This is a genomic window from Paenibacillus sp. J31R122 (genome assembly GCF_056269185.1).
This window is the reverse complement of sequence record NZ_JBWDNM010000004.1, coordinates 346,027-403,697: the sequence shown is the minus strand read 5'-3', so window position 1 is coordinate 403,697 and position 57,671 is coordinate 346,027. Positions and strand designations below refer to the sequence as shown.

The 57,671-nt window shown below is 42.4% G+C and carries 55 protein-coding genes (2 of these 55 only partly in view); 17 read left to right on the top strand and 38 right to left on the bottom strand.

Annotation, left to right across the window (positions count from 1 at the left end; all coding sequences use genetic code 11):
* The 4 genes from AC0YN7_RS09670 to AC0YN7_RS09655 all read left to right on the top strand — a co-directional run.
* Nucleotides 1–195 carry the 3' portion of a hypothetical protein gene (locus AC0YN7_RS09670; protein ID WP_475809767.1) on the top strand. 171 nt of this gene lie to the left of the window's left edge, so the window shows 195 of its 366 coding nt (coding positions 172–366); its start codon lies off the left edge, out of view; it ends in the stop codon at nucleotides 193–195.
* A 108-nt stretch (nucleotides 196–303) separates the two neighbouring features.
* Nucleotides 304–1,302 (top strand): aldose epimerase family protein, encoded by a 999-nt coding sequence (locus AC0YN7_RS09665; RefSeq protein WP_475809766.1) that lies wholly within the window; start codon nucleotides 304–306, stop codon nucleotides 1,300–1,302.
* 216 nt (nucleotides 1,303–1,518) lie between these two features.
* Entirely contained in the window at nucleotides 1,519–1,983 is a 465-nt protein-coding gene (locus AC0YN7_RS09660; protein ID WP_475809765.1) for a hypothetical protein, read from the top strand.
* Nucleotides 1,980–2,669, top strand: a complete 690-nt coding sequence (locus AC0YN7_RS09655; RefSeq protein ID WP_475809764.1) for an AIM24 family protein — start codon at nucleotides 1,980–1,982, stop codon at nucleotides 2,667–2,669. The genes AC0YN7_RS09660 and AC0YN7_RS09655 overlap by 4 nt, the downstream gene beginning before the upstream one ends.
* Before the next feature lie 52 nt (nucleotides 2,670–2,721).
* Here AC0YN7_RS09655 and lacZ read toward each other — a convergent pair whose 3' ends face one another.
* The 3 genes from lacZ to AC0YN7_RS09640 all read right to left on the bottom strand — a co-directional run bounded on the left by lacZ (nucleotide 2,722) and on the right by AC0YN7_RS09640 (nucleotide 6,403).
* Entirely contained in the window at nucleotides 2,722–5,829 is a 3,108-nt protein-coding gene (gene lacZ, locus AC0YN7_RS09650; protein WP_475809763.1) for a beta-galactosidase, LacZ type, read from the bottom strand.
* Between the two features lie 180 nt (nucleotides 5,830–6,009).
* Nucleotides 6,010–6,183 (bottom strand): hypothetical protein, encoded by a 174-nt coding sequence (locus tag AC0YN7_RS09645; protein WP_475809762.1) that lies wholly within the window; start codon nucleotides 6,181–6,183, stop codon nucleotides 6,010–6,012.
* A gap of 73 nt (nucleotides 6,184–6,256) precedes the next feature.
* Nucleotides 6,257–6,403, bottom strand: a complete 147-nt coding sequence (locus tag AC0YN7_RS09640; protein ID WP_475809761.1) for a hypothetical protein — start codon at nucleotides 6,401–6,403, stop codon at nucleotides 6,257–6,259.
* A 167-nt stretch (nucleotides 6,404–6,570) separates the two neighbouring features.
* Here AC0YN7_RS09640 and AC0YN7_RS09635 point away from each other — a divergent pair, with 167 nt between their 5' ends.
* Nucleotides 6,571–6,801, top strand: coding sequence for a hypothetical protein (locus AC0YN7_RS09635; protein WP_475809760.1), 231 nt, complete (start codon nucleotides 6,571–6,573; stop codon nucleotides 6,799–6,801).
* 144 nt (nucleotides 6,802–6,945) lie between these two features.
* On the opposite strand, the gene AC0YN7_RS09630 is transcribed toward AC0YN7_RS09635, so the two are convergent.
* On the bottom strand, nucleotides 6,946–7,707 hold the full coding sequence (locus tag AC0YN7_RS09630; protein WP_475809759.1) for an SDR family NAD(P)-dependent oxidoreductase: 762 nt from the start codon (nucleotides 7,705–7,707) through the stop codon (nucleotides 6,946–6,948).
* A 347-nt stretch (nucleotides 7,708–8,054) separates the two neighbouring features.
* Between AC0YN7_RS09630 and AC0YN7_RS09625 the strand changes: the two genes are divergently transcribed.
* Nucleotides 8,055–8,429, top strand: coding sequence for a cytochrome-c oxidase (locus AC0YN7_RS09625; protein WP_475809785.1), 375 nt, complete (start codon nucleotides 8,055–8,057; stop codon nucleotides 8,427–8,429).
* 662 nt (nucleotides 8,430–9,091) lie between these two features.
* On the opposite strand, the gene AC0YN7_RS09620 is transcribed toward AC0YN7_RS09625, so the two are convergent.
* The 5 genes from AC0YN7_RS09620 to AC0YN7_RS09600 all read right to left on the bottom strand — a co-directional run bounded on the left by AC0YN7_RS09620 (nucleotide 9,092) and on the right by AC0YN7_RS09600 (nucleotide 15,892).
* Complete coding sequence (locus tag AC0YN7_RS09620; protein WP_475809758.1) at nucleotides 9,092–10,033, bottom strand: ABC transporter ATP-binding protein; 942 nt, start codon at nucleotides 10,031–10,033, stop codon at nucleotides 9,092–9,094.
* 3 nt (nucleotides 10,034–10,036) lie between these two features.
* Complete coding sequence (locus tag AC0YN7_RS09615) at nucleotides 10,037–12,919, bottom strand: ABC transporter permease (protein WP_475809757.1); 2,883 nt, start codon at nucleotides 12,917–12,919, stop codon at nucleotides 10,037–10,039.
* Between the two features lie 165 nt (nucleotides 12,920–13,084).
* Nucleotides 13,085–14,110: an efflux RND transporter periplasmic adaptor subunit gene (locus AC0YN7_RS09610; protein ID WP_475809756.1), complete on the bottom strand. Its 1,026-nt coding sequence runs from the start codon at nucleotides 14,108–14,110 to the stop codon at nucleotides 13,085–13,087.
* Nucleotides 14,094–14,786, bottom strand: a complete 693-nt coding sequence (locus tag AC0YN7_RS09605; RefSeq protein WP_475809755.1) for an ABC transporter ATP-binding protein — start codon at nucleotides 14,784–14,786, stop codon at nucleotides 14,094–14,096. The genes AC0YN7_RS09610 and AC0YN7_RS09605 overlap by 17 nt, the downstream gene beginning before the upstream one ends.
* A 155-nt stretch (nucleotides 14,787–14,941) precedes the next feature.
* Nucleotides 14,942–15,892, bottom strand: coding sequence for an AEC family transporter (locus AC0YN7_RS09600; RefSeq protein ID WP_475809754.1), 951 nt, complete (start codon nucleotides 15,890–15,892; stop codon nucleotides 14,942–14,944).
* Between the two features lie 270 nt (nucleotides 15,893–16,162).
* On the opposite strand from AC0YN7_RS09600, the gene AC0YN7_RS09595 reads away from it, so the two are divergent.
* Nucleotides 16,163–16,486 carry a YtxH domain-containing protein gene (locus tag AC0YN7_RS09595; protein WP_475809753.1) on the top strand — a complete coding sequence of 108 codons (324 nt, stop codon included), beginning with the start codon at nucleotides 16,163–16,165 and terminating at the stop codon, nucleotides 16,484–16,486.
* Between the two features lie 147 nt (nucleotides 16,487–16,633).
* Here AC0YN7_RS09595 and AC0YN7_RS09590 read toward each other — a convergent pair whose 3' ends face one another.
* From AC0YN7_RS09590 to AC0YN7_RS09580, 3 genes are read right to left on the bottom strand one after another with little or no spacing between them, the layout of a single operon-like run.
* Nucleotides 16,634–17,413 carry a sigma-70 family RNA polymerase sigma factor gene (locus AC0YN7_RS09590; RefSeq protein WP_475809752.1) on the bottom strand — a complete coding sequence of 260 codons (780 nt, stop codon included), beginning with the start codon at nucleotides 17,411–17,413 and terminating at the stop codon, nucleotides 16,634–16,636.
* Complete coding sequence (rsbW, locus tag AC0YN7_RS09585; protein ID WP_475809751.1) at nucleotides 17,410–17,850, bottom strand: anti-sigma B factor RsbW; 441 nt, start codon at nucleotides 17,848–17,850, stop codon at nucleotides 17,410–17,412. Before rsbW (AC0YN7_RS09585) ends, AC0YN7_RS09590 begins: the two co-directional genes overlap by 4 nt.
* Before the next feature lie 37 nt (nucleotides 17,851–17,887).
* Nucleotides 17,888–18,286, bottom strand: a complete 399-nt coding sequence (locus AC0YN7_RS09580) for a DUF948 domain-containing protein (protein ID WP_475809750.1) — start codon at nucleotides 18,284–18,286, stop codon at nucleotides 17,888–17,890.
* Between the two features lie 132 nt (nucleotides 18,287–18,418).
* On the opposite strand from AC0YN7_RS09580, the gene AC0YN7_RS09575 reads away from it, so the two are divergent.
* Nucleotides 18,419–21,169 carry a response regulator gene (locus AC0YN7_RS09575; protein ID WP_475809749.1) on the top strand — a complete coding sequence of 917 codons (2,751 nt, stop codon included), beginning with the start codon at nucleotides 18,419–18,421 and terminating at the stop codon, nucleotides 21,167–21,169.
* Between the two features lie 167 nt (nucleotides 21,170–21,336).
* Here AC0YN7_RS09575 and rsbW (AC0YN7_RS09570) read toward each other — a convergent pair whose 3' ends face one another.
* From rsbW (AC0YN7_RS09570) to AC0YN7_RS09550, 5 genes are all read right to left on the bottom strand, one after another.
* Complete coding sequence (gene rsbW, locus AC0YN7_RS09570; protein ID WP_475809748.1) at nucleotides 21,337–21,762, bottom strand: anti-sigma B factor RsbW; 426 nt, start codon at nucleotides 21,760–21,762, stop codon at nucleotides 21,337–21,339.
* On the bottom strand, nucleotides 21,759–22,091 hold the full coding sequence (locus AC0YN7_RS09565; RefSeq protein ID WP_475809747.1) for an STAS domain-containing protein: 333 nt from the start codon (nucleotides 22,089–22,091) through the stop codon (nucleotides 21,759–21,761). Before AC0YN7_RS09565 ends, rsbW (AC0YN7_RS09570) begins: the two co-directional genes overlap by 4 nt.
* Nucleotides 22,092–22,193: 102 nt before the next feature.
* A complete protein-coding gene (locus AC0YN7_RS09560; RefSeq protein WP_475809746.1) occupies nucleotides 22,194–23,336 on the bottom strand; it encodes a PP2C family protein-serine/threonine phosphatase in 1,143 nt (380 codons plus the stop codon).
* A 129-nt stretch (nucleotides 23,337–23,465) separates the two neighbouring features.
* Nucleotides 23,466–23,873, bottom strand: coding sequence for a YflT domain-containing protein (locus AC0YN7_RS09555; protein WP_475809745.1), 408 nt, complete (start codon nucleotides 23,871–23,873; stop codon nucleotides 23,466–23,468).
* Between the two features lie 42 nt (nucleotides 23,874–23,915).
* On the bottom strand, nucleotides 23,916–24,077 hold the full coding sequence (locus tag AC0YN7_RS09550; protein WP_475809744.1) for a DUF1328 domain-containing protein: 162 nt from the start codon (nucleotides 24,075–24,077) through the stop codon (nucleotides 23,916–23,918).
* 227 nt (nucleotides 24,078–24,304) lie between these two features.
* On the opposite strand from AC0YN7_RS09550, the gene AC0YN7_RS09545 reads away from it, so the two are divergent.
* Nucleotides 24,305–25,159, top strand: a complete 855-nt coding sequence (locus AC0YN7_RS09545; RefSeq protein WP_475809743.1) for an alpha/beta fold hydrolase — start codon at nucleotides 24,305–24,307, stop codon at nucleotides 25,157–25,159.
* A 119-nt stretch (nucleotides 25,160–25,278) separates the two neighbouring features.
* Here AC0YN7_RS09545 and map read toward each other — a convergent pair whose 3' ends face one another.
* A complete protein-coding gene (gene map, locus AC0YN7_RS09540) occupies nucleotides 25,279–26,031 on the bottom strand; it encodes a type I methionyl aminopeptidase (RefSeq protein ID WP_475809742.1) in 753 nt (250 codons plus the stop codon).
* A gap of 197 nt (nucleotides 26,032–26,228) precedes the next feature.
* Between map and AC0YN7_RS09535 the strand changes: the two genes are divergently transcribed.
* On the top strand, nucleotides 26,229–27,017 hold the full coding sequence (locus tag AC0YN7_RS09535) for a hypothetical protein (protein WP_475809741.1): 789 nt from the start codon (nucleotides 26,229–26,231) through the stop codon (nucleotides 27,015–27,017).
* Between the two features lie 125 nt (nucleotides 27,018–27,142).
* Here AC0YN7_RS09535 and AC0YN7_RS09530 read toward each other — a convergent pair whose 3' ends face one another.
* The 8 genes from AC0YN7_RS09530 to AC0YN7_RS09495 form a co-directional block, all read right to left on the bottom strand.
* Nucleotides 27,143–28,555, bottom strand: a complete 1,413-nt coding sequence (locus AC0YN7_RS09530; RefSeq protein ID WP_475809740.1) for a protoporphyrinogen oxidase — start codon at nucleotides 28,553–28,555, stop codon at nucleotides 27,143–27,145.
* Nucleotides 28,556–28,582: 27 nt separating this feature from the next.
* On the bottom strand, nucleotides 28,583–29,647 hold the full coding sequence (locus AC0YN7_RS09525) for a hypothetical protein (protein ID WP_475809739.1): 1,065 nt from the start codon (nucleotides 29,645–29,647) through the stop codon (nucleotides 28,583–28,585).
* 27 nt (nucleotides 29,648–29,674) lie between these two features.
* Nucleotides 29,675–30,727 (bottom strand): M42 family metallopeptidase, encoded by a 1,053-nt coding sequence (locus AC0YN7_RS09520; protein WP_475809738.1) that lies wholly within the window; start codon nucleotides 30,725–30,727, stop codon nucleotides 29,675–29,677.
* Between the two features lie 326 nt (nucleotides 30,728–31,053).
* The gene (locus AC0YN7_RS09515; protein ID WP_475809737.1) at nucleotides 31,054–32,190 is read right to left on the bottom strand and encodes a glycoside hydrolase family 88 protein; all 1,137 of its coding nucleotides are present in this window, start codon (nucleotides 32,188–32,190) and stop codon (nucleotides 31,054–31,056) included.
* Nucleotides 32,191–32,232: 42 nt separating this feature from the next.
* Complete coding sequence (locus AC0YN7_RS09510) at nucleotides 32,233–36,144, bottom strand: polysaccharide lyase family 8 super-sandwich domain-containing protein (RefSeq protein WP_475809736.1); 3,912 nt, start codon at nucleotides 36,142–36,144, stop codon at nucleotides 32,233–32,235.
* 25 nt (nucleotides 36,145–36,169) lie between these two features.
* The gene (locus tag AC0YN7_RS09505; protein ID WP_475809735.1) at nucleotides 36,170–37,051 is read right to left on the bottom strand and encodes a carbohydrate ABC transporter permease; all 882 of its coding nucleotides are present in this window, start codon (nucleotides 37,049–37,051) and stop codon (nucleotides 36,170–36,172) included.
* A gap of 15 nt (nucleotides 37,052–37,066) precedes the next feature.
* A complete protein-coding gene (locus AC0YN7_RS09500) occupies nucleotides 37,067–38,023 on the bottom strand; it encodes an ABC transporter permease (protein WP_475809784.1) in 957 nt (318 codons plus the stop codon).
* Between the two features lie 92 nt (nucleotides 38,024–38,115).
* The gene (locus AC0YN7_RS09495; protein ID WP_475809783.1) at nucleotides 38,116–39,756 is read right to left on the bottom strand and encodes an extracellular solute-binding protein; all 1,641 of its coding nucleotides are present in this window, start codon (nucleotides 39,754–39,756) and stop codon (nucleotides 38,116–38,118) included.
* A 291-nt stretch (nucleotides 39,757–40,047) separates the two neighbouring features.
* Here AC0YN7_RS09495 and AC0YN7_RS09490 point away from each other — a divergent pair, with 291 nt between their 5' ends.
* From AC0YN7_RS09490 to AC0YN7_RS09480, 3 genes are all read left to right on the top strand, one after another.
* A complete protein-coding gene (locus tag AC0YN7_RS09490; RefSeq protein WP_475809734.1) occupies nucleotides 40,048–42,339 on the top strand; it encodes a helix-turn-helix domain-containing protein in 2,292 nt (763 codons plus the stop codon).
* Between the two features lie 105 nt (nucleotides 42,340–42,444).
* A complete protein-coding gene (locus AC0YN7_RS09485) occupies nucleotides 42,445–42,603 on the top strand; it encodes a hypothetical protein (RefSeq protein ID WP_475809733.1) in 159 nt (52 codons plus the stop codon).
* An 841-nt stretch (nucleotides 42,604–43,444) separates the two neighbouring features.
* Nucleotides 43,445–43,573, top strand: a complete 129-nt coding sequence (locus AC0YN7_RS09480; RefSeq protein WP_475809732.1) for a DUF6254 family protein — start codon at nucleotides 43,445–43,447, stop codon at nucleotides 43,571–43,573.
* Between the two features lie 410 nt (nucleotides 43,574–43,983).
* Here the strand turns inward: AC0YN7_RS09480 and AC0YN7_RS09475 are convergent, their stop codons facing one another.
* Nucleotides 43,984–44,277, bottom strand: a complete 294-nt coding sequence (locus AC0YN7_RS09475; protein ID WP_475809731.1) for a 4a-hydroxytetrahydrobiopterin dehydratase — start codon at nucleotides 44,275–44,277, stop codon at nucleotides 43,984–43,986.
* Between the two features lie 90 nt (nucleotides 44,278–44,367).
* Between AC0YN7_RS09475 and AC0YN7_RS09470 the strand changes: the two genes are divergently transcribed.
* Nucleotides 44,368–44,586, top strand: a complete 219-nt coding sequence (locus tag AC0YN7_RS09470) for a helix-turn-helix domain-containing protein (protein ID WP_475809730.1) — start codon at nucleotides 44,368–44,370, stop codon at nucleotides 44,584–44,586.
* Here AC0YN7_RS09470 and AC0YN7_RS09465 read toward each other — a convergent pair.
* Entirely contained in the window at nucleotides 44,559–45,116 is a 558-nt protein-coding gene (locus AC0YN7_RS09465; protein ID WP_475809782.1) for a GNAT family N-acetyltransferase, read from the bottom strand. The two genes, AC0YN7_RS09470 and AC0YN7_RS09465, sit on opposite strands and share 28 nt — an antisense overlap.
* Nucleotides 45,117–45,456: 340 nt before the next feature.
* Between AC0YN7_RS09465 and AC0YN7_RS09460 the strand changes: the two genes are divergently transcribed.
* A complete protein-coding gene (locus tag AC0YN7_RS09460) occupies nucleotides 45,457–45,801 on the top strand; it encodes a hypothetical protein (RefSeq protein WP_475809729.1) in 345 nt (114 codons plus the stop codon).
* A gap of 186 nt (nucleotides 45,802–45,987) precedes the next feature.
* Here the strand turns inward: AC0YN7_RS09460 and AC0YN7_RS09455 are convergent, their stop codons facing one another.
* From AC0YN7_RS09455 to AC0YN7_RS09425, 7 genes are all read right to left on the bottom strand, one after another.
* Nucleotides 45,988–47,148, bottom strand: a complete 1,161-nt coding sequence (locus tag AC0YN7_RS09455) for a hypothetical protein (protein ID WP_475809728.1) — start codon at nucleotides 47,146–47,148, stop codon at nucleotides 45,988–45,990.
* Between the two features lie 973 nt (nucleotides 47,149–48,121).
* Nucleotides 48,122–48,334 carry a hypothetical protein gene (locus AC0YN7_RS09450; RefSeq protein WP_475809727.1) on the bottom strand — a complete coding sequence of 71 codons (213 nt, stop codon included), beginning with the start codon at nucleotides 48,332–48,334 and terminating at the stop codon, nucleotides 48,122–48,124.
* Nucleotides 48,309–48,437: a TolB family protein gene (locus AC0YN7_RS09445; protein ID WP_475809726.1), complete on the bottom strand. Its 129-nt coding sequence runs from the start codon at nucleotides 48,435–48,437 to the stop codon at nucleotides 48,309–48,311. Before AC0YN7_RS09445 ends, AC0YN7_RS09450 begins: the two co-directional genes overlap by 26 nt.
* 59 nt (nucleotides 48,438–48,496) lie before the next feature.
* Nucleotides 48,497–49,684 (bottom strand): MFS transporter, encoded by a 1,188-nt coding sequence (locus AC0YN7_RS09440; RefSeq protein WP_475809725.1) that lies wholly within the window; start codon nucleotides 49,682–49,684, stop codon nucleotides 48,497–48,499.
* 47 nt (nucleotides 49,685–49,731) lie between these two features.
* Nucleotides 49,732–51,645 carry a threonine--tRNA ligase gene (gene thrS, locus AC0YN7_RS09435; protein ID WP_475809724.1) on the bottom strand — a complete coding sequence of 638 codons (1,914 nt, stop codon included), beginning with the start codon at nucleotides 51,643–51,645 and terminating at the stop codon, nucleotides 49,732–49,734.
* 652 nt (nucleotides 51,646–52,297) lie between these two features.
* Entirely contained in the window at nucleotides 52,298–53,212 is a 915-nt protein-coding gene (locus AC0YN7_RS09430) for an L-lactate dehydrogenase (RefSeq protein ID WP_475809723.1), read from the bottom strand.
* Nucleotides 53,209–53,997, bottom strand: coding sequence for a formate/nitrite transporter family protein (locus tag AC0YN7_RS09425; RefSeq protein ID WP_475809722.1), 789 nt, complete (start codon nucleotides 53,995–53,997; stop codon nucleotides 53,209–53,211). The genes AC0YN7_RS09430 and AC0YN7_RS09425 overlap by 4 nt, the downstream gene beginning before the upstream one ends.
* A gap of 201 nt (nucleotides 53,998–54,198) precedes the next feature.
* On the opposite strand from AC0YN7_RS09425, the gene AC0YN7_RS09420 reads away from it, so the two are divergent.
* Nucleotides 54,199–54,741, top strand: coding sequence for a DUF1697 domain-containing protein (locus AC0YN7_RS09420; protein ID WP_475809721.1), 543 nt, complete (start codon nucleotides 54,199–54,201; stop codon nucleotides 54,739–54,741).
* On the opposite strand, the gene AC0YN7_RS09415 is transcribed toward AC0YN7_RS09420, so the two are convergent.
* Together AC0YN7_RS09415 and AC0YN7_RS09410 are read right to left on the bottom strand one after the other, a co-directional pair.
* Nucleotides 54,738–55,028, bottom strand: coding sequence for a HesB/YadR/YfhF family protein (locus AC0YN7_RS09415; RefSeq protein ID WP_475809720.1), 291 nt, complete (start codon nucleotides 55,026–55,028; stop codon nucleotides 54,738–54,740). The two genes, AC0YN7_RS09420 and AC0YN7_RS09415, sit on opposite strands and share 4 nt — an antisense overlap.
* Before the next feature lie 225 nt (nucleotides 55,029–55,253).
* On the bottom strand, nucleotides 55,254–56,063 hold the full coding sequence (locus tag AC0YN7_RS09410; RefSeq protein WP_475809719.1) for a phytanoyl-CoA dioxygenase family protein: 810 nt from the start codon (nucleotides 56,061–56,063) through the stop codon (nucleotides 55,254–55,256).
* Between the two features lie 170 nt (nucleotides 56,064–56,233).
* Here AC0YN7_RS09410 and AC0YN7_RS09405 point away from each other — a divergent pair, with 170 nt between their 5' ends.
* Nucleotides 56,234–57,064, top strand: a complete 831-nt coding sequence (locus tag AC0YN7_RS09405) for a helix-turn-helix domain-containing protein (protein ID WP_475809718.1) — start codon at nucleotides 56,234–56,236, stop codon at nucleotides 57,062–57,064.
* Between the two features lie 104 nt (nucleotides 57,065–57,168).
* Here the strand turns inward: AC0YN7_RS09405 and AC0YN7_RS09400 are convergent, their stop codons facing one another.
* A protein-coding gene (locus tag AC0YN7_RS09400) for a GTP pyrophosphokinase (protein ID WP_475809717.1) crosses the window boundary here: on the bottom strand, nucleotides 57,169–57,671 show its 3' portion. 250 nt of this gene lie beyond the right edge of the window; 503 of the gene's 753 nt are visible here — the last part of the coding sequence; its start codon lies beyond the right edge, outside the window; the stop codon is at nucleotides 57,169–57,171.

The following is a 57,671-nucleotide window of genomic DNA, read 5'->3' as shown; positions in this document are numbered from 1 at the left end:
AGCTTCTATCCGATCAATTCTAATTGCTATATTAACATTAGCAAAATCAAGACGATTGCCAATGGTACCATTCATTTCGGCACAGATTGCTCCGATTCCAAGCAAGTCACCGTAAATCGCCGTAAACAATATGTCATCCAACAGCTTTTCACGCAGCAGCGTTCAATGAATAAGGATTTGCGCATAACACCATAAGCAACAAACAACCGCCTTATTCCACCTTATTAAGTGGAATAAGGCGGTTGTTTGTTAGGCTTTGTCCTGCTATTCTTAAATGAATAATTACTTATTAGGGGGATTTCCATGTCTACACAAGGACAAGCATTTGAACAAGCATTTCATGATGAACAAGCCGTATGGCTAAAATGGGGATCATATGAAGCAGCAGTACTTCCCAATGTAGGCGCTAATCTCATCGCTTTCCGCGATACTGAAAACAACTATACATTTCTCCGTGAGCCGGCAGCCGATGAGATGAAAGACTTCAGAGCCAATCCAGGCGTACACGGCATTCCTATCCTGTTTCCTCCTAATCGTTATGAGGATGGAACATTCAACTGGAACGGAAGAACTTATTCATTCCCTATAAACGAACCTAGCACCGGCAATCATTTGCATGGCTTTCTTCATACAGCTGCTTGGTCTGTTGAGGATTTCGGCAGCAACAAAACAGAGAGCTATGTTTCTCTCAAAATTTCAATCGATGAAAGCCATCCTATTTACACTTACCTGCCTCACCGTTTTACAGTTAAACTGCGCTATTCGTTAAATAATACCGGCCTGCTTCAGCAAGTGTTTGTTCAAAATGAAGGTACGGATGCAATGCCTTGCCTAATTGGATTCCATACAACCATTAATGCGCCGTTTGCTCCTAACAGCACATCTGACGATTATCGCTTCACACTAACAACCGGCAAGCGCTGGGAGCTCAGTGAGCGGATGCTGCCTACTGGCAAACATCAGCCGCTAGTCGCTGATGAAGAAGCAATGAAAACTACGGGCATATCTCCATACTGGGAGTCTATGGATAACCATTACACGACCGAGCCGCAAAATGGCCGAAATGCTATGGAGCTAACCGATATCCGTAATGGGGTCACGCTTATTTATGACATCGGCACTGCTTACAAGCAATGGATGATTTGGAACAACAAAGCAACGCCTGGCTTCTTCTGCCCTGAGCCGCAGCTTAACCTCGTCAATGCGCCCAACGTTGATTTGCCAGCTGAGCAAATCGGACTTGTTTCCCTTGAGCCAGGCGGCATTTGGGAAGAAACAAGCCGCATGTATGTTAGAAAGTAAGCCTAGAATAACGAATGAAGTCATTTAAAGCAAATAAAAAGACGATCATCATTCCAATTGTTGGGATAATGATCGTCTTTTGTTTTTCTATCAGCGTTATTTTTATGATTTTCCTCTCTTCTATTTGCAAAAGTAAGGACATAGATGACTATTGTCGGGAAAGGCTGTAAAATGTAAGCAGAACTCCTATTATGTCGAGTATTGAAAGGAGAAACTATGCCAACTATTTCAGCCAAATTATCCGCACTAGTCGCTTTCTTAATCTTACTACTCATTATCGTACCCGGACCGACTACAGAAGCAGGCTTTTTTGATCGGATTAAAGATATTTACGACACACCTGAGAAAATAAGTGAGCTGGAGCAGCAATACATTGAAGCAAAAGAAGCGCTCGTTGAGCAGCAAGAGAAGCTTGCGGAGTCTCTTCGGGCCACGGAGGAATACGCACGGAAGCAGCAAGAGTTGACCGAACAAAACGAGCAGCTGATTGCTCAAAACGCGAGTTTGCAGGTTGAGATGGAGCAAATGCAGCAGCAAAAGAAATCTTTTTTAAGCAGGCTTATCAACATTGTAATCATTATTGCAGTCATTATCGCAGCTTACATCATTTCCGTTCGTCTCTGGCGATATACGACATGGCGCAAGCAACGTAAAGGCGTGCAGAGAGGAATTAGCGGATGAATATAACCGTCCCCGCTCAGATTGGTCATGTGCATGTAACGCTTGCAGACAAGGACAAGCTTCATGTCCTGCATCCAAAATCCATTATCGCTTACCAAGGAGCTCCACAGGATCGTGAGGACCGCCTAATGGATTTAGCCGGAGTTTATCGCAAGAAGAAATGGATTCGTTCCCTCCTAACCGGTCCATCTGAGTTCATTCTCGGCTTGCCTGCAGGCTGCTCACTTGAGACGATTCCTATCAGCGAGAAAAGCGACCTGCTGTTCGACTTCCGACATATTATTTTCTTCTCAGACGGGATGACACTGAAATCTGTCGTCCAAAAAATGAAAAACGTATGGATAACGAAGGAATTAGTTCGGATGCGTTTTTCCGGTCCCGGATACTTAGGTATTATTACAACTGGTGACGTGAAGTCGATCCAGCTGCACCCTGAACGACCATTATACGTCGAGACAGGAGCATTAGTGGCCTATCCCGAAAATGCTTCCATCCAGCTATCCGTATATGGAAATAAGCTCGCCAGCCAGCATATGAATGTACAATGGGAGATTAAGGGCAGCGGTCCCGTCCTCATTCAAACCGGCTCACATGATCCTGAGCTTGAAGATCAGCTGCAGAACAGCGGCTTCATTAAGCGCATTCTTCGCGAGGTGCTGCCCTTCGGCGGCGTATATATTAAATAAAGAGGCTGATCCTATAGTAGCAACAGCTACATTGGACCAGCCTCTTTCTTATTTATACACCATGGAACGAGAATCGATGCGTGTACACGCGGTTTGCATACAGTGTATATTGTTTCTCAGGACGCGCTCCCCAGCTATCATTTCCACCTACACCGGATTGCTTATCATTGACTCGTACGACCGTTTTGTCGCTGGCAGGAAGCTTGTACACATGATCATGCTCTTCCAACTCAAACGGCGTATATGGCAATACATTTAGTTCAAAATACGGCAGACCCGTAAGAACGATGCCTTCACCTTGGTTATTCGTAATGCTAGCTGTGCGAACATCCATTTTATTGCCGCATTCTTGCGGTCGAATATAAGGCACCATTTGATCCTTCACATTGCCTGCATAAAGACCCAGCTTACCGCCAGTCTGACGATCCCAATACGTCTCATCCGGTCCTTTGCCATACCAGCTTAATTGATCGAACTCGCCGGGCATTTGGAACATAACGCCTACCTCAGGTATTTCAGGCAATCCTGCGCCAGGTTGAAGCTCCTCGTATACATGAACCGCCCCTTCGCCACTAACGGTATAAACAAGAGAAAGCAAGGATGACACCAAAGTCGGAAGACTATACTTCACGCGAACAGTCACTTCGGTCGTTCCGATCTCATATGACATGCCGAGCAGCTCACGTCCTATACCCGCTTCACGCCATGTTGCACAGCGTACGTTTTGGTTATTTCCACGATCGTTGTCGGTATAAGCACGCCAGAAGTTTGGAATAAGCTCTTCCTTCAAACGCTCTTTACCATTCCACGAATAAGACTTTAGACTGCCATTCACTTTATTGAACTGCAGGGCGAAGCGTTCACCTCTCACAATGAAGGACGATCCAGCATTCTCAGTTTGCAGCGGCAGCTTCTCTGTTTCTGTTGTAATAACAAGCTCAGCAGCGGCTGGCAGCACAAATTGCTCGAATGCAATCTCATGCCCCGCTTCTGCCCATAGCGACTGTTCCTTCGTGATCAGCTGAACCGTCAGAACAGCTTCTTCGGTTACATTAGAGAGCTTAGGCAGCTCATATGGAATCGTAATTATTTGCACTGCTTCAGGAGCTGCCGCCGCCTCAACCGTTCCTTTCTGACTTACAACACCATTAATCGCGACTTGCCACAACAGCTTAAAGCTGTCCAAGGTTTGGAACAAATGACGATTGGTCACCTTGATTGTTCCGTTACGCAAATCGATCGATTCGAATTTCACATTTTGGTATACCTTCTTAACCTCCTGCAGCTTTGGCGATACTGTGCGATCAGCGAAAATAAGACCATTGCCGCAGAAGTTGCCGTCATGCTGCAATTCTCCGAAATCTCCACCGTACTGCATCTTCACAATGCCGTCTGAATCCGTAATCCGGATTGCTTGATCAATCCAATCCCAAATGAAGCCGCCTTGCAAAATCGGATACTTTTCAAAAAGCTCCCAGTATAAGTGGAGACCTCCACAGGAGTTGCCCATAGCATGACTGTATTCACACAAAATATATGGTTTTTTCGGATTATTCAACGCATACTGCTCCACACCTTGAGGAGATGTATACATTTGACTCTCGATATCAGAGGAGCTGTCTGACTCTCGAAAGTGGAAAGCACCCTCATAATGAATAAGACGAGAAGGATCTGCCGCGCGTAAAAAATCATACATTTTAATAAAGTTATCCCCGCCAAAGGATTCGTTGCCAAGAGACCAAATAACGATAGAAGCATGGTTTTTGTCGCGCTGCAGCATAGAGTTACAGCGATCCAGCACCGCCTCTGTCCATTCCGGCCTGCTGCCTGGAACTGTCTCGCCTAAATCCTTCTGTCCATAGGTCCAAGAGCCATGCGTTTCTAGATTTGTTTCATCTATTACGTATAATCCATATTCATCGCATAGCTTGTACCAGAGCGAATCGTTCGGATAATGGGAAGTACGAACAGCATTAATATTGTAACGCTTCATCAATTCAATGTCTTTGCGCATTTCCGGTTCGCCGATCGACCTGCCAGTATCACAGGAAAACTCATGACGGTTGACGCCTTTAAACATAATGCGTTTGCCGTTAATTTGCATCAGCCCATCCTTCAGCTCGAACTTGCGGAAACCGACCTTGCAGCTAATTACTTCTAGCAGCTGACCGTCCGCTGATTTCAAGCTTAGTAGGAGCGTATATAGGTTTGGAATTTCCGCGCTCCATTTGAGAGGTTTTTTGATGGCCGCCTGTAAACGAATCTCCGTTAACGTCTCGCCCTTTACAGTAGTCCGAATCGCTAATGGCTCCGTAAATACCGCATTTCGTTCCGCATCATATAATGCGGCCTCTACTGTGATTTCACCAAGCTGCTTAGCAAAATAATTAATAAGCTTCGTATCGATTATAAGCTGCGCATCGTTATATTGGTCATCAAGCTCTGTTTTGACAAAGAAGTCAAAAATATGCGCATCAGGAGTTGTATATAAATATACATCACGAAATATACCGCTCATTCGCCAAAAATCCTGATCCTCCAGCCAGCTCGCATCACTCCAGCGATAGACCTCAACCGCCAGCTTGTTTTCTCCCTCTATTAAATAAGGTGTCAAATCAAACTCGGAAGGCGTGAACGTATCCTGGCTGAACCCTACAAGCTCGCCGTTAAGCCATACATAAAATGCAGATTCGACACCTTGAAAGCTGATGAAAACTGGCTTACCTTCCCATCCCTTAGTGATAGTGAAGGTACGTACATAGGAGCCTACCGGGTTATACAGCGTTGGTGCGAAAGGCGGCTTAATATCCTCCGTACCTTCCCATGGATATTTGACGTTTGTATATTGCGGATAATCATAGCCTTGCAATTGCCAATGAGCAGGAACTGTAATTTCATCCCACTCGCTATGGTCAAACTCAGCCTCATAAAAATTTACGATACGGGCTTCCGCATTTTTCGCAAACGCAAACTTCCATTGTCCATTAAGAGATTGATAGTTTTCCGACTCGCTATGATGCCCGTTCCAAGCAGCCTCCTCCGAAGTAAATGGCATAAGTGAAGCATGAGCTTCCATCCGATTTAGCTGAAAAATTTCAGGGTTGTTGTTCCATTCAGGGTAACCGTTTGCAGGTGGTGTATAAACTAGCTTTTTACGCATATTCTTTTGCACCTCATCGTCATAATACTAAACTTTATTCACATTATAGAGCATTGAGTTCTCTTTATTAATAAAACAATATTCATATGATCTATAAAAATATGAATATTTCATAATAAAAAAAGGAACAGCCCCGTTCGGTGCGCCCCTTTTGCTGGCTCCATTTTTTCAGCTGCCTTATTAATTAAACCTTTTAAATAAATGGTTTAAAGCCATTGTCATAGACTCTCTCGCTCTTTTATCTAAGCTTGTTTTCTCAAGTGCTAGCAGTCCTATTCCATAACCCAAAATTGAAAATGAAGCAGCTATTTTGGCGAGATCATCCGCTGTAATTTTATTTTCGTCTGGCATCATAATCTCCTTTCCAGTTGTTAATAGCCTATGTCTTAAATTCCGTTGGTTTATGGGCTACTATCTATATAGGATCTTATATTTTCTCAGTTCTAGCTTTCAAAACAGCAATAAGCGCGACTGCATCTGCAATGACAACAAGAACTGCAGCGATTAGAGCAAGATCATCAGCCGATAAATTAGTTAAATCCGATTTTTCAGTAGTAGCTGTTGTTTTGGACATTCGGATCAAACTCCTTAATTTGACGGTATGATAACAGCCTATGCCAAAATAAACATTTCGTATAGGCGAATGCCGCTGTTCCAAAAAAAGTTCTATATCTCCGCTCATCTCAACAGCTTCCCCATTAAGCAGCTTTTGGATGAAGTATACGTTCGATGAGGATAACGGTGGATTTTACGGCTTTATTTATTAGTAGAGACCTTACGGTTAATCCTAAGGTTGACAAAAGCGTTGTACTTAACACACGTATATTGTGGACGATGGTCGATGCGGAGAACGCTTCAGTTACCAATTGCTCGACTACTGCATCAATACGCCTGAGGACCCGCTTCGCTCTTATGCATGTGTTGAGCAACGCATCGCATTATTCGATCGTAACCTGTCATTGTGATTATTAGAACTATAAACTGAAAACTTAACCGAAAAAGAAGCCGTAAGCTCCATATCGTTTGCTTACGGCTTTAGCTATTGCGGGCAAATCAGCTTGTTCGACTATTCATTGTATTTCACCCTAGCTTTCGGTGAACGATCGCCATTCTTATTTAAATAGCAGGCATAACATTCCCGCCATTTACAGGAATATAGGCACCCGTAATAAAGCTGGATAAATCCGATGCCAAGAAGGCTACTACATTCGCAATTTCTTGATCCGTCCCTCTTCGCTTAAGAGGAACAGTGGATTGATAACCTCCGCCATTTTCATTGCCGCTAGCGCGGTCTCGATCACTTATCGTCCATCCTGGCGCTATTTGATTAACAGTAATCTGATGCCCACCAACTTCTTTAGCCAGCACGCGGTACACGCCGTCCATACCACGCTTACCTGCTGTATACGCGGACTGGGTAGGGAAATTTTGCATCGCGCATTCTGTATTAATGCCAATAAATCTTCCGCCTTTTTTCTCGATCATTGCTGGTATAAAGGCTTTGGCTAAGTAGACACTCTGCAGCACACAGGATTCGAATTGACTGATATAATCAGCAATCGGCTGCTCCAAAATACTTTTCCATTCGTATTGAATAACCGCATTGGCAACGACTATATCAACATGACCAAGCTCATTTGCAACCTTATCCTTCAACTGATTGATTTGCTGCTCATTTGTTACATCCGCTTGAACAATTATCGCTTGTCTTCCCATAGCGGTAATTTCGAGCTGCAGCTCCTTCGCTTTAGCCTCGTTATTATTGTAATGAAGCACAATGTTAGCGCCGCAGCTTGCTAACGTTCTCGCCATTACGCGTCCTAAATCGCCTGTTGCTCCAGTTATTAGCGCTGTTTGGTTAGTTAGATTTATTTGCATAGTAGTAGCCACCTTCCTTCAATACGAATTTGTTATCTATTTTATTATTAGTTATGCCACCAAAAAGTCAACTGATTTATATATGATTATAGAAAAATGTTAGCTAGAGGAGTTAGTTTCTAGAAGTTTACTGTTGTTATACAAGTAATCCGTCTCGATAGTTGCTGTTGTAAAATAAAGCTAAAACTCAGTAATAATATTGGCTTGTATAGACAAGTATCGTGAAGTTATAATTTTTTAGAATCCTTTCATAAATTAGTAAATTGCTTAGAAAGGAGAATGGTGCTGGCAGGCTCACTACATTTCATTTTAGTTAAAATATCTAGCAAAGAAGGGAATGTGTGAAAATGGGAATTCATTTCATTAAAATCGCAAGCGTTTACTTTGTGGTAGGTGTAATATTGGGAATGGTTATGGGAATCACTGAATCGTTTGAATACATATCCACTCATGCCCATATCAACCTCCTCGGTTGGGTGTCGATGGGTTTGTTTGGCGTTATTTATCATGTTTTTCCGAAGCTTGCTGTTAAAAGTATGGCTAAGACTCATTTCTGGCTTCACAATATAGGACTACCCATCATGGTATTGGGATTGGTACTCTTCGCATTAGACAATGAGTCAATAGCTATTCCTTTAATGAGTGTTGGTGGTACGTTGATTATCATTGCAACGATATTTTTTTCAGTGAATTGTTTCTTGTCATTAAAAAAACCGAGTTAAGACTCATATAACCAATGCAAATGGATGTTAATTGAGAGATCCGCAGCAAACTAGTTTCATACGGACATGAGGGTCCTTATTCATGGATTTGAACACCTTCTGGGGAGGCTAGCGGACTTGAGGGCCGCTATTCGTCTTGGATGAGTCCGTTAACTGAATTGATAGATAGTCAGGAAAGCTAAATTTTCTTCAATTGTCGTATTTGACTGTATTTCATACAATCATATCTACATCATAAAGACGTATTTGAACTTAGACTGTATTTCTTCCAAGCTAATCATCCATTCTGCTGATAAAGAGTTACTTTGTGCCTATTTGATTGTATCTTTTCCATTCAAACAGTAGAATAACGCCAGAATCGAGAGTTTGATTGTACAATATCCAATCTAATCTTCTCCAAACCAATCTAATCTTCTTCAAACTAATCTAATCTTCTCCAAACCAATCTAATCTTCTTCAAACCAATCTAATCTTCTTCAAACCAATCTAATCTTCTTCAAACCAATCTAATCTTCTCCAAACCAATCTAATCTTCTCCAAACCAATCTAATCTTCTCCAAACCAATCTAAAAGATCATCCATTTACATTCGTCGAAATAGAACGATGTCAATGGATGATCAGTCCTGACAGGGTTTCATGCAATCAACCGCTGATATTCGGTTTAAGCGTCCTTGTCTTTCTCCTTGTCTTTCTCCTTGTCTTTCTCCTTGTCTTTCTCCTTGTCTTTCTCCTTCTCCTCCGGAGGGAGGAGCACGATTCTGCCATCGCCTAGCTCAACACGCAGTTTATTCGAGTTTTTCACTCCAATAGATTCCAAGTAGTTGGCCGGCACTTGCAGCCGCCCCGCTTTATCTAGCACGGCATATTCGACATGAGAGCTTTCCTCCTCGAATTCCTCAAGCTCAGCAAGCTCCTCTGCATAGGAGCGTCTTCGCAGCATCTCAGACGATATCTTTCCATCGCGAATCGCTGCAACTCGATCTACCTTCTTCGCCAGCTCTGGATCATGCGTTACGATCACAACAGTAATACCAATTGTCCGATTAAGCTCACGAAACAAATCTAATATTTGATTGGCCATCCGAGAATCAACAGAGCCAGTCGGCTCGTCTGCAAGCAGCAGCTTCGGATGATTCGCAAGCGCAATAGCGATTGCTACCCGCTGCTGTTCACCGCCAGACAATTCATACAGCTTATTCGAAGCGCGATGGCTTAAGCCAACCGCGTCGAGCAGCTCCTTCGCCCGCCAGCGCTTGCGAGTACCAGTCAATAAGATAGGCAGCTCTACATTTTCTAGGGCAGTTAAATACGGAATTAGATTTCTCGCGTTGTTTTGCCAGACAAAACCAACACTTTCCCGTTTATAGCGTACAAAATCTCGTTCGGTAAATTTCAGCATATCTTTGCCATCAACTGACAGCTTGCCGGCAGTAGGACGATCAAGGCCGCCCAGCATATTAAGCAGTGTCGATTTACCGCTTCCGCTGTTGCCGATTATAGCCATCAGTTCGCCGCTTTCGATTTGAAGATCGAGACCTTGCAGGGCAAACACTTCAAGATCAGCTGTTTTGTATATTTTGACAAGCCCCTCGCAATGAATCATCCGTCAATCCTCCCCTAGCTTAATCGCTTGATGTATACGAAGTCGAGACAGCATGTAGGCTAGTATGCCAAGACCGAATAGAAGCATGAAGCCGACTAGTATATATATGCGCATTAAATCTGCGGATTCAAACATCACTTTAAACGGAGGAACCAAGCTGCTCGGATTAAAAGCAATTTGAAAGTTAGGCACGTAGAGTAAACTCGCAACATTTCCGACAATGATTCCGATAAAAACAGCGACGCCCGATGTTAGCAGCTGCTCCACCGCAAGCATTGCAATAAGCTGCTTAAGCGATAGACCAATTGCTCGCATTATACCATTTTGTAGTGTTCGTCCACGTAACGACAATACCCAATACAATAAAAAACCAATAAAGCTTACGAGAATAGATAGAACGAATCCTAATGTTAAAATGCCGTTTAGAGCCATAAGAAACGGATCGTTTTTGGCACGGACAAGCTCTTCTCTCGTATTCACAATTTTCGTTATAGCTAGCTTCGATTTTTCAATGTCCTCATAAAAATCATTTGTAGATGTTTCTGGTTTAAGCTTCAACCACACATCATATGGCTCCATCGCTAACTGAACCTGAATGCGTGGCAAATGTCCCACTATTAACATAGGCGCATTACCCACTGATACTTCACTTACGTCGACACTGCCAATCGCAGGATTGGGATTAAAGGTCGGGAAATATTCAACAATACCAAACACTTTAAATGGCTGCTGCGGCACATCACTCCAGCCAATCCATATCGTGTCGCCCGGTTTAACCTTCTTCTGATCAGCCAGAGTCTTGGAAATAAGCACTGCCTGAGAATCAGACGCGAGCAGGTTCAGATATGAGTTGATCGGATAGTTTAGCAGACTATCTCTAAACCATGTCGTATTCCCAAAGTCATCCGTTTCGATCCCCATTAGCATTGCAACTCCTGAAGCTTCATTCACGCTAAATTGAGCATCTTTCTTCGTGAATACTTTCGCTGCGCTTTCAACACCTTTCAAATTTTTGAAAGGCTCGAAGGCCGGTTCCAGGTAATGAACAGGAGCAGGGGGAAGAATTGAGCTTGGTGCTGCCCCCGGACCTCCTCGATCAGGCGGCGGCGGTGCATCATTTACCCATTGAGAGGTTGCAACAAACTCCGCTCCGTTGCCATATTGAATCCGGTCTTCTGTGTTATTATTGATCGTTCTTGCCGCAGACGCGCTAAAAACACCGGTAGCGATCGTCATAATAAGGAATATCATGAGAAACTGATACTGGCTGCTTGAACGTGATACTTGAATGAGCGTCGCGTAAACGGATGGCGGCCACCATTTTTTGCCGATCCAATAAACGAGCTTTAACACCCAAGGATATAAACGCAATAATAGCAATCCTGCTCCCATTACAAATAAGGCAGGTATAACAAACTGCAATGGATCAATATTGAGATCATCTGCGTTTAGTCCAAGAGCCTGCAGATTAGCAAGCCTTTGCTTAAATGTGTAAAGTCCATAAAGCGCTAATCCGATCGCTAACACATCTAGAAACATTTTATGCCAAAGCGGAGTCTTAATAAGCCTTGCCATCTGCTGCTTATGCCCTACAATGGACACTCTAGTTGCAAGAATTATAGGGATAAGCATAATGACAAAACAAATACCGGCTGCAATCGCGCCATAACGGTACGATTCCTCTGTAAGCCTTACAGGCAGTCGTACTCGTTGTACAAATTCAAGAAATCCATTAGATGCTCCGAGCATCTCTGTGAGCACGACACCAAGGAGTGGTCCCAAACCAAAAGCTAGACTGCAAAGCAGAATACCTTCTACTGCATAAGAAGTGATGACCTGCCAACGCGCCGCCCCTCTGCTTCGCAGCACTGCGATTTCATTTTTTTGTCGATCAGCAATCAAATTTGAAACCATAAACATATAAAAACCCAACATAATTAATACCGGGACGTTTAGTGACCACATTAAGGTTCTAAGCTGCTCCGCTCGAGCCAAGTACTTAGTTATCGTATCTAAGGCTGGAGCTTCAGAAACCGATTGGCTCCTGCTCACTTTATTGATCATTACACTATGGATCTTATTGGTCGTTTGTATAAAATCTTCTATATAACGCAGCTCAAGCTTGGAGTAATCCAGTACAAAAAACCAGCCTGCAGAAGCTATTGGGAATCGGCTTTCCTGCAAAACATGCTGCTTAGCCAGCTTATCACTAATTATAAAGCTATTGCTAAGCTCACTTAAATCCGTATCTCTAAAATAAGTGTCATCATCCTGCTTCTTCTCAAAGACACCAACAGGCTTAAACTTTATTTCCCCGGCAATTTTTTCATCATCGACCTTAAACTCAGCATCTAGCACCGTCTTATACTGAATGAGCGCCCGCTCGGTCACCAGTACCTCGTATACCCCATTAACTGGCTGACTTGCCGGCATCCGTCCGTCCTTTAATTGAATATGATCCTCTAGCTCTGAGAACGACCGCAATGACATCGTTTTAACCGTCTTCTTTGAATTGGGTTCAGGATCATTCACTGGTCTAATCATCATAAACTTCGTCTGGATATCCATAACCAGGTTCTGCACCGGAATTTGATAGCTTTCAGCTGCAGTATCGTGAATATACTGATCAACACTCGTATAGATCTCATTCCTTTGCTCCGGTGATTCTTTCGTGAAAAACACTTTGGAATAAACAGATCCAGGATAAATATTTTTATTAGCTTGCATAGTCTCCAAATCTTTAACAAGCATCCTAGATAAAATAGCTTCAGAATAAATCGGCATGCTGCTCACCAAAGCAACTGACATGACTAATCCAATAAATAAGCTCGCGACAAGCCATTTATTCTGCACCATTTTGCGTATAATCATGACAAACAAAGCCACAGAAAAACCTCCCAAGCGTAAACGGCTGACGCCGTCTGATACGGCAAAAAAGCACTCGTTTCGCGTAGATAGATAAGCACATTTTTAAATGAACATTTAAAATTTCTTATCTATCAAGCGTAAACGGCTGATGCGAAGCAACGTTCATAGTATATCTTCTAGTCACTATTGCAAAACAACTATTGCACCTTCTTCTAAGCCTTTCGTAATTTCGATTTCAGTTGAGCCTTTAATGCCCGTTTCCACGTCGATTTCACGAATTTTGCTTCCTTCCTCCAATGTCCTCACAAATGTTCTGCCGAGAAAGCTGCGTAATCCGCTGCGAGGAATTTTCAAAACATCATCACGCTGCTGCAAAATAATTCTCACATCCGCGAACGCCCCAATAGCCGCTTTTTCCGGCAGTTTAGGAAGCTCAATATATAAGGTTTTGGAATAACGCTCTTTAAGCTGTTCGTTTAACGTATCTGGTGATGAGGATGGTGTCTGTACAACCTTTGCCTCTATCTTTTCTTTGTCAAATGTAACCTCTGCTTGGAAACCTACATTTACACCATTAATCTCAGAGCCGGATTCAACCCGCAGCGCTAGCCGCAGCTGTGTCGGGTCGGAAATGATAACTAGAGTTTGATAGGCTTCGATAAAATCTCCATTTTCCAAATCCTCGACAAATGTTACTTGACCGTCCATGCCTGCAACGAGCTGCTTACTATTAAATACTTTTAGTAACCGTTCATACTTTATAGCTTCAATATCCATTTGGAGCTTAGCAATCGAAAGTGCATCTTCATCCGCCCCCAGCTTTGCATGCTTGTAGGATAGCTTAGCCTTTGCAAGCGATAGCTCCTGCTCCTTCAGCTGTACATCAAGTCCATCTACGTTAAGCTGGACAAGCACATCGCCTTTCTTCACCATTTCTCCTGCTCTGACTAGCATTTCATCTATGCGCCCACCTTGACCGATGAACTGGGCAATTTCCATTTGCATAGATTCCAATGTGCCATTCCCTTTAATTTCTTGTGTAATGGTACCTTTCTCTACAGTGACCGTTGAATAGTTCTCTTGTGCAGGCTTAACGAGCGGCGGCTTCAAAGCATCCTCTTCAGCAGGGAGCAGGGAGCATCCCGTAAGAGAAGCACTAATTAATATGGCAACTGTGAAGCTTAGCATTGGTTTAAGCTTTAACGACAATTTGTCCATCCTCCAATTCATACACTTGGTCGACTATTTCCATAATGGCAGGATCATGCGTAGTCATGATGATGGTCATCCCTGCTTCTTCTACTAGATCACGAAATACTTTTACGATCTGCAATCCGGTTCTACTATCCAATTCCGCGGTAGGCTCATCTGCCAGCAGCAGCTTTGGCTTGTGCGCTATCGCTCTAGCAATTGCCGTTCGTTGCTGCTCGCCTCCTGACAGCTCAAACGGTCGATGATGCATTCGCGATTTTAACCCGACTTGCTCAAGCGCTTGAACAGCAGCTTCCTTACGACCGTTCGCCGGTATACCCGCAACTCTTAATATAAACTCCACATTCTCATAGGCTGACATTAGAGGTATTAGGGCGAAGGATTGAAAAATAAGTCCCATTTCATTTCGTCTTACAAGATCGCGCTCATGGTTCGACATTGCAGTTAAGTCTCGGCCAGCGAACGTAATTTGTCCTTCTGACGGTCGATCTAGCGCGCTAAGTAAATTAATTAGTGTTGTTTTACCAGAACCGGATCTTCCTTTGAAAGCAATCAGCCGGCCTGAAGGAATTGACAAATCAACACCCTTTAATACGGTAACCGCACCTATCCCGCGTCCGAAGGTTCGTTTTAAAGCGCTTGCACGTATGATTTCATCAGCTGCTAGTTGCATAAATAATAAACCTCCATTTTCAGATAAGCGTTTACATTTATATATTTTCCATTTTAACCCTATCAACTCACGCCTACAAGCACAAAAATTTATAAATGCTGTAATAACAAACTATCCATATAAATAAAAAAGGTATAGCGTATAAACGCTATACCTCATACATCTAGCTGCAAAAAGAAGATAACTGCAGTAACCGTAATAATGCTTAGTATGGTAGAGACGAATACCGATTGCGATGCGAACTCTGCCTCGTTATCGAATTCCACAGCGAGCAACACACTGCTCAACGAGGTTGGCACAGCAGAAGATACGATTAACGCTGCTGCTGTCATTTTATCTATGCCATTTGTCCACAAAACTCCAATCAGCCATACAATCAGCCAAGCTAGCAGTGGACCGGCGACAAGTCTAAGCATACCGGACAAGCTCACATCGATCAGAAGGGATCGTTTTATTTTCCATTCCATATTTCCCAGCTGCACGCCAAGCGTAATTAGCGCCGTTCCAATAAATGCAGCGGATAAATACTCAATTGGTGTTGCAAGCGATTGCGGTATTGGAACCTCAAAGCCTCTCATTGTAAAGGCTATCGGAATCACATAAATGATAGGCATAGAAATAATAGTACGCCAAATTGCTCGCATATCGGCTTTATGCGCATTGACGCTGTAAATTCCATATGTATTCGGAACAAGTGACTGAAACATCATAATGATTACTTGTATCGCTAGGGTTTTGTCGTTTCCTGCAAAGGCCAACTGATTTAGTGGTATGCCATAATTGGCACTGTTATAAAAAAGAACGCTGTTTCTCATTGCACTCTTCATGCTCGGGCTGTAGCCTCTAATTCGAATGACAAGCTCTACTATTACATACTGTCCTACCATAAATAGAACTAGAAAGAACATAATTTTACCGATAAGAGATGCTGAAATATGTGTATTGTAAAGCAGATCAAACATAATAGCTGGCGAGAATAAGTAGAAATTCAATTTGGATAAGGTTTTAATATCGAGTGAGAACGCCCGTTGAAGGATGATGCCAAGGGCAACTACAATTGCCATCGGTAGTACATTCGTCACTAAAATATGTATGAAAATACTCATTTCTGCATCTGCTTCTTTCCATATAAATGTTCTTCTTCTAAATTCGTTTGTTCCGAGTTTACGCAAAAATTTAACATTAATCATTTATTTCATATAATCATAATAATTGCAATCTCGTGATAAAATCAACCAAAAATAGAGATTCAGATTCGTTAACGAATCGTAAATCTGTTTCAAATGAACGATTAATGGTTAATAAATACTTAAGCAGTTGATCAACTCAAGATCATTACACGTTGATCTAAATCATAATAAAAGGAGAGATATCAAATGCCAAAGGAAAACACAGGTAATGGAATGTTGCTAGGTACAATTATAGGATGTACGATCGGTGCAGTCGCCGCTCTGCTGCTAGCTCCAAAATCGGGTGTCAAGCTGCGGGAGGATCTCTCGACAAAGTTTCAATCTCTTAGCCAAAAAACACAAGACATTGCAGCAACCGTAGGTAGCAAAACAAAGGGTCTTGTATCTACGGTCAAAGAGGAAGCCTCCGAACTGGCCGATCATGCGAAGGATTCCAACCAAAACATCATGGATTCCTTATCCTCCAGTAAGGATGACATCAAGCAAGAGCTGAAAACAGCTACGAATTAACGTTAATATAATAACTCGATAAGATTGGCTGGGCTGTCCTTGGTGGCGGCTCGGCTAATTTTTATTCAATGAAAGACCTCGTATACAAGCCAAATAAAGACAGCTCCACCTTGCGTATAATTAAAATACGCAGTGGAAGCTGTCTATTTATTTATCATTATCAACGTTTAGTTCAACTAACATACCTTTTAGCTTCTCAATAGCACGCTTCTGAATTCGGGAAACGCTCATCTGTGAAACACCCAGCCGGTCAGCAATCTCACGCTGTGATTTACCATTGTGATAAGCAAGTGTTAGTACGGTTTGCTCCTCTTGCTTTAATTGATCGAGCGCATTTTCTAGATCGAGACGATTATCTACGGTCTGATAATCATCGGTTGGGATACCTATTAAATCCCCAATAGTGGCACTGTCTCCTTCAGTAGACAGCGGCGTATCAAGCGAAACGTAATGATACGATTCGCGGCATGACAACACCTCTATCGTTTCCTCCTCTGACAATTCTAAATAATTTGCAATTTCATCTATTTTCGGGGAGCGCTCAAGCGATGTCGTCAATTGATCAATTGCTTTCTGAATGAGCAGCCCCTTTTCCTTAATTCGCCTTGGCACTTGTATATACCAAGATTTATCACGCAAATAATTTTTGAGATGCCCGATAATACTTTTCACCGCATACCCCTCAAAGGGGATTTCTCTAGAGCAATCATATTGCTTAAACAATCGCAGCAGGGAAAGCTGTCCGACCTGAAATAAATCCTCATAGAGATCTGGACGATTCCGTGACATTTTTGTGGCTGCCATTTTCACAATTGATTCGTAGTGGCTTAACAATTCCGTAGCGGTTTCGTTACAATTCGTTTCCTTATAAAACATCATTTTCTCAATCGTTTGCTGTTGATTCAGATAGGATGAATTAGAGTTCATGCCATCTCCTCTTTCCTACCAATTCGCTTGGTGAGAATCACCTCCGTACCTAGTTCGGTACGCACTTCAACATTATCCATTAATGCATGCATCATAAACAGACCAAGGCCTCCGACATGCGCTTCACTCAGCGTTTTGTTATGCAAAGGGACCACTTTATTGATGGTCTGCTCATATTGAAAGCTGCTGCCTGAATCTTTAACCCGAATGCATAAACTGTCTCTTTGAATTTCGAATACGATTTCTATCATGCCAGATTTATTATCATAAGCATGAAGCACTACATTGTTGCATGCCTCCGTTACCGCTACTTTCATATCCTCAATTTCCTCATAGGAAAAACCTGCTTTATTGGCAACACCATATAAAGTAAGTCTAACTATATCGACATATTCTGCTTTCGCTGGAATCGTTACGCTGATCCAAGGTTTTCTCATCTATTTCTATCCTCTCTTTGTCTGCTCCTATTATAGCTTATTTTTTTTTGATTTTATTCCAAATCCGCAATGAAGATACAACGCCATCAATGATCGCACTTCCAACACCACTCTCTACTGCATGTAAGCTTACAGCTGATTCCTTAGCTGCTCTTGTGAAGGTATGTATGGTTTGACCAATATCATTTACCGTAGCAAATATGACATCCAACGAGCTTAGCTTAGCGCGAACATCTAACGTCATTGCATTCGTATTATGAACAGCACCCTTCACATCAACAGTAATTTGCGAGACATCGGTTCTTAATTGCCCAATCGTTAATCGTATCTCATTTAGAGCATCTTTGAGGATTTTCAACGTCTGTACTAATGAATACATCAAAACGACGAATGCAATCGCTATAATAATGATACTGATTTGAATGAATATACTCATTTCTGCATCACTTCCTCTTTTTTCTTTAGTTACCCGATATAGATCGATTTGAAACAGCAGGAACAAGAGGATCTATAATGTTATACTTATAGAATCCTATTAGACAATGAAAGGATACAAAGGAGAGTCATTATGCTGCGAGATATAAGATTGCCGATTAGAACAAAAATTGCTATTGGCTATTTTCTCATAATTTGCTGCCTAGGTGTGTCCATTGTGGTCGTAACTGACAGAATCTCAGCCTTACAGGATGAAGTCGAAACCATTACAAGCCGAGATATAGAAGTTCATAACCTTATTACTTCCATTCGATATGATGCAATAAGCATGGAGACCGGCCAACGCGGCTACTTGCTCACAGGCGATGAAGCCTATCTAGATCCCTATAAGAATGGCAGAGCGCGGTGGGAGGCCAATTATAACAGCTTGTATTCTTATGTATCCGATAATCCAAGTACGCAAAGGGATCTGGAGGAAATAAAGCTAAGTATTCAGAACTGGATCAAGATGACAGCCGAGCCTACTATATTAATGAAAAAAGAAAACAAAATGGATCAATTGAATGATTTTTTTAAAGATGACATAGGTAAGAAAGATATTGATTCCCTTCGGACTCAATTTGAATCGATACTCAACCAAGAGATTGATGCCACAAAAATACATATTATAGAGCTGGAAAATAGAAATCGCATACTGACCATTGGAATCTATGTGATGCTGCTGATTGTAACTATTATTGCATTTATGATTGTCGCTTTCGTTTCCGGTTCCATTGTAAAAACGATTAAGCAAGTGGTAAAGAAGATTACCGAAATCGCTACTGCCGGCGGAGATTTGACGACGAGAATAAAAGTAAATACGAGAGATGAAATTAAGGATCTTGCAGATGCTACTAATAAACTGCTTAACAGTCTAGAAATGCAAAACTGGATTCAAACCAAGGTAGCTGAAGTCGCGACTATGAATCAGGGCATTAATGATTTAAGTACGTTATCCCATTCGTTTCTTTCGAAAGTAGCTCCTATACTGAATGCCACTTATGGTGTATTTTATATTCGCAAAGGATCAGATGAACAGCAAAGGTTAGTTAAACTCGCTTCATATGCCAGCTATGGCGAAGACGTAGGTATGTCTAGCTTTCGTTTAGGAGAAGGACTTATCGGACAATGTGCACTTGAGAAACGTGTCTTCTTGCTAAATAACCTTCCTGAGAATCATGCCCTTATTACTTCGGGCCTCGGACAGGTAAAGCCGCAAAGCATTTTAATTGTACCAATTGAATTTGAAGGCAATGTTGAAGCTGTCGTGGAGTTCGCTTCAATTGAATCGTTCAGCTCACAGCATCTGAAGCTGTTAGAAGAAATCGAGATTGATTTCGGCATTGCTCTCAACAACGTAGCTGGTCGAATGGAAGTAGAACGATTGCTCAGCCAGTCTCAAGTGCTTACGGAAGAGCTTCAAGCACAGACCGAAGAATTGCAGACGCAGTCAGAAGAACTGCAAATGCAGCAAGAGGAAATGCGCATGACTACTGAGCATTTGGAGGAACAAAACTTAAATGCTGAACAGAAAACGAAAGAATTAGAAAAAGCAAAAAAAGAGCTTGAGAATTATGCTAAAGAATTGAAAAAGAGCTCAACATACAAAACTAATTTTCTCGCTAATATGTCACACGAGCTTCGAACGCCATTAAATAGTATTTTGATTCTGTCGCAGCTTCTTTCTGAAAATGAAAATAATACGCTTACCGAGGATGAAGAAGGTTATGCTCGCGTCATTCATACATCAGGCAATGATCTCTTGAAACTGATTGACGATATTCTTGATTTATCGAAAATAGAAGCAGGAAAAGTAATTTTGACTGTGGATGAGGTCAATGTGACGGAGATTCCAGAGCTGATGAGGCTTAGCTTTGACCCCGTTGCCGATAAGAAAGGCTTGGCCTTTGACATCCAGACACAGTCTACCATTCCTAATCTGTGGCATACAGACGGACAAAGGCTGCAGCAAATTTTAAAAAATCTATTATCCAACGCATTTAAATTCACAGAACAAGGCTCCGTCACACTGAAGCTTGAACTAGCCGATCCGTCGCAAGTGAATCAATTTTTACCGATGTATAGTGGTCAAAGTGTACTTGCTATCTCGGTAACAGACACCGGTATTGGCATTCCTCTGAGCAAGCAGCAATTAATATTTGAGGCTTTCCAACAGGTTAACGGCAAAACAAATCGACAATATGGCGGTACCGGTCTTGGATTATCGATTTGCAATGAGTTTTCGAAGCTGTTAGGCGGCTGCATTATATTGAAAAGCGCGCCGCGTGAAGGAAGTACCTTTACCCTTTATATACCGAGCTTAAATCCAACTATCACCAACCCAGTCGTTATAGCTCAACAGGAGGTAGCAGTCGCCGTCTATACGCCGACAGCTGTCACATCGTCTGAGGTAGTGGAGCAATCAATCGCTCTTCCTATAGAATCAGAAGATTACTTATTTGAGGGGAAGAAGATTTTGCTCGTAGATGATGATGCGCGTAATGTATTTGCCATTGTAAAAGCGCTCGAAAACAAAAAATTTATGGTTACGGTCGCTGGAAATGGAAAACGTTGCTTGGAAATATTAGATAAGGATTCTAGCTTTGACCTGGTGCTTATGGATATTATGATGCCACTTATGGACGGATTTGAAACGATGCGGGCGATTCGTCAGAATACTACGCTGCGGCAGACGCCAATTATTGCCCTTACAGCGAAAGCTATGAAAAGTGATCGTGAGAAATGTTTAGAAGCCGGAGCTTCCGATTATATTAGCAAGCCGATAAATATGGACCAGCTATTTTCACTTATGCGGGTGTGGTTAACAAAGCAGTTGGGTAATTGAATAATTACTTAAATGAGAATGTCGCAATGTCGAAGGTGTCTCACAAGGCGAATTGGAAAGCATAGAAATCACACTTTGGCTAAATAAGACAGCAAAAAAGGCTGCCCTCCCATCAAAGTCAGCAGACTTTTATGGGAGGGCAGCCTTACATCCAGCTGAGTACGGTCTTAAGCTGCGCTATATTTCGTCAAAACCACTTCGGTTCCGTTATCAGTCGTATGGACAACAACTTCATCCATCAGTGCTTGCATCAAATAGATGCCTAATCCACCTACTGGCAGCTCGCTGACTTCCTCAGCTTGCAGTGGAGCTGCTTTATCTAGAGCTTCAGCGTGTAAAAACACCGGCCCCTTATTTTTCACTTTGATGGTAAGACCCGCTTCAGAGGATTCAAAACAGATGTCGATCATATCTTCTCTAGCAGCCTGTGAGCCGTGCAATACCGCGTTATTGCATGCCTCCGAAACAGCTACCTTCATATCTTCAATATCCTCATAGGAAAATTGCATCTTCGACGCAATGCCATATAGACAAATTCTAACGATCTCGATATAGTCCGCATGAGCGGGGATTTGCAAACGAATCTCACTCATCCTTTTTCCTCTATCCCTTCTACTAAATAGCTGGATATACCCGTTAAATCAAACAGACGCTTAATAGATGGCGGAATTTCTTGCACGAAAAAAGGAGCATTTAATCCATCACGAATTTTCAACACGGAGACGATAATACCGATCCCTGTGCTGTCAATGTATTTTAAGTTTTTCAAATTCAGTATAAGTCCTTTTTCAGTTCGATTCACGACTGGCTCCAGTACCGACCGAAGCTGTGGAACAACAGATAAGTCCAGCTCTCCTTTTATATGAAGAATAAAGGTATCCTTTGTCTCTTCCTGTTCAATTTGAAACTGCTCTACTCTCATTTACTCACTCCGGTCTCAATTGTTTTAATAAATCTTATCAATATAATCCTGTACGTTATACCATTTACCCTCTTCTGCTCGTTTTGAAACATGATATTCGTTTTATTTATTATTAGTATCCAGCATAACCAAACAAATATCATCTTTCTGAATGCCGTTAATCTGAGGATAGATCATCGAGCTTACTAGCTCTGAGGGCTCCAAGTTTTGATCATTATGAAACACCTCGACTAGCTTACTAATTGGAATCTCTTTACCGTCATCCATCGAGTCGGTTAATCCGTCTGTATAGAGAACAATTTTAATTTCATTTTCATATTGCAGCTTTCCTTTTTTAATCCGCAGGTTTTCGAATAAGCCAATTGCACCGCAGCCCTGCTCAAGTAAAACAACCTCATTATCCAAATAAACGAACCCTGGCGGATGCCCAGCATTTACATATTCGATCGTTTTTCCTTCTGTATCCAGTACTAAGTAAATAGCCGTGAAATAGTAATTAATTAACTCATCCTTCATATGAAGCTGATTCATGTATCGATTAAGCTCATGCATAACCTGCTCAAGATCGGAAATACGAGTAATCGTATCACGCAATACGGAAGATATGTACATACAGACGAGTGACGAAGAAATACCATGCCCCATCATATCCAGCAAAATAACACCGTAACGATGTTTATCGATGCGATACCACGCATAAAAGTCGCCGGCTAGCTCCGAGGAAGGCTGATATACAGCGCTAATCTCTATATTCTCGTCATTTATAGGCTTGCTTAACACACTTAGCTGAACCTGCTTAGCAAGCTCCAGCTTGTACTTCATTCGCTTGTCCCGTTCTTTATGCCAATCAATTTCTTGCTTCAGTCTTAACGCCGAACGAATGCGAGCGAGCAGCTCCATCTTATTAATCGGCTTCATTACATAATCGCTAGCTCCAGCATCCAGTGCTTCTGCCATTTTGTTAGAGTCGCCGACGGCCGTTACAAATATGATAGGAACATCCTTAAATCGCTCATCGCTTTGGATTCGTCTGCATGCCTCTAAGCCGTCGATGTCCGGCATCATCATATCCATTAGAATCAAATCCACATCCGCATCTTTAACGATAGGCAGATCAATTCCCAATAGATCATAAAGCTCCATAGCGGAGGAGGCTATCTTCAAATTTTTATAACCTGCTTTATTTAAAATAGTCTTAATTATAAGATGATTGGTAGCATTATCATCAACAATTATAATACTCATATCAAATGCTCCTTTGAGTCAAATCTACTCTCAGTATATCATACCGATCTAAGTTCATTTATTTAAACAAAGACCTATCCCCCCAGGGATAGGCCTATGTCTATTTTGTTTTGACTACATGCACTCGATTTAGATCACATAATGTGGGTAGTAGTAAACCAATGGATCATAGTCATCCCCGATGTACTCCTTGCCTCCCCAGGCTATGACCAGAATCTTGTCTCTGTCCATATCTCGCTCAAGACGTTCTGCATCCCTCTCTGAAATGCCGAGCGATCTCATCTTGGCGCGCAGCTCATCCCCGTTGGAACAGAAGATGTTAGCAATAGCCGTTCCTAAACCTTCCTCGGCTACACCGATTTTTTCGGCATCCGTATTTTCCGCAATTCGGCTCGTTCTATCCTTATCGTGAGTTAGTACATAGATGTTATCTTGAGCATAGCCTTCTCTCTGGAAGGTATAAACCTGATCTTGTACCTCTGTAATGTTATTCACCGTGTGTACTTTCGTATTGGATTGGTTTGTTTGATTTGTCATTGTAATTCCTCCTCATTTTTATGTTCAATTAAGTACTAATAACTAGGCTCGTCTTCGTCCAAGAATAAGAGATGCAATGAATAGAACTATGAATATGACGAATAGGATTTTAGCCATCCCTGCTAGTGCGGAAGCAATCCCTAGGAAACCAAAGACTCCTGCGACCATTGCAAATATGAAAAATAATAATGCCCATCCTAACATCGGAATCACCTTTCTTTCGAATTGCTGTATTTGCTAACTTGCTATGTAATTAAACAGCCTGCTAGGTGCTGAAACAATTATTTTCATAAATTGTCTCTCAAATTCATTCAAAAGATTGCATTATATAGAAGCCATACATTTCAAAATTTTCAAATGATTCAAAACGATCAAACTGGTTTAAGAGAGTACACTATTAAAAATAATATAAAGAAGGCTGGTGTTGAACGATGGAAAAGCAGCGTATTCACGTTAATGGCATCGATATAGTCTATGAGGAATGTGGAAGCGGTAACGAGCAAACCATTGTATTGCTGCATGGCTTTTGTGGTTCATCCAGTTATTGGCATAAACTTTGTCCTTTATTATCCGAAAAAAACCGCATCATTATTCCACAGCTGCGCGGTCACGGCGAGTCAACTTCTCCTGAAGGCAGCTATACAATGGAAAAGATGGCCGATGATATTTTAGGCTTAATAGACGAACTTAAGTTAGATAAAGTAGTTATGTTCGGACATTCACTTGGCGGATATGTAACACTTGCTTTTGCAGAAAAATATTCAGACAGGCTTTCTGGTTTCGGGCTTATCCATTCGACTGCACTTCCGGATTCGGAAGAAATCAAGCATAAACGACTCCAAGATATTGAGGCAATTCGAGAAAACGGCATTGTATCCTATGTGAACAACCTAATTCCAAAACTATTTGCGAAGTCGAAGCATAATGAATTGCAGGAAGAAGTGGAACGGATAATTGGAGTGGGCTTGCAGATGACACCTGAGGGAGCTATTCATACTCTTGTGGGAATGCTGCAGCGATCGGATCGCAGCTACGTATTGTCGGAAGCTGCCTTCCCAATTTTGCTCGTGGCTGGCGCAGAGGATAAAGTTATTTTGCCAGATGCCACCTTTACAATTACTGGACTTGGCACTCTTGAATCTACTTATGAATATCCTCATATTTCTGAAAATACGTTCGAGGGAGTCGCGCATATGAGCTTAGTTGAAGCACCGGATCAGCTATCTCGGGTAATGGCGAATTACTTAAAGTCCCTTTACGAGAGTGAAGCAATAAAAGAGGCGTAAGTTGTAAGCACGAATACGTTCAGGCCCCATAGTCAGTAAAAAGAAAGAACTGCCTCTCTAGAAGCAATTGCTCTTCTTGAGGGGCAGTTCTTTCTTCCTATATATCAAATATAAAATCGTTATTGCTTCAGCTGCGTTAAAATCAACGGTCCTTCTTCCAAAATAGCTAGCGTATGCTCGTATTGCGCCGACAGTCCACCATCTAACGTTCTAGCGGTCCAACCATCTGAATCTATTTTCGTACGATGTGTTCCCGTATTTAACATCGGTTCAATCGTCAAGACCATTCCTTCTTTCAAACGAGTACCCCGGTTTGGCGGACCGTAATGAGGAACCTGAGGTTCTTCATGCATCTTCTGTCCAATTCCATGTCCTATAAAATCACGCACTACCGAGAAGCCCTGCGCCTCAGCATAGACTTGAATAGCATGTGAAATGTCCCCGATTCTATTCCCTACAACCGCCTGTTCGATACCTTTAAACAGCGCTTCCTTCGTAACGTCTAACAGCTTTTGTGATTGCTCTGAAATATTTCCGACAGCATAGGACCAAGCCGAGTCCGCCAGCCAACCATCTAGATTGACAACCATATCTACGGTTACGATATCCCCATCCGCTAATACCATATCACTTGGAAAACCATGACAGATGACATCATTTACGGAGGTACAAGTAGCATACGGATAGCCATGATAGCCCTTCTGTTCTGGTGTGACACCATTTTGCTTCATAAAATTTTCAACATATTTGTCGATTTCCATCGTGGTTATGCCCGGCTTAATAAATTGCTCCAGCTCTCGATGACAGGCTGCTAAAATCTCGCCGGCCATTTTCATTTTCATAATTTCTTCTCGCGTTTTAATGATTATCATATGATTCACCTTACCTTGATCATTTTATTGCTTTTATATATTCTAACCATTAAGGATCGGATATACAAAATCAGAAGTTCACTTCTATTTTCCCCTATTTTGCAACAGAGTACAACTTAGGCCATCCAAATTACAATAATTAATAAAATAATGATAAAATACTTTTATATCAAACGTAAACAGAAAGGCGGGAAGATATGGTACATACATTCATTATCGAGCCAAAAAACTATATCGCCTTCGAAAACGAGGCGGAACTAATTGAAAAGTGCAAGGAATGGAACTTAATATCTGAGAAAGCGACCAAACCAAAAGCATTTTTCTACAAAGGAAACGGTATGAATCTAGCCTGCAGTATTATAGGTTATGCTGATAATATGACCGCGGTCATTCAATTCGACAATAATCAGCATCACTGCATCCACCCCTCCTACTTGAAGGAAATGCAAGCTGCGAATTACGGACAGAAGATTTCGATCGCGTCGGAAGATGTATTAGTATCGGAGAGTGCAGCTGTTGAGGCGCAGCAAGCTGAAGTTCTGACTGCCGCAGAAGCCAAAGTGGAAGAAACTGCGGTAGATCATCCACATGCTGCAGAAACAGAAACAGAAGCAAAACCTCAAGAGACTGCAGTTGAAGACCCCCCAAAGGGAAAAGCTAAAAAAGGAAAAGCTCCAAAGCTTCAACTGCCTGAAGAAAAGGTTAAAATGACAGCTACCGTACAAGAGTTCACTACGGTTCCAAACAACTTCTCCGATAACGAGGATGAAGTTGTCATCTATGAAGCAGTTTCCATTATTGATCCAGAAACTATAATTGGCGTAGCCTGGTCCAGCCACAGCGCCACACTCAAAAAACTGGAGCTTGAAATTGGGGATACGATTACGTTTGATGCAAAAATAGTCGCAAAGAAGCTAACGAAGCACCCCGTTCCCTACAAAATCAACAATCCCGCTAAAATTGTAAAAGAAAAACAACAAGCGTAACGGTTATCGCCGTCCATTGCGGCAGAGCATTCGTTTCGCAAAGATGGATAAGAAAAAGGGACTGTACCTTTAGGTTTTTAACCTTTTTGGGACAGCCCCTTTTCTACCGTATATAAATGATAAATCTATACTTCCGACCTTGATGATTCATCAAGCAATTTGTTGGTTAATTGCTGTGCAACTTTTTCGCCGTTTGCTATGCAATCCGGTATTCCTACGCCATAATACGAGCATCCCGCCAAAATGACATGGGGAAAGCTGCTCTCCATTTTCTTTTCCAATGACTGAACGATATGAGGATGCTTGATATGATAATTTGGCATGGAATCGTTCCAATTCGTCACTATATGAGACAATGGCTGGGCGGTTATGCCTAAAGAATCTTCGATATCCTTAAGAGCCACTTTCAGCAAATCAGCATCCGATAGCTTTTGCAGGTTTTCATAGGAGGAGCCTGAGCTTTTATAAAATAATCTTACTAATAGGCGATTGTTCTTGGAGGTATGCTCCCATTTCCTGCTTGTCCAAGTACAGGCATTACAGATTAAATCGCTATTATCCGTGACGATAAAGCCAGTACCATCCTTAGGCAGCTGATGATCAGGAATATCAAAGCATAAGTAAACGCTAATCAATGAGCTGTTTAGCAGCTGATCGAAATCCTCGTCCAGCTCCTTCGTATGCAGTAAGGTTTGCGCGACTGAATGCACCGTACTGAGCACGACATAGTCTGCCTCGATGGTTTGATCATTAGCCAGTGTGATTAGATAGCGTTCACCAGTCTTAACTAGGCTATTCGCCTTCACCCCTTTTATAACTTCCACCTCATTCAAACGTTTCTCGAAACCATCAACCAAAGTCGATAATCCGTTTTTAAACGACAAAAACTTTTTATCTCCGGATCCTTGAAACGTTTTTCGGTTTTCTGATAGACCTTTGATAATACTGCCGTATTCATTTTTGTAATCCAATAAATAAGGAAGTGTAGAGGCCAGAGTTAGATCATTTATATTTCCAGAATAAACGCCGGATAAGACTGGTGAAATTTGCTTCTCGACAATCTCATCACCCAGAAAGGCGGATAAAAATTGCCCAATCGAATCATTTTTCGTAAAACTTTCGTTTTTCGTGTAAAAGTCCTTGAGCGCTTCTACTTTCCCCTCTGGTGAAATCAAGCCGCTCTTGGCTAACGACTCTATAGTTAGCGGAATACCAAAGACAGTATCATCTGGAATCGGCTTCAACTCACCATCCACATGAATAAATGACTTTCCGGTGGCGTTATAAACAACCTCGTCTTCCAAGCCCAGTTCTTCAATTAGAGGAGCCATATTGGGCTTCCGGGCGACAATAGAGTCTGCTCCCGATTCCATAATAAATTCACCGTCATGAACGGAATGAATTTTGCCGCCCAGAGTGTTATTTGCTTCAATTAAAAGGATGTTTACCGGTTGTTGACTGGCTTTCATTTGTTCTTGCAAATGGTACGCGGTAGATAAACCGGTAATACCTCCACCTATGATAACGATTGTTTTCAATTCATACACCTCAATTAGTTACGTTTTTCAAATGGTAGGGCTGATGTTGTTCTTTCTATGCTTGCGAATTTTTTTCCCGACCATGACATTGCAAACAATTAATGCCGCTCCTATCATTACATCAGTAAACCCGACAAAAATTGCATTAAACGGGTAACCGCCCATTTTTGAAATATAATACACCGCAAACCCAAAAATCGCTATTGAACTGACAATAAGAACCCATCTATTTCTTAATAGATAGGCTAAGCCAGCTGCTAATAAAGTTAAAACTACCGTCGATGACATTACCAGCAAGTTATGGTCCATCTCTATATTGGTCGGAAAGATTAGCCTTTTCGGAAAAGTATAAGAGAAATACCATTCCTCGGCAGGCAGGCTGTTAATGGAGACTTTGTATGTAGTGGCGTCGATTTTCTCCATTGGGATGCTGGAATGTATTCTGCCGCCGGGCTTGTACAGCTTCAATTCCAGCTCCACCTGAGGCTCACCCTCCCAAAATTTTGCAGGGGTAAGGTAATAAGAGTGGGAGAAAATCGTGTTAATGACACCCTTGTCGTACATGCCTCCGCCATCCGTGTACTGGATCACTATATGCTTCGTTTCGTTAGGTTCAAATGACAAAGCGAAGCGAGTTCCTACGACTTCGTTACTGTCATATCTGGATAAAGGTAAAGCTTTTCCGCTAATCGGATCATTAACCGTTTCTTTCACTTCGGTATACCAATTAACAGGCCTCGCTTCAGGAGCTAGAAATGTCTCAATCTTTTTCTCGCCTTCCATAACCGTTATATTGTTCATGGAGGAGGTTAGAAACAAGACCTCAACCTTTTTCTCATAATCGTTCTTGTTATGGAGTTCATACTGGACCGAAACCTCAGATCCATTTTGATGTCTAGAAGGGTTTTCTTTGATCGTATAGCTAACTTTCTCATGAACCAAGCTGATGTTGGATTGCTCGTCTAATTGCAATAAACCATACCCATTTGCAGGGTAGTACAATGGCCCTCCATTTGCACTTGCCAGTGTTGGTTGTAATATGACCATTAATACAGCTAACGACAAAAATAATCGAAGCTTCGGTAACAACATCTGGATCCCCTCGTTTCTTAACCAGCTTTAAGATTCCATAACATAAGCGAGAAGCAAGGCTGCTGTATTAACGATGGCATCTATATGCGTTCGCTCCATCCCATGTGAAGCATGAACCCCTGGCCCGATCAAAGCCGCGCGGATGTTGCTTCCGCCACGTAATGCCGCAGAAGCATCAGAACCATAGTGCGGATATATATCGACTGCATAAGGCAGTTTTTCACGTTTTGCCAATTCAATAAGCCGAGAAGTCATATTGTAATCATAAGGTCCTGAAGAATCTTTCGCGCATATGGAAACATCCTGCTCGGTCGCTGAAAGATCATCTCCAAGCGCACCCATATCAACAGCAATAAATTCAGTAATATCGGAAGGAATATAGGAGCTTCCGTGACCTACCTCCTCATAAGTGGACAGTATAAGCTTGATCGTATAAGTAGGAGTTTTTCCTTCGCTTTTGAGCCATGCCATGAAACCGAACAAAGCTGCTACACTTGCTTTATCGTCCAGATGCCGCGATTTAACCCAACCATTCGGCAAAATACGTGTACGTGGCTCCCATGAAATGATATCGCCTACAGAAATTCCAATATTCTCCACATCTTCCTTCGTTTTCACCATTTCATCGATACGAATTTCCATATTCGCTTCTTCCCGCTTCCAGTCTCGGGCATCGGAATATACATGAACGGATGCTTTAGTAGACAATACGGTCCCCTCATATTTTCTGTTGTCACGTGTATGTATGAGACAGTACTCTCCTTCGACTGTATGCATCGCATACCCACCTATTGGAGTGAAACGAATCATTCCGTTCGGCTTAATCGAGCGCACCATGGCTCCCAACGTATCAAGATGCGCGGAAACTCCAATCACCTTGTCACTCTTTTGCCCCGGAATGGTAATGATCGCATTGCCTTTGGGCGTTATTTCCATGATGTAGCCTAAGCTTCTAACCTCATCCTCAACATGCTTCATAATGTCCATGCAGTAACCGCTAGGACTTGGAGTCTTCAACAAGAGCTCAAGCATACTAACTATATAATCACGATTTAACTGTGGATCAAGCGGCAAAACCATTGTCTTGTTCCCCTTTCATTAGTGGAAATACATTCAATTCGGTAGGAAGCAACTATGTTTATCAAAATAAAGATAGTTAACTTCGGAAAAAGGCCGCTTTTTCCACAAATCGTTTGCACTAGACAACACGATTTGAAAGAGGCGACCTTATGAAAAAGTCTACCACGTTTACATATCCTGATCAAATTCTATACCTTCAATAACTTAGATATTTATTTGCATCTTAATTAAGCCTCAATGCAAAAAGACAAGCTGCCAGCAAGTGTTGGCAGCCTGTCTTATTATGTTGCTAAAGAATTAATTCTGATACAAAGCTCCTAATCAATTTACTGCCGCTCGTACCAGTATCCTGGCAGCTCCTTTTCCATTCTAAGCAATGCCTCGAGATAGTAATAATCTCCCCAAATCATATAATCATCAGGTCCCATGTCACCGCGAACATGGTAGGAGCCGTGCTCGATCAATCCCTCTGCATCCGGCTGGTTCATCGTGGAGTAATTTTGAACCAAAGAAAGCATCATGCGCTGCACGGCATCAGAGAAATAAGCTCTATCAAGGTCATCTTGCGGCAAATGCTGCATGAGCTCGAGTATCCCGCATGCGGCAATTGCCGAAGCCGAACTGTCACGGGAAGTCTTCTCATTTTGAGGCGCATCAAAATCCCAATAGGCAACGTGATCTTCCGGCAGCCTTTCGATAAAATAGCGTGCTAGTCTTCTCGCTGTCTCCAGATACTGCTGGTCAGATGTATAGCGATAAGAAAGTGCGAATCCATATATTCCCCACGCCTGCCCTCTCGTCCAGGTTGAGCCGTCTTGATAGCCTTGATGAGTACCGCCTCTTATTGACTCCCCGTTCTCCGGATTAAAATAGAAGGTATGATAAGAAGAGTCATCTCCTCTAACGAGGAATCGTCTGCTCTTATCTGCATGAATAATAGCAACTTCCTTATATTTCGGGTCCCCCGTTTGTTCGGTGGCCCAATATAGAAGCGGCAGATTCATTAAGCAATCAATGATGATACGACCGCCGTTTTGCTCATCGCCCTCTTTGCCCCAAGCCTGAATAAGCTGAGCTTCTGGCCGCCAGCGATTCATCAATTTGTCGGCTGCATCGAGTGCTAATTGACGTGCTTCAGCATCTCCGTCAACAATCCATCCCGCCATAGCCGACGGTGAATACAAAAATCCGATATCGTGATGATCCAGATGTACGTTTTCATTCAGCCTTTGCCGGAAATCTTTCATCTGCTGCTTTGCTGTTTGATGGAACAGCTCATCCCCGCTATATTCATAAGACAGCCAAATCATACCTGCATAAAAACCTTCTATCCAGTCTGTACTACTTCCCCAGTTATAACAGTTTGCAGCTGGTCCTCTTGCAATATGGGGGAATGAATCTCCATGCTTCACCATGTTATTTCTAGTTTTTGAAACGGCATCCTCTATCGCTGATTTCCACATGATTAGTTCGCTCCCTCAGAGAAATATAGTCTAAATATATGGTTATGACTTTAAATAGGAGATAGCTACTAATAAAAGCTCAGCAAAAGCTGCGTCAATCTTATTGCCGGATTGTGCAAGAATGTGATTTTCTAACGCTTTCCATTCATTCTTCCTCTGTTTTTCATCGACTTGCCCTTGAATGCTTTCTATTTTCGATAATAAGCTGGTTAATATGCCTTCGTTGGTGATCCAGCCTTGTTGATAAGCGTAACGAACAGCTTCATCCAAATGATTGACATCCATCCGCACCTCTAGTAAATACGTTGAGGTCGTTTCGTTCCCAGCCGCATCAACCGCCTTTACCTTCACTGCATGTTCGCCGATAGTGAGTGATAACGGACTGAACGTATAGGTGCGGCTTATTGGGACATCGTCCAACTCAAGAGACTCACTGATCACACCACTTACAGAATCGGAGATATCGAACTGCAGGGTGCCGCCATCGGTCCAATACATAACCAAGGTATCGGTAGGAACGATGAAGGGACCCGTCGAATCGATTTTAACAATTGCCGTTTGGATTGCTTCTTGATTACCGGCATTATCGACGCTGTAGAACCTGATTTGATGCAGGCCTTCTTCAGTAACAAGTATGTTGTTCCCTTCCATAAACGCACCATTGTCCAGACTGTAGAATGTGTTCAGTACGCCGCTGCTCTCATCGCTCGCGGTCAATGTTACCGTTTGCGACGTACGCTGCCAATCTGGCTTCGCGTTATTTGTCGTAACTGGCGCTGTCGTATCCTTCTTAAATGTGACTACATGGGTTTTGCCGAATGATCCTGCGACAGTAATATTGAGCTTTAACGACGGTGTCGTCTGCGAAACCGAAACCGTGTCATCGGCTTGAACTAACGATAAGCCTGCTTTATTAAGCTCAAGTGTAATCGTGCTCTGTAGTTGTGTAGGATCGGAGACTGCTACGGTCAGCTCGGTTTCCGTTTCCTTCACCATTACTGAAGCCGGATTTTGTGCGAAAATGAAATCAACCGATGCCGGATTCCAAAAATTTGCTGCAGTAATACCGAGCTTCTTCTCTCTGACCGCATGAACGTCCGGCGTATTGCTCAACACTTCAACATCCGGCGCGCTGCTATAAAGCGCTGTATCCGCTTTATTTTTATTAGGCAGCATCACATAGGAATAAGACGCATTCGAAGGTGTTGCCCCGTGATCAAAGGCCAAACTCAAATAATTTCGCGTGATTGGAGTCGTCGATTGACCGCTGTTAATCTCATTCCAGGCGCCGGTTCTCGCTTCGCGCAAAGCATATACATTGGAGTATTCTGGGAAATAATAACCAATGTCGGAACCTGGTGCATTTCCGGCCAAGTGAGCCCAATTAACGTCACCCAATGTTTCCGACCAACCGAGTTGACTCGATTTGGCGGCTCCGTTAATGGTAAGCTCGTTATCTCCCGCATCGTTTAGCTTACGATTATCGATAATGGTCTCTACCGAATGCGGTCCGGCTGTTGTTTTTGAAATACCCGCACCCAAAGCGACGATTTCATCGTCGAACATAAACCATGACTTTTTACCCTGCAGATTGCTTCCGGTCGATTGCGTAAGTGAGAAATCCATACCTGCTGCACCGTAAAGGCTATCGATCGACGAGCCGCCGACCCATGTTTTCGGATTCATGTAGCTTTTCCACTCGACTGGCGTTATTCCGTTCCCCGATCTGTCTGTTGTCGTACCAGGCAGACGGAACGAATCTACAGTTGGCCAAAAGTCATTTCGGTACTGGGTAGAGTCTTGATTGTACAAATAAGTCATCCCTATCCCCGTATACCAGCCCTTCAAATTTTCGTTATTGCCCTTTTCAAAGGCAGAAATTCGATTCGAGAACATGCTGAGTCCGAAACCGTATCCGTCCTGCAAATGGACGACCCGGTCCATGCCTGCAAACACTTGGTTTTTAAGCAATTCTCCTCGTGGCTGGATCGAAGCATCGTTCATCACTTTTTTGACTAGAGCCAGCTCGTAAATCGGTAATCCATCATAATAGTTGGTATATGTCGTATCGGACTGAATCCATTCTTTGGCCATCCGCTTAATAGATAAAGCAACGTCCGCAGGAGCCCCTTCGGCTAAACGAAGCAAAGTAAGAATTGTGCCTCGGGCACTCCCCGAGCTTTCTCTAGAGATGCCTCTCCCGTTTACCATATCCATATAAAGACCTTTATAAATGACAGGTTCAAACGTATCCGTTACCCAGTTATAAACATTGTTTACGTTAGGGTCTGTTACCGGCCAAGGAGAGTCATTCAACAAAAACGTCATATCAGCAGCCCGGTTGAGCCACACCGCTCCGTATCCCGCTGTGTATGCGATGTTAGTGTGTTGAACAAGCGAACCATCCTTATATACACCGTCTCCGTGATCCGTGTAAATAAATTCCGGCCCGATGGAATCAAGTCCTTGCTTGATCTTCGCGCTATTGTTGCCGATCACGCCCCGCATCGTAACGACCAAAGCTTTATCGAGCAGATTGGCTCCCGTTTCTGTCACATTGTTGAGCGTTCTCCTCTTCGGATCCGGAACGAAACGATCGATAGCCTTGATGTATTTAGCTAATTGCACCGGTGTCAAATGATCATACATTAACACAAGAGTATCGTTCAGAATTTGCGGCGCTCCGATTTCCCAATCCCACCAGTTGCCGTATTCATTTTTGTTCTCGTTATAGCGGTTCGTGTACATCCAGTCCAAAGCGCTGATGATGTCATCCCGCAACGCCGCATTCTGATACAAGCTTGAACCTAGAAGAGAATAAGCGATCGCCATCGTCCGCAGCCTGCCATAAGCACTAGAAACTTGGGCCGAATTCGTCGCACTATTCAGATCGTTCCACAAGTATGAACGGCCAACAGCTTTATTGAGAGTATCCCAATACCCATTCGTATTCTCATTCGTTACGCTTTCGGCTATTTTAGATAGGTTGGACGCAATATCCGGATCAGACGGATTGTATTGGGCGCCTCCCGTCAATTTGCCATACCATTTTAACCGTATCCCGCTGTACGCTTGGATCGTTTCGGCTGATTCGACGTTAACTAGACATTGCGTTTTTATCGTTCCATCTGGTGTCGAGGCTATGATAATGGCTGAGCCTAGCCCAGCTCCTGTGACGTTACCATTACTATCCACTGCTGCTACATTCGGATCACTAGAGCTCCAGACGATTGAAGTGTCGGCTGCGTTCGCAGGTGTAAACGTAGGTGTAATCGTTACGGTTGCATCTTTTTCCATAGAAAAGGCGGTTTGATCAAAAGCAATTCCTGTAATCCCGTTATATTCCTCTAAACTTATATCGTCAAACCATACTTTCCCAGTCCCCGTTTCAAGGAAAGGTTCAATAACCAATCTCGTGACGCCAGCTGGTATTGTCAAAAATACTTGCTGCAGCGTCCAATCGTTCGTGCCTAACAATTTGGTAGATGCAGGCCCGTCTCCTACTTTACTTGTGTTATAATATTGCGTTCTGAAGTAAGCCCCTGCGCCAGTTACGTTATCCGTTTTTAACCACAACTTAAGTCTGTAAGATTTGCCGGCAGTTACTGTCGTAACGCTTTGATTCACAGATACTCTGCTAGTTGCGAAGGCGTCAAACAAGATTGATTTGCTCCCTTCATGATACGTGTCCGGATCTAGCGTTACATTCACCGTTTTATTCGGAGCTTTCCCGCTTCCGGTTGGAATCCATAGACCCCAGTCTGCTGGGTAAGGACTCATAACGCCGCTCCAGCTGGCGTTGGTCGTTGCAGTCGTCAACTCGAAGCTTCCATTCATCATCAAATTCGCCCCTGCAGCCTCCGCTCTATAGATAGCGTTTTCATAGAAGGGAATGAATGCTGCAACCAAACTGAAAATTAAACTGACAGCTAACAGCTTACTCACTTTTATCATTAACTTCACCTCATTGAAATTAATGCTAGCCTTTTATCGCGCCGATCATTACACCTTTGACAAAGTATTTTTGTAAAAATGGATACAAACAAAGGACTGGAACGGTTGCAATAATGATCGTGGCATACTTGATCGTTTCGCCAACAGGCATTTTGTCCCCGCCGCCTACACCAGTCATCATCGAATCCGTGCTGTTAGTAATTAAAATTTCCCGTAAAATCAACTGGAGTGGGTACAACTCCCTTGTCCGAATATAAATGAGTGCATTAAACCAAGCATTCCAATGTCCGACGCCATAGAATAAAATCATAACGGCAATTACCGGCATAGATAATGGCAAAATAATGCGGAACAAAACAGTGAAATCATTTGCACCATCCAGCTTCGCAGATTCCTCCAGGCTGACGGGCACGCCCTGAAAGGCAGTACGCATAATGATCAAATTATAAGCGCTCATCGCAACCGGTATAATGAGTGCCCATCGAGAATCGAGCATTCCTAAATTATTGACTAACAAGAAAGTAGGAATTAAGCCGCCGTTAAAAAACATCGTAAATACGATACAAAACATGATCGGATTTTTCCACATGACATTTTGTCTAGAAAGGGCATATGCTCCCAATGAAGTCATTAATATATTGAGAGACGTACCCACTACGACATAAAACAATGTGTTGGCATAACCGGTTAAAATCGCTGGATTTTGAAAAACCATCTTGTACGCAACAAATGTTATCCCATGCGGATATAATATGATTCCCCGTACCTTCACTAACCAGGCGGGATCGCTGAGGGATGCAAATAAAACGTACAGAAACGGATAAAGCGTAACAATTGATAAAACAATCATGAACCCAACATTGGCTATGTCAAACAACCGTTCTCCAAAACTCCGTTTAACCATCATACGTTACCGACTCCTTTACCAAAGGTTATTCTCACTCGTTTTTCTGCTGATGGCATTGGCAAGGACCAGCAATGTGAAGTTGATTGCTGAGTTGAACAGACCGACCGCAGCACTATAGCTGTAATTGGCCTCCAAAATCCCTTTCCGGTACAGGAAAGTCCCGATCACGTCCGCTGTCTCATAAGTGGTGCTGTTGTAAAGAAGGAGAATCTTATCCGTTCCCACAGACATAAAATTACCAATTTGCAAAATAAGTAAAATAATAATGATCGGCATAATGCCAGGAAGCGTTACATTAAAGGTTTGCTTCCAGCGACTCGCTCCGTCCACCTTTGCCGCTTCATATAAGGAGGGATCAATGCTGGACATCGCAGACAAGTAAATAATAGAGCCCCACCCAATACTTTGCCAAACATTGGAGGATATAAAGATTGTTCTAAACCAGCTGCTCTCTCCTAAGAAAGCAATCGGCTCGATACCAAACCAGACAAGAATATTGTTAATCAGCCCATCTCGAGCTAGAAAATCGACCATCATTCCCGAAATAACAACGATAGAAATGAAATGCGGCATATACGTAATCGTTTGTACCGCTCTTTTCAAATAATTGCTGCGCAGCTCATTTAATAGCAGTGCGAGTATAATCGATGCCGGGAAAGAAAATAACAGATCATACAAGCTAAGCAGCAGTGTATTACGCAGCAAACGCCAGAAGTAGTAGCTATTGAAGAAATCCTGGAAATGCTGTAATCCTACCCAGGGGCTGTTCCACATCCCTGCACCTGGAGAAAAATCTTTAAACGCAATTTGCAAGCCATACATCGGCATGTATAGAAAAATCACATAGTAAGCAACAACGGGAATAAGCATCAGATAAATATACTTATTGACCCTGAGGTCGCGGAACGCGCGATATTTGAAGGCGTTCTTATCGACCCCCGTCACAGGGGGACCGGATTTTCTATTCAGCATCATGGACATAGTAAGTCCTCCTGTGGGGGTATTTTTTCAATCTTCTTTGGTTAATTTAGAGCGGTCTTAATGATTAGTTTTGCATCAATTCGTTATTTTCTGTTATTGTAACGCTCAAGCGCGGCTTGTCTTGCTGAAGTCGCTTCTTCGATTCCCATGTTTTTTATTGTCGTTACGAATTTATCAAAATTATCAATCGGCTCTGCACCCATAATAAATTTATTAATCATTTCATCACGATACGTTGTGACATCATTCATTATCGCAGATGTTTTCGAGCCTTCATCCGCAGTCAGTGTAATCGGTGGAAGGAGCTTTGTGATATCCGCTTGCGACCAATTCGAGTTCGCTTCAAGCTGTTCCGGCAGCTGGAAGTATTGCTCCAAGTAACGTTTGTCTTGTACCATCGGACCGCTCCAGTTTGCTATAAAATATTTCGCCATAGCTTCTGTAATGGGCAGACCATCTGGATTTTTTAAAATGGTATCGGTATAGGTCGGATAATCCCCAACCATCGTATAGCTTTCTCCTTCGATCCCGAAATTGAACAGCAAATGACCTGCTTCCCCATATTTATAATCCAGCCACTTAACAATTTGCTCAGGATTAGCAGCATTTGCAGAGATCGCAGCCCCGATTCCAGAGTATGGGAAGGTATACTGTCCAACTACTTTTCCTCCTGCATCAAGTGCAGGCAATACAGTTCCTGTCATTGAGAAATCAGGGCTATCTGCTTTCATTAGTGTGTTGTAACGACCAATTGAGCTGCCAGGATATCCGCTTAATGATCCCAACTGATTTCCTGTTACTTTCGCATCCTTCAGCTTACCATCAGTAGTCGCATAATCACGATCGATTAACCCTTCCTTATACCATTTGGCCATTGTAGCCAAAAACTCTTTAAATTCAGGCTGAATAGGACCATACTTTATTGTTCCTCCATCTTGATAGAAGCTTGAAGTAATCCCCCACGCTCCAACGAATAGAGAGTTATTATCCAAATCTGCAATGTTAAATAAATAAGGAATTTCATCCTTTTCATTATTGCCGTTCGGATCTCCATCACGGAATGCGGTCAGCACCGTTTCCCATTCCGCTATCGTTTTTGGTGACTCTAGTTGTAATTTTCCGAGCCAATCCTTCCGAATAATAGGACCATGAACGTACGATTGCATCGGATCACCTAACAAGAAAGGCATTGCGTATATATTTCCTTCATCTGTCGTAATCATTTTGCGGAACTCTGGATTCTCCTCCAACACTTTGGTCAGGTTCGGCGCGTGCTCTGCAATTAATTCATTTAGGCGAATTATTCTTTTATCCTTAATCAAGCTGTCCGCACCTTTAGCTGCTCCGCTCCAATTGTATTCGATTACATCTGGAAGCTTGCCGGATGCGATCATTAAGTTGAATTGATCCTTTTCCTGACCTGTTGGCGGATGTTGAAATTCCACTTTCGTGCCTGTAACCTTCTCTAATTCTTTGTATGCAGCTATTTCACCATAATCCTTCATTGTTGCTGCTACGTTGCCATTTAAGGATACCCAATACGATACCTTTGCTGGATAGCCAACCTCAGTACCGGCTTTCTCCGTATTCTTTTGCTCATTATTACTGGTTTTCCCGGTGTTTGCTGGCGGGTTATTTGATCCGCTGCTGCATCCTGCAACTACTAATAATGCTGTGATCGAAATACCGATTACCATGTACGAAAGCGATTTCATCTTTTTCATTCTCATTTCGATGACCCTCCTCATATTCGTTGCGTTATTCGTTGCGGAATCACCATCCGCATTTTGATTATAGAAGATGACCGATCAACTTGCCCATAATCAGTATCTAGAAACACTTGCCAAACTTCACATTTTGGATAAACCAATATTAATCTGGGCTATCTTTTCTTCCAGTTGACGTTTTTTTGAGCACAAAATAATGATATTTACATGCTTATGCAATTGAACGATAAAGTCAATTATGTTACGCTGAACACACTTTTAAATGACCTAACGGGAGGTTTTGGATTAGTGCGACGCCGTAAAAATGTGTTTTTAACGTTATGGTTATCTTATCTTCTCATCCTAGTTATCCCGGTGACGATCTCAGCTTTCCTGTACACGAATATTGAAAATACGATGGTCGAGAATGCTAACCGTTCCAACCTTGCGATGCTGGAGCAAGTCAGACAAGTTGTCGACAACAACATGAAGGAAATCGATCAATTAACAATTCAAATTGCTACTCACCCCAAGCTTCAGACGCTATGGAACATTAAAGAAGGTGAGCGGTATATCGAATATTCCGAAGCAGTCATTGCTCTCAAAAACATACGGAGCGGGAGTGGCTTCATAGGTGATTTTTATATCCATTTACGAAACCAAGATATCATCTTTTCTCCTAATTTGAAAACGGATACAAATACTTTCTTCACAAAAATATCACCCTATGCAAATAAAAATGTAGACGAAATAAAAACAAAGCTATTAACCGGCTATCACTTCAAAACCTTCTGGCCGTCAGAAGCGGTATTCGACGGAGCTCTTTCGAAGAATGTCATCGCTTCAGCCATTTCCTTGCCCCTTGGAGAAAGTGAAAACGTTCGGGCAACACTTGTTATGCAGATTGATGAACAACAAATATTTAATCTACTCAAGCAAATCGAATGGGCAAACAGCGCAACTATGTATATTGTAGATGAGTCCGGGCAGGTACTTCTGTCTACAGCTGAGAACAATAAATTACCAGAAGGTCTTCCATCCGGAATGCTGGAAACGGACTACCGCACTTTTAAGTATAACGGTCAAGATATGATGCTTTCCTATACCAGTGGAGAAGGTGGATGGAAATACATCTCACTTATACCGGAGAAAGTCGTACTGCAGCGTATCCATGAAATGACCGGCTGGGCTGTTACACTCCTTATAATCGCATTGCTTGGCGGAACCGCAGCCGCGTACTGGATGGCCTATCGCAGTTACAGCCCGATCCGTGAAATGGTACTCGCCCTGATGAATGGGAAAGTCGATAAAGCATCTATTGCAGTAAATGAGTATGAGTTCATTAAAGCATCGATTGCGAAAAATATGGCGGAAGGGGTACAGATGCGGCATATGCTTGCAAACCATGCTCCTGTCGCTCGCGCGCATTTTTTGACACGTCTGCTGAAGGACCATACTGGGCACGAACCCTTCGATCAGAACACGATTGACTTTATGGGTGTGCAGATGCCATACGATCATAGCTGTGTTGTTCTTATTTCGATCGAGGATTCCAGCAAGTTCATGAAAGAGGATCGTGAAGAGGAATGGGCACTCGTTCAATTCATCTTATATAATTTAAGCAGCGATTTGATCAAAGGTAAGGGTTATGTTGTGGAAACCGAACGAAATCAGCTGGCACTTCTGCTAAATGTGCCTGGTTCATTAGAGGAGACGATAACGGAAAGGGACGGCATTATTCTTCAGTTAAAACAAATCATTGAAGAACGATTCCGTATGAAAATTACGATTGTATCCAGCTCGATCCATAAAGGCATACAGCAATTTGGAAAATGCTACAGGGAGGCCATTAGTGCCCTCGACTATAGAATCATTCATGGCACTGGATCCATTATCCATTATGATCAAGTCAAAGATGTAGAGCGAAGCTATTACCATTACCCGATAGAAGTCGAAGTTCAGATGATGAATTATTTGAAAAGCGGTAATTACGAGCAAGCTGTCAGCCTGCTGGATGAGCTATATGAGCAAAATGTAGCTTCCGGCGTCATAACGCCTGAAATGAGCAAATATCTGTTCATTGATTTGCTCAGTACCGTATTAAAAGTGATTAATGCGTTGAATATCGATGGAAATCAATTTTTTCAAGGAGCTGATCCTGTCAGACATATTGTCGACAGCAAATCAGCCCTGGAAATGCAGCAGAAAATCAAAGAACTAAGTCATCATATATGCAGCAATGTTCGAGAGGCTCGCACCGATCAAAACGATTTGCTGAATGAGCAAATAAAAAATTACATCAATGAGCACTTTTTAGACAATAGCCTTAGCTTGACTTCTATTGCCGAAAACCTTGGTATGACGCCTCAGTATATATCTGGTTTCTTTAAAAAACAAAATTGCATAAACTTGACCGAATATATTAGTGATATTCGTATTCAAGAAGCGAAAAAGCTGCTCGCTGAATCCAGCTCGACGATGCTTCAGATCGCGCAGAAGGTAGGATATGCGACCGACACCGGCTTTATCCGTGTTTTCAAAAAGCAGGAAGGCATTACTCCAGGAAAATATCGTGAAATGGTTACTGGAGTTGAAGGTTAGTCAATTACACTGTTTCAATTAAGTATGATGTGGTTATATATGAACAAGCAGGTAATAACCCTATCCTACATTGCCTGCAAAACTTTGAAAGAGGTGTCAGTTACTATGAGTAATACAAAAACTTCTTATCGCACCGGAGAAACTTGTGAACGCACAGGGAACTACATTTCTCAATCAGGCAGGCGCAGTGAATTCCGTGAAGGAGAAAAATTTCTTTATTGTCCAGTCACCGGTATGGATACAACTTGGGAGTTCGTCGAATAATCGATTGATAGTTAATTATTAATACGTATAAGGGCTGCTTCAAAAGTAGAGGACTACTTTTGGGGCAGCCCTTTACGTGCTTATGCAGGTTCGTGACCTCACCTGTACTTATAGAGGTTGTAAGTTCACCACATTCACAACTCATCTAAATCCATAACCTGATCTAGATCCAGATTCAGATTCTCAATCGCATATCTCATTCGCATCATCAATATCAATATCAATATCATCAACATTGATTGTGCTCTGAAGTTTAAGTACTGCTCGCGAACAAACCAGACTACCAGCCAATACATGCGGAAGTTTACAACACTTCCTACACACACTCTAACCACAACTAAACAGACTATTGAGCTTTTCACATCAACAGAGCTTACAACGCAACACACTAACCGCATCTGACCAAACTATCGAGCTATTCACACCAACTGAGCTCAGAACTCAACACACTAAATCCCTTAAGCTCGAAAATCGTGCTTACAGCCCACTCTCCACCGCATTCTGGAGGGCTTAAGCTCGATAATCGTGCTTACAGCCACCTTTTTCCGGCTCCAACTACTAAAACCAAAGCTGTAAGACCAAAAATCGAGCTTATAGCCCCTAATTTGATCGATCATGGGGTCTGTAAGCTTGAAAATCGTGCTTACAACTTTTCTAACGTACTATTTCCTCCATTATACACTCCTAAAGACACTTCCGATTACACTCTCTCCAGAGGAATTGAAAATTACCGAAGGTCGTTAATATATTCAAATAAATGCTAACAATGAATTGAACACCTTCTTCGTATGAGATGGCTAACAATATGCCAACCTACATAAGGGAAGGAGGGGGCGCGAATATGACATCATCTAAAAATCGTCGAGAAAATGCATGGCATCAACGAAAGCACTCGCAGCAGCCTCATGGTAAAGTGAAGTCATTTGAAGAGCTTAGCAAGGAAACAGGGAATACCAAGTCTGAGCAATAGCCGTACAAGCAATAGTATTCAAGACAATCAATAGCTCAAACACGGCTAAACCTACGCTCCACTTCAGCAACAAAATAACAAAAAACCTCGAAAGCAAGCTTAAATCGGCTTTCGAGGTTTTAACTTCATATTCGGTGCTCAGAATTCATAAATGAAGCTAGTTACAAGTTGTTACGAGTTGTTACGAGTTCTTGAGAAAGTCCTGAGTCCTGTCTTAACGTAAAGTTATGTGAGTATTTAGAGCTTAAGTCGCGACATTCATCATTCTCAGCGTTAAATGCCGAATATTCGGATAATACAGCCTCGAATAAGACATACTATTCAACAGCCAGCATCTGCTATAATGTTAATCAGTCCTATAATTAATCAACTCTTTAATTTGTTAACTCACTAATTATTCAGCTCTTTAATCAACTCTTTTCGACCTTAAAAGCTTCATCAAACGCTTCCGCAGCCGCAAAATCAAGCTGCGTCAATCCACCATCGACCCAAGTCGTCATACGAAGCGTGACCATTTTGTAATCAATGGCAATAAAGGGATGATGTTTAAGACGCTCGGATGCTTCAGCTACCTTATTTACAAATTCGATACCGTCCATAAACGCGCGAAACCGATATTTTTTGACGATCCACTTGCCGTCTTCACGGTTCCAGCCTGCCCGCTCTGCTAACTTTTCAACGATTTCTTGCTCTGTAAGTTTCATGTACTTCACCCCTTAATCATCAATGTATTTAACATTTATACCTATTGGTCTGATTCAAATATTACTACTAAAAAAGGATGATTCATAAAAATGAAATATGAGTTGGGTCGCTGTTTGCTTGATGATATTTTAATCGCACGGGGGATGTCACGAGTTCAGCTTGGGCAACTTTTACACTATAAGCCAGAACGCATAGCTGACTACATCGATAACAAAAGAGTAATGCCTCTTCAAGTCGCGGTCTCAATTGCAGACACCGTAAAATGCGATGTGCGCGAGCTTTACGAATTACGATCCGTAGATGGATAGTACTCATCTTTTAGAATGCCCATAAACACTACATCACTGTATCGTCCATTAGAAAAGTGCTTCTGCCTTAGTTTCCCCTCTTCTTTAAATCCGCATTTCAAATAACATTTCATTGCGTTCTCATTGTAATCATGTACTTCAAGCTGTAGCCGGTTTAGATTTAATTGTTGAAAAACGAATGCCTGCATAAGATGAATAGCTTCCGTTCCGAACCCCTTATTTTGCCACTCGGAATTCCCGATAACGATCCCCATTTCAGCACATCTGTTTTTCCAATCCAAATGAAACAAATCTATTTGACCAATATATTGTTCCGTATCCTTATGGGCAATTACAAATCCCTTCTGATCGGTCTTTCCTTCAATTATTGTATTCAGATAAGCTTCTGTTGCGTTTCTGGTATGAGGATACATAAAAATATCAGATAGGTTATTCGTTATTTTCGGATCATTGACCCAAAATCGCATGGATTCTAAATCTTCTATTCTATATTCTCTCAAAATAATTCTTTCTCCAATAAGATGAGGCATCACGTCACTCCCTCTTCACTTTTATACATATTATCATATTTAGAGAATAGGAAACTTCTAATTACCGGATCGAAAAAAAACATCAGGACTTTACAGCTTCACTATTGTATAAAGCAGTATCCTGTTCACGCGAAGGTTAGTAATGGGATATAATAAAGGTTGATCAAGTCACGGTATATCACTGCCTAACCATCATCTTCCTTTCTTGGCCCAGCAGCCATTGTTTTTAGCAAGCGGGAAATACAATACCTAAGTAACAAGAAATGAAGATGTATCCGGTTTGAGTGAAATTAATATATTATGAACTACGCGATTATAATTCTAACTTGGAGGATTTAAAATGTACGAAGTTACAATGGATTTGGCAGGAGATTGGATTAAGACGGTTAAGGAAATTTTACAAAGCGCTGGTGAACAGTTGATTGAAGAGTTTACGAATGAAGAGCTTTCAATACGTTACTTTCGACTGACAATGTCTGCCGAGCAAGCGGAAACGGCGGCTCGTGATTCATTAATGAGGTTGAGAGATATGGAAAAGGTGATCAATAATAATCTTGAAACAACGATTGTGCCTGATATTCGCAAGCGGACTAACTATGATGGCAACCAGTTTCACTTTTGTTGGGTATACAATCAAGGTGAACATATTGTCGAGCTAAAATCAGAGTATCGGATTCCGCTGTAGAAACATATAAGCTAGTATCGCTTATCAAGCCCCCATCCTGAGTAGCAATAGCAGTATAGGGGCTTAATAGGCTTTCTTGCTTGCATATTCATCGGGATAGTCCTCTACCTAGCTTTCCAACATCGATCGTTCACTTCCATAAATCTCATAATTCCACATACTTCTTGCCTAGTATTGCACAACCTATCATTTACTTCGCTTAAACCATTCCCCATTGCCAGAACCAAAGTGATACCAAACTGAGCCATCTGGAGAAACCCATTTCTCGTACACCTTTACCGTTTGCGGAGAGTAGAACCCTTTGGCATGTGACTGTTCACCAGTTAACGGAAAATAATAATAGGTATCGCTTTTAGTTAAGCTCAGTTTCTCGTCAATGCTTATAATTCCCTCTGGCCGTTCAAGCAAAGCTCTTTTCGGGTTTACCCACACATCACCGTGCTCCCTCGTCCGAATATGTTTCCAATCATCGGACGCTTCAAAAGCCTCATACTTTCCTGGCTCCATCCATGCGGTTGAACCATTGTGACTAATCACATTTTCTCTTTCGACGATTGGCTCGGAATAATATCTTGTTTTTGTAGGGAGTGTGATGGTTTCGTCTAGTTCCCTGTAGTCTTTGATGATTAGATTTTTTGGTGAAAGCCATCTTTCCCCTTCTGGTAGAGTAACCTTTATCCAAAATACTTCGTTAGGGCCGCTTCCAGCTATCCATTCGGAACTTACTTGGACGGCCTGCGGTTCGACCTTTTCTCCTGATGCTTCAACTACAAAGGGATGAGGATAAGTCGTTTCCTGTCCTGTTAGCTTGATTGTATAGGAAACGGGTGTCGCGATTACATTCTCCAGTGCATCCGGATCTTTAATCCATTTTTTCCCGATCCAAGTATCGATCTGATACCAAAACCCTGTACCTCCCATTACGATTGAAGACGCGCTAGTGAAGCTCCAGCTCGTATAATGGAAAGCTTTTGTGACTTTAAACTTCTGCGGCGCAACAGTTTTATTCGTTGGATAACGAGTATCTGGTCGATCATACAAAGGAACAGAATAAACCGTTGTTATCGTTTTAACCTTTTTATCTAAGGTTCCTCCCAATAATCCATCAATATTCGCCTCAACCCACTTATCGCCAAGCCATGTTTTGATTTTAAACCAGCTGATATCTTCATCCATCGCTCTCTCATCGAAAGGTATTAGGTTTGATGAGACGACTGTAACGACTTGAGAAGCGGTCAACACTCCTGCCGGCTTAGCCGATTTCCAAGGATTATTATAAATAGAGGTATCTTTTAATAAGTACAACTGTGCAGGAAGGATTGAAATCGCACCAACTGGTTTAGGCATCAACAAGAGCCCCGCTAAGATTGATAGTAATAATGAACTAAGAGTAAATATGGTCAGTTTTCTTTTATACAAAATTTACACAACCTTTCATGGCTCAATCTCAAAATCAGTGCTTGATGACATGAAACTCTATGCAGACGGTGTAGACATCCTTTACCATCATTCTATTTCAATGCATGTAAGTGGGATAGATGGGCGAGTAGATTATTCAACGCATGTAAGTGGGATAGATGTGGGCGAGTAGATTTTTCGACTCGTGTAAGTGGGATAGGTGGGCGAGTAGATTTTCAACTAATGTAAGTGGGATAGATGTGGAAGAGTAGAATGGATATCGTACATTCAAACAGCTTATATTCCCATGTTTCAATGTGTTTGAATGGAAAAGGTACAATCAAATAGGTAGTTAGAAGCTCTTGATCTGCATAACAGGCGATTAGCTTGTATGAAATACAGTCTGGGACAAATACAACCTTTTTGTTGTGGCGTTGATTGTACAAAATACAGTCAAATACGACAACAGAAGAGAAGTACGCGATTATCCCTTTATTTGTTGACGCAAATTACATACACTTCTGGCGGATTGGAGCAAGGTTTAATTAGTTTCACATTGTGAATCTAATGAGCGGAATTATGGAATTAGAGATGAATTAGTTTCAGAATATAGAGCTAAATCACCGGAAAGAGGCGCAGAACGAGCTGACCGAGCAATTAAGTTCAACATCTGAAACTAACTTGTGACTGCTCCTTTAGAATGCTCATTTAATTGCAAAAAATGAAACTACGCGGGCGTAGCAAATAAGGCAGTGGACGAAGAGTTCGTTTATTTGTGAACATGCCGATATACCTGCGAACAACAGGTCCGTTAATTGTTCCAAAAGGATCAAATATGCGCCATTTGAGTATAGTAACGGAACCTATGCCGCTTATTGCTGATTCCTACTATTAGAAAAGTAATAACATGCCACTATAAAAGCTACGCCCTCAACTCATAGCTCACAAATGCCAGCAGTCTGCCATCGGGCGACCAAGAATTGACGTTTAACGTGCCCTGCCCTCCGAACAGCTCAACCAACGTACGATACTCGCCGCCACCAGCACTAGACATCAGTCTAATTTCTACATTTTTACTAGCGGGATGATCCGCAGGAGCCACATCACCCTTACGGTAAGTAATGTAAGCAAGCAACAGATTCTCCACCTGGCGACACATGCGGAAACCAGCTATTGCTCTCATCAAAAGTCATTTGAGTCTGCCTGCTGCCGTCCGCATTCATACGCCATATTTGCATACGCTTAGTCAACTCTTTTTATATCAAGTATATTTTCACCATTACTGTAATAACTCGTTTCATTTCCCCTCTTGTACCTGCTGCTTCGGTCGAAACAAAAGCCCAAACAACGCGAACAAAAGGAAAGCACTGCCTAGAAATAAAAATATACTGTGTATCGAAATATAACGAATGCCGAATCCGCCAAGAGTTGGCCCCATAATACTCCCAATACTGAAGTGAATAGATGCGATAACGTTAGCTGCTGGCAGTATGGCCCTCGGTAAAATATCCGCCGCATAAGCCAGTCCTAACGAATAGAAAGAACCGACTAAGCCGCCAGCTAAGGCAAATAAAACAAACAATATACCGACATTGCTTCCTGCGACAGGTATCAAGAAAAACACAAGTGAACCAATCAGTCCACAGGCGATTAGAATCGGCTTTCGGCCTATCTTGTCACTCAAAATTCCGAGCGGCAGCTGCAAAATAAGTCCGCCAACGCCGAAAGAAAGCAGCAATAAAGATATCCAATGCTGACTTAAATCGATCCGCAAGCCATACAATGGGAAATTGCTGTTCATAGAGGCCTCCATTAATCCGTACAGAAAGCCTGGGATTAATACAAACCACGCCATACGATAGGTTGTAATGAAACGGTTTTCTGATGATCTGCTTTTCTTTGCTTGCTCAGGTTTTTCATTCTGGAGACGGAGTACTAGCAAAAGCACGCTGAAAAACAATGCGCCGCTCACCATAAAAGGAACCGCTTTGCCAAAAGACATCAAATTAATTCCAAGCGGCCCAATACTGAACCCTAAGCCATACGCCATTCCATACAATGAAATAAATTTTCCTCTACGATCTGCCGGGCTTGAGCTGACGATCCATAATTGAGTCGTATAATGCAGGCAGCTATCTCCAACGCCAACCAGCAAGCGCAATACAAACCACACCACAAGCGAATCGCTTATTGGAAAGAGCAGGACGGACATCGATACCAATGCAATGCCTGCTATAATAACTTTTTTATATCCAAACCGAACGACTGGCCTCTCTACAAAAAACACCGTGCAGAAAATACCAATATATAATGCCGCCGAATTGATTCCGTTCATATCTGATGACACACCGGAACGCTCGAGCATAATGGTCAGCAGGGGAAGCAGTAATCCTTGGCTCATCCCAGCGACCATTACGACAAGCAGTAAAGTAATTAATCGAGAACGAAATGATTGAGTAGCTGTTGCGATAACATGCGATGACAAAACGTTAGCACTCTCCTAAATTGTATACTAATAATAACTATTCAATCTTAAGCTTTAGATTGAATTTCTTCCCGAATTTGCTCAGTGATTTCAACTATGCTTTTTGAGCCAAGATCGCCTTCCGATCGCTTTCTAACCGACACCGTTGCGGAATTTTTCTCATTTTCACCGAGCACGAGCATATACGGTACTTTTTCTAGCTGGGCTTCCCGGATTTTATAGCCTAGTTTCTCATTTCGTATATCGACTTCCACGCGTATACCCGACTTTTCCAAGGCTCGCTTCACCTCTAGTGCATAATCAATATAGTTCTCTGATACAGGCAACAGCTTCGCTTGGACTGGCGCGAGCCATAGAGGGAATGCACCGCTGAAATGCTCTGTCAAAATACCGATAAATCGATCAATGGAACCATAAACCGCACGGTGAATGACGACCGGACGGTGCTTTTGATTGTCTTCGCCAATATAGGATAGCTCAAACTTTTCAGGCATTTGGAAATCCAGCTGAATCGTGCCGCATTGCCAGCTCCGTTTAAGCGCGTCTAAAATATGAAAGTCAATTTTCGGACCGTAAAATGCCCCGTCCCCTTCATTGACGGTATATTGGATACCTCGATTATCCAGCACATTTTGCAAGGACTGCTCTGCTTGATTCCATAACTCCTCCGAGCCCATTGAATCCTCTGGACGTGTGGATAACTCTATTTTGTATTCAAAGCCGAATACCTGATAAACATGGTCAATCAGCATAATGACGCGATTAATTTCATCCTCAATTTGATCCGGCCGAACAAATAGATGCGCATCGTCCTGGCAAAATGTACGAACCCTCATCATCCCGTTAAGGGCCCCGGAAGGCTCATGCCTGTGCACCTGACCAAATTCCGAGAGGCGAATGGGCAGCTCTCGATAGGAACGTAAGCTATTTTTGAAAATAAGCATATGCCCTGGACAGTTCATCGGTTTAAGCGCGAACTTTGTATCATCCACATTAGTAAAGTACATATTATCCTTGTAGTGATCCCAGTGGCCCGATTGCTCCCAAACCCGATTATTCATCATTAGCGGCGTACGTACTTCATCGTATTCTCGCTGCCTTTGGATCTCACGTGCAAAATCTTCAAGCTCCGTACGAATAGTCATTCCTTTCGGAAGATAAAAGGGCATTCCTGGCGCTTCCTCAGAAAACATAAACAATTCGAGCTCCTTGCCTAGCTTGCGATGATCACGCTTTTTGGCCTCCTCCAGAAAGTGCATATGCTCTTCCAGCTGACTTTTTTTCGGAAACGAAGTGCCATAAATTCGCTGCAGCATCTTATTATTCGAGTCACCACGCCAATAAGCACCCGCCACATTCAGCAGCTTGAACGCCTTTATTCTACCTGTGGAGGGGAGATGTGGTCCGCGGCATAAGTCGAAAAACTCTCCTTGATCATAAATTGTAATCGCGACATCATCCGGCAGGTCACGTATGAGCTCCAGCTTTAACGGCTCCTCAAGCTCCTCAAAAATGTGGAGGGCTTCAGCGCGACTGACCTCTCGACGAACAATGGGCAGGTTTTCTTGAATAACCTTTTCCATCTCTTTTTCAATGGCACTAAGATCATCACTGGATAGTGGTTTTTCGATATCGATATCATAATAAAAACCGTCTTCAATGACCGGCCCAATAGCGAGCTTCACAGCTTTTTCGCCATAAATTCGTTTAATCGCTTGAGCCATTATATGTGCCGTAGTGTGACGATAGATGTCTAGGCCATCTTTGCTTTCAAGCGTTACAATTTCGATCTGGCTATCCTGATCGATCGGTTCGTTCAAATCAACAGGCTTGCCATTTATTTTTCCAGCGACAGCATTTTTCTTCAAACCGATACTTATTGATTCCGCAACCTGTGCTATTGTCGTGCCTTGCAAATACCTCCTAGCTGTTCCATCCGGCAAAATAACATTAATCTCCATGATTCATCCTCCATTTCTACTTTTTTTTATGAACGCAAAAAAACGCATCTCTCCCAAGAAGGGACGAGTGCGTTCAGCTCGTGGTTCCACCCTAATTCGACCTGCTGAATAGATAGTCAGGTCCTTATTAGTATCCGATATCGGGGATAAAACGGTGTCGCATACTGCCTTGAGTCACAGCTCAACGGGTTCAACGTCACGGCTGCAAAGGGGTAATCTCACAACCGGTAACTGGAGAAGCTTTCAGCCTTAGCCTCTCTCTCTGGACAGCTCGGATAGGAAATCATGTCTTTGGTCAGTGCCTATTATTTGTTAGATTGTATTATACTACATAACTAAGCTTGAATAAGTCAAGTAGAAAATAGTTCAACAAATTAAAACCTTGATCTCATTTATGTTAGCAGCATTACCTGTAATTTCGATATCGTACTGACTATTGCTATATTTTACTCGTGATCTTTAGAGGCGCACAAAAAGACCCAGCGCTTAACAGCAAGCACTGGGTCCTTCACAGTTAATTATCTCAATGATGACCAGTATGGTTGCTTATGATCACCTCGTCGTTCCTCATTTTTCCAAACACAAAGCAGTGAATGTAGGGTAGACTAGCTCATTCGTGCCTCTGTCAATGACTGGGTTGTTAATCCAATCATTATTCAGAAAGCGATTGAATAAGTCCCTTCAGCTTGTTCGCTGAACGGTGCAGCAGCTCTTTTTCTGCATCTGTAATCTTGATATCAAGCACCTCGCGCACGCCTTGACGATCTACAACACAAGGAACACCTAAATATACATCTGAGAGGCCATGGTAATTCTCAACCAAAGTAGAAACATTTAACACAGCCGATTCATTCCGCAAAATAGCAGTTACGATCCGGTCCAGCGCAAGCGCAATCGCGTAATACGTAGCGCCCTTTGCTTCAATAATTTCATAAGCCGCATCTCTTGTATTTGTGAAAATATCGGCCTTCTCATCCTCAGAAAGCGCTATGGCGGAGCCGGCAACATTCGCAAGGCTCCATACCGGCAGCTCGGAATCACCATGCTCGCCAATAATATGGGCATGAACGCTGCGCGGATCAAGCTGCAGCTTCTCACCAATTAAATAGCGGAAGCGTGCGCTATCAAGCAATGTTCCCGAGCCAATAACACGGTGGGTAGGCCAGCCGGATTTCTGCCAGCTAAAGTAGCTCATAACATCGACCGGATTTGTCGCGATCAACAAGATGCCGTCATCATTATACTTTAACACCTCGGTTACGATACTCTCATAAATGGCTACATTCCGCTTCAGCAAGTGGATACGTTCCTCGCCTGGCTTCTGTGCGGCTCCCGCCGTAATTATGACGATATCAGCATCCTTGCAATCCTCGTAGCTCCCTGCCCATACCTTCGTACGACCGAGAAAAGGCATACCGTGGTTCATATCAAGCGCATCGCCCATAGCTTTTCCACCATTCGCGTCAATAAGCACCAATTCATCCATACGATCTCTTAGCAATAATGTATATGCGGTCGTGGAGCCTACTGCTCCTACTCCTATTACTACAACTTTAGTCTTCTTCATGATTCATCCACCTCATCAAATGGTTTATTTACGAAATAATACATGCCGCCCATTAGTAAGGAGCCGCCAATTAAATTACCGAGCGTAACCGGTATTAAATTATGAAGCATTCCACCTAATGAAATTGTTCCTGGATGGTTCAGCACCAGCGCAATGGCGAAAGTACAAAGGTTTGCAATACTGTGCTCGTAGCCCGAAATGAAGAAGCAGAAGACGAACAGCATCATCGTAAACAGCTTTGGCCCGTCCCCCCGCAATGACATCGGTATAAAGAAAGCTAAACATACTAGCCAATTACAAAGAATTCCTCGGAAGAACAACTCCCATACTGGAGTGTGTATCTTCTTCTCGACTACGCTGAGCAAAAATCCGTTGACTGAAGCATCATCGAATAATCCCGTTGTCCAAATCAGCAGTGCGAACGCTACCGCTCCCAGCACATTGCCGCCATAGCTCATACACCATAGCTTTATAACATTTATCCAGCGCATTTTGCCGCGCAATGCCGTATAGGTGTAATAAAACGTGTTGCCTGTAAACAAATCCCCGCCGCCATAAGCGATTAGAATAATAGCGGCTCCAAACGTGATAGCGGCCATCGGGTACGTTAGCGGAGAGTGCTCGTTATAGAAAAAACTACCCGTCTTAAACGCCACGATAACACCGAATCCGATAAACATACTCGCGAGCATAGCTCGCAGTATATAACGCAGCTTGCTTTTCATATATATTTTCTGTTTCTTTAATGCAAGCTGCTCGACCCTTCTTAAAGGGACATGCTCCATAAACATCCCTCCTGTTTGCTTCAAAGGTTGAAGCTCTTCTGCTGTTACAACTCAGTATAAGTTTTCCATTGCATGTAAGCTGTGATTATTATCACAAAGGTTTGCTCTGTATTCTCCACAGAATAATTTTGATTTGCTTATAATTAATCGATAAACTAAAAAGGAAGAAGCAAAACAAAAGAGAAGAAGGGGTGTGCAGCAATGATCTGTTATATCGCCATGCTGCGTGGCATTAATGTTAGCGGTCAAAAGATAATTAAAATGGAGCATTTGAGATCCGTTTTCGAGGATCTTCATTTGGGTCAGGTTAGAACTTATATTCAAAGCGGTAATGTCCTATTCGTAGCGGAAGAACAGGATATTACCGCTCTTGAGAAAACTATTGAGAAGAAGCTGGAAGAGGTGTATGGCTACCATGTACCCGTTATGGTAAGAACCCGTGAAGAGCTTCTTTACGTAATTGACAATAACCCATTCGCGAAAATGGAGCTTGCTGAGAGCGATAAAATTTACGTCTCTTTTTTATCACATGAACCGAGCACGGAAGCTATTCAAGTTCTAATGACCTTTAAAAACGACGTTGACGATTATATTCTAAAAGGACGAGAAGTTTTTATTTTGGCACGACAAAACTATGGAAAGTCTCTGTTCTCTAATAACTTTCTAGAGAAGAAGCTAAAAGTATCCGCCACTACGCGTAATTGGGCTACCGTTAACAAGCTGTCAGCTTTATCAGAAAGCTAGCTGACAACCATTCGAATTTCTTCATATTTCGCGTCAAATGAAATACGCAGCTCTTTATTTTCTAAGTACCATAGATTATCTTCCTCCATATAGAAGGTAATACCTTCGACCACTTCGCTTAAGCCGACTCTTCTCGGCTTATCTTTAATGACGCCAAGCGATAGGCCTGGATGGACACTGCCGCAGCCGCCTAAACGTACATAAATGCGAACAAAATCTCCATCCGCTAAGCCCATTTCTGTTTTATACCAACTTGCAGCCGGCTGCTCCACCACTATGTTCATCATTATCAGCTCCTTAGTCAATTTTCGTACATTCAAATACCTATACATTCAGGTATTAGACTAATAGTACGTTTCTTCTTCCAAGTTGTAAATCTGTGATAATGAATGAAAACGATCACATACAAAAAAAATCATACTGCCACATATGGCGGTATGACTTTTTTGATCAAATGCTCGTGAATAGCAATTGCTATTGATACTGTAGCATCTTGCGTCGAACTCGCTCACTTAGTGAGGATAGACATTTTCGAATTCAACACCGCATGGGCCTCCATCGTCACTATCCGCGATCTGAACCCTGGTTCCGTCAACCCGGTACAACGGATTATAATATCCTCCTATTTTTGAAGCAGACTCATTCGCATAATGACAGATGAAAGCACGTCTGAATTGGTCCTTTGTTTTGTTGCGGTAAGAGCCGTGAATCAGATTGCCGTTAAAAAACAGCACATCCCCTTTATCCATTATTGCGGGAATCACCTTCTCATCCTTAGGCGGCTTCACATAATGCGTCGTAAAGGATTCCTTTGAATCCGCAAGCTCTGGGCATACAATATTATAATCATTAGTTTTCGGTACAATAAGCAAGCTGCCATTTTCTTCTGTTGCCGCATCTACAGCGGTCCATGCCGCGATACAGTTGCCTGGCTCGACCTTTAAATAGAAATTATCTTGATGCAATGCCTGTCCTCGTGAACCAGGCGGCTTATAATAAAACATGCTTTGCGCAGCCAGCGCTTCTTCCTCATAAAGATCCGCGAGCACATTCATTACAGGCTGATGAAGCATATATTTCATTGCCGTTTCATTGAATCGGTGCGGGTGCATAACACGTGGATAGCGGGTCAATGGGTCAGACACCTCTGAATCCAGCACAGGCTCAAAATGGCCAGGTATCGTCTGATTGCTAATCTGTTCAAAAGTCTGTTCAATCTCTGCTAGCTGCTCCTCGGAAAAAATCCCTTTTACAATTAAATAGCCTTCTGTTTGAAATTGCAGCTTTTGCTCTTGTGTTAAAGCTCTTAATGTATCGTTCATTTGTGTTCCTCCTCAATCGATGTCCTTCAATACCTAAAGTATAGAAGAAGTAAAGGAGGAGATGAAGTAACAATGATGCTTAATTGTCACACAATCCTGCTATTCACTAGCCTTATTATCCGAAAATCGTTATGCTGGAAATAACTAATTTTCGCAGGAGGCTTCTGATTATGAGTAAGATCGATTTACCAAATGAATTTTATGGGCAAGACCATGGTTTCGTCATTGCTGGAAATAATAATGAAACAGATTCATACTTTACAAATCGACCTGCCGGGAGGAAAGATTGGCTGATCACGTATACGATTGGCGGGGAAGGATTTTTCGAGGTTCCGTCGGAAAAATTGCTGTGCCTGCCCGGTGATGTTACGTTGCTTCGGCCTGGAACACCTCATCAGTATGGCACATCGAAAGGGAAGCAATGGCAATTTGCATGGGCACATTTCACGGATATATTATTGCCGACAGGTATTCTTCCGGATAAACCCCTATTCAATCAGACGATTAGCAACGAGGCAGCTAAGAAGCGTATTTATCGAGCTTTTATGCGAATACTCTCGGACTCAAGAGAATGCAGCAACTATTGGAATGAGCTTTGTCTTACTTCACTTACTGAAGTACTGATTCTGCTAGCTCAAAAAAGACAACAAAAACATGACAGCCGAGTCGAAGAGACGCTGCACCGTTTATCACAAAGCATGCGAGAGCCTGTCCGAATAGAATCACTCGCTCAAGCCGTTGGTCTATCACCGTCAAGGCTATCCCACTTATTCAAGGAAAACACCGGACAGTCTATTATTGATGCGCTAAATCAAATGCGAATTCGTCAGGCCGCGCTTCTGCTGGAGCATACCGATCGGAGCTCCGCAGAAATCGCCTATGATGTCGGCTTTCACAATTACAATCATTTCATTAAACAATTTCACAAATGGATGGAGAAGAGCCCTAGCGCTTTCAAGAAAATGAAGCATACGTCAGGGCTCAACCCAATGGAAGACTAAAATGACCTAGGTAACTAAGCTAGCTCATACTGCAAATCATTTGGTTAAAATAAATAGTTAAGCCGCCTGGTCCTATTCAACCGGCGGCCTTGTTCTACTTATTGTCAGTCCTTTGAATCATTACGGCCGTCATTCATTAGCTCCAGTAATGCTGGAGGAATCGAAAACTGCTGATTGTTAATCATAAGCTGCATCAACCCCTCCTCTTCTCCCATATGCTCTTCTTTTATTAATTCAATTTCATCATGAAGGCGTTCCATTTTCTGATCCAAAGCAGTTGCTGCATCGGCGGCTTCCTTTAGTTCCTGAAGCATATGCATCGGTACGCTCTGATTGTATTTATAATAAATTTTATGCTCCAAGCTCGCCCAGAAATCCATGGCGATCGTCCTAATTTGTATCTCGACACAAACCTGTTCCTGTCGATCGGACATAAATACAGGTACTTCAATTAATAGATGAAGACTTTGATAACCATTCGGTTTAGGGTTTTTAATATAATCCTTTACCTCTATAATTGTCAGATCACTCTGTTTTTGAAGCATTTCACTTATCACATAAATATCCGAAATAAATGAGCAAGTAATTCTCATTCCGGCTATATCTC

What these genes read in the sequence shown, in the direction of transcription:
- AC0YN7_RS09665 (WP_475809766.1), top strand. Translation starts at nt 304, where the DNA reads ATGTCTACACAAGGACAAGCATTTGAACAAGCATTTCATGATGAACAA.
- AC0YN7_RS09660 (WP_475809765.1), top strand. Translation starts at nt 1,519, where the DNA reads ATGCCAACTATTTCAGCCAAATTATCCGCACTAGTCGCTTTCTTAATC.
- AC0YN7_RS09655 (WP_475809764.1), top strand. Translation starts at nt 1,980, where the DNA reads ATGAATATAACCGTCCCCGCTCAGATTGGTCATGTGCATGTAACGCTT.
- lacZ (WP_475809763.1), bottom strand. Translation starts at nt 5,829, where the DNA reads ATGCGTAAAAAGCTAGTTTATACACCACCTGCAAACGGTTACCCTGAA.
- AC0YN7_RS09645 (WP_475809762.1), bottom strand. Translation starts at nt 6,183, where the DNA reads ATGATGCCAGACGAAAATAAAATTACAGCGGATGATCTCGCCAAAATA.
- AC0YN7_RS09640 (WP_475809761.1), bottom strand. Translation starts at nt 6,403, where the DNA reads ATGTCCAAAACAACAGCTACTACTGAAAAATCGGATTTAACTAATTTA.
- AC0YN7_RS09630 (WP_475809759.1), bottom strand. Translation starts at nt 7,707, where the DNA reads ATGCAAATAAATCTAACTAACCAAACAGCGCTAATAACTGGAGCAACA.
- AC0YN7_RS09625 (WP_475809785.1), top strand. Translation starts at nt 8,055, where the DNA reads ATGGGAATTCATTTCATTAAAATCGCAAGCGTTTACTTTGTGGTAGGT.
- AC0YN7_RS09620 (WP_475809758.1), bottom strand. Translation starts at nt 10,033, where the DNA reads ATGATTCATTGCGAGGGGCTTGTCAAAATATACAAAACAGCTGATCTT.
- AC0YN7_RS09605 (WP_475809755.1), bottom strand. Translation starts at nt 14,786, where the DNA reads ATGCAACTAGCAGCTGATGAAATCATACGTGCAAGCGCTTTAAAACGA.
- AC0YN7_RS09600 (WP_475809754.1), bottom strand. Translation starts at nt 15,892, where the DNA reads ATGAGTATTTTCATACATATTTTAGTGACGAATGTACTACCGATGGCA.
- AC0YN7_RS09595 (WP_475809753.1), top strand. Translation starts at nt 16,163, where the DNA reads ATGCCAAAGGAAAACACAGGTAATGGAATGTTGCTAGGTACAATTATA.
- AC0YN7_RS09590 (WP_475809752.1), bottom strand. Translation starts at nt 17,413, where the DNA reads ATGAACTCTAATTCATCCTATCTGAATCAACAGCAAACGATTGAGAAA.
- rsbW (WP_475809751.1), bottom strand. Translation starts at nt 17,850, where the DNA reads ATGAGAAAACCTTGGATCAGCGTAACGATTCCAGCGAAAGCAGAATAT.
- AC0YN7_RS09580 (WP_475809750.1), bottom strand. Translation starts at nt 18,286, where the DNA reads ATGAGTATATTCATTCAAATCAGTATCATTATTATAGCGATTGCATTC.
- AC0YN7_RS09575 (WP_475809749.1), top strand. Translation starts at nt 18,419, where the DNA reads ATGCTGCGAGATATAAGATTGCCGATTAGAACAAAAATTGCTATTGGC.
- rsbW (WP_475809748.1), bottom strand. Translation starts at nt 21,762, where the DNA reads ATGAGTGAGATTCGTTTGCAAATCCCCGCTCATGCGGACTATATCGAG.
- AC0YN7_RS09565 (WP_475809747.1), bottom strand. Translation starts at nt 22,091, where the DNA reads ATGAGAGTAGAGCAGTTTCAAATTGAACAGGAAGAGACAAAGGATACC.
- AC0YN7_RS09560 (WP_475809746.1), bottom strand. Translation starts at nt 23,336, where the DNA reads ATGAGTATTATAATTGTTGATGATAATGCTACCAATCATCTTATAATT.
- AC0YN7_RS09555 (WP_475809745.1), bottom strand. Translation starts at nt 23,873, where the DNA reads ATGACAAATCAAACAAACCAATCCAATACGAAAGTACACACGGTGAAT.
- AC0YN7_RS09550 (WP_475809744.1), bottom strand. Translation starts at nt 24,077, where the DNA reads ATGTTAGGATGGGCATTATTATTTTTCATATTTGCAATGGTCGCAGGA.
- AC0YN7_RS09545 (WP_475809743.1), top strand. Translation starts at nt 24,305, where the DNA reads ATGGAAAAGCAGCGTATTCACGTTAATGGCATCGATATAGTCTATGAG.
- map (WP_475809742.1), bottom strand. Translation starts at nt 26,031, where the DNA reads ATGATAATCATTAAAACGCGAGAAGAAATTATGAAAATGAAAATGGCC.
- AC0YN7_RS09535 (WP_475809741.1), top strand. Translation starts at nt 26,229, where the DNA reads ATGGTACATACATTCATTATCGAGCCAAAAAACTATATCGCCTTCGAA.
- AC0YN7_RS09525 (WP_475809739.1), bottom strand. Translation starts at nt 29,647, where the DNA reads ATGTTGTTACCGAAGCTTCGATTATTTTTGTCGTTAGCTGTATTAATG.
- AC0YN7_RS09520 (WP_475809738.1), bottom strand. Translation starts at nt 30,727, where the DNA reads ATGGTTTTGCCGCTTGATCCACAGTTAAATCGTGATTATATAGTTAGT.
- AC0YN7_RS09515 (WP_475809737.1), bottom strand. Translation starts at nt 32,190, where the DNA reads ATGTGGAAATCAGCGATAGAGGATGCCGTTTCAAAAACTAGAAATAAC.
- AC0YN7_RS09510 (WP_475809736.1), bottom strand. Translation starts at nt 36,144, where the DNA reads ATGATAAAAGTGAGTAAGCTGTTAGCTGTCAGTTTAATTTTCAGTTTG.
- AC0YN7_RS09505 (WP_475809735.1), bottom strand. Translation starts at nt 37,051, where the DNA reads ATGATGGTTAAACGGAGTTTTGGAGAACGGTTGTTTGACATAGCCAAT.
- AC0YN7_RS09500 (WP_475809784.1), bottom strand. Translation starts at nt 38,023, where the DNA reads ATGCTGAATAGAAAATCCGGTCCCCCTGTGACGGGGGTCGATAAGAAC.
- AC0YN7_RS09495 (WP_475809783.1), bottom strand. Translation starts at nt 39,756, where the DNA reads ATGAAAAAGATGAAATCGCTTTCGTACATGGTAATCGGTATTTCGATC.
- AC0YN7_RS09485 (WP_475809733.1), top strand. Translation starts at nt 42,445, where the DNA reads ATGAGTAATACAAAAACTTCTTATCGCACCGGAGAAACTTGTGAACGC.
- AC0YN7_RS09480 (WP_475809732.1), top strand. Translation starts at nt 43,445, where the DNA reads ATGACATCATCTAAAAATCGTCGAGAAAATGCATGGCATCAACGAAAG.
- AC0YN7_RS09475 (WP_475809731.1), bottom strand. Translation starts at nt 44,277, where the DNA reads ATGAAACTTACAGAGCAAGAAATCGTTGAAAAGTTAGCAGAGCGGGCA.
- AC0YN7_RS09470 (WP_475809730.1), top strand. Translation starts at nt 44,368, where the DNA reads ATGAAATATGAGTTGGGTCGCTGTTTGCTTGATGATATTTTAATCGCA.
- AC0YN7_RS09465 (WP_475809782.1), bottom strand. Translation starts at nt 45,116, where the DNA reads ATGCCTCATCTTATTGGAGAAAGAATTATTTTGAGAGAATATAGAATA.
- AC0YN7_RS09460 (WP_475809729.1), top strand. Translation starts at nt 45,457, where the DNA reads ATGTACGAAGTTACAATGGATTTGGCAGGAGATTGGATTAAGACGGTT.
- AC0YN7_RS09455 (WP_475809728.1), bottom strand. Translation starts at nt 47,148, where the DNA reads ATGCCTAAACCAGTTGGTGCGATTTCAATCCTTCCTGCACAGTTGTAC.
- AC0YN7_RS09445 (WP_475809726.1), bottom strand. Translation starts at nt 48,437, where the DNA reads ATGCAAATATGGCGTATGAATGCGGACGGCAGCAGGCAGACTCAAATG.
- thrS (WP_475809724.1), bottom strand. Translation starts at nt 51,645, where the DNA reads ATGGAGATTAATGTTATTTTGCCGGATGGAACAGCTAGGAGGTATTTG.
- AC0YN7_RS09430 (WP_475809723.1), bottom strand. Translation starts at nt 53,212, where the DNA reads ATGAAGAAGACTAAAGTTGTAGTAATAGGAGTAGGAGCAGTAGGCTCC.
- AC0YN7_RS09425 (WP_475809722.1), bottom strand. Translation starts at nt 53,997, where the DNA reads ATGGAGCATGTCCCTTTAAGAAGGGTCGAGCAGCTTGCATTAAAGAAA.
- AC0YN7_RS09420 (WP_475809721.1), top strand. Translation starts at nt 54,199, where the DNA reads ATGATCTGTTATATCGCCATGCTGCGTGGCATTAATGTTAGCGGTCAA.
- AC0YN7_RS09415 (WP_475809720.1), bottom strand. Translation starts at nt 55,028, where the DNA reads ATGATGAACATAGTGGTGGAGCAGCCGGCTGCAAGTTGGTATAAAACA.
- AC0YN7_RS09410 (WP_475809719.1), bottom strand. Translation starts at nt 56,063, where the DNA reads ATGAACGATACATTAAGAGCTTTAACACAAGAGCAAAAGCTGCAATTT.
- AC0YN7_RS09405 (WP_475809718.1), top strand. Translation starts at nt 56,234, where the DNA reads ATGAGTAAGATCGATTTACCAAATGAATTTTATGGGCAAGACCATGGT.